Origin of the sequence: Faecalibacterium sp. BIOML-A1 (assembly GCF_009679715.1) — a bacterium.
GTDB classification, from domain to species: Bacteria; Bacillota; Clostridia; order Oscillospirales; family Ruminococcaceae; genus Faecalibacterium; species Faecalibacterium taiwanense.
The window spans coordinates 57,672-115,342 of the sequence record NZ_WKZJ01000006.1; the positions used below are offsets into that span (position 1 = coordinate 57,672).

The 57,671-nt window shown below is 58.0% G+C and carries 49 protein-coding genes and 2 tRNA genes (2 of these 51 cut by a window edge); 29 read left to right on the forward strand and 22 right to left on the reverse strand.

Features of this window, described 5'->3' with window-relative positions:
* Positions 1-535, reverse strand: the 5' end (the start) of a protein-coding gene (mgtE, locus tag GKG36_RS08460; protein WP_154260213.1) for a magnesium transporter. It extends 1,043 nt beyond the left edge of the window; 535 of the gene's 1,578 nt are visible here — the first part of the coding sequence; it begins with the start codon at positions 533-535; its stop codon lies beyond the left edge, outside the window.
* A 1,117-nt stretch (positions 536-1,652) separates the two neighbouring features.
* Positions 1,653-5,198, reverse strand: coding sequence for a pyruvate:ferredoxin (flavodoxin) oxidoreductase (nifJ, locus tag GKG36_RS08465; protein WP_154260215.1), 3,546 nt, complete (start codon positions 5,196-5,198; stop codon positions 1,653-1,655).
* Positions 5,199-5,870: 672 nt separating this feature from the next.
* On the opposite strand from nifJ, the gene GKG36_RS08470 reads away from it, so the two are divergent.
* From GKG36_RS08470 to GKG36_RS08480, 3 genes are read left to right on the forward strand one after another with little or no spacing between them, the layout of a single operon-like run.
* Positions 5,871-6,425, forward strand: coding sequence for an NUDIX hydrolase (locus GKG36_RS08470; RefSeq protein WP_005940449.1), 555 nt, complete (start codon positions 5,871-5,873; stop codon positions 6,423-6,425).
* The gene (locus GKG36_RS08475) at positions 6,422-7,111 is read left to right on the forward strand and encodes an RluA family pseudouridine synthase (RefSeq protein ID WP_173012930.1); all 690 of its coding nucleotides are present in this window, start codon (positions 6,422-6,424) and stop codon (positions 7,109-7,111) included. Before GKG36_RS08470 ends, GKG36_RS08475 begins: the two co-directional genes overlap by 4 nt.
* A 23-nt stretch (positions 7,112-7,134) precedes the next feature.
* Complete coding sequence (locus GKG36_RS08480; RefSeq protein ID WP_097774107.1) at positions 7,135-7,812, forward strand: GntR family transcriptional regulator; 678 nt, start codon at positions 7,135-7,137, stop codon at positions 7,810-7,812.
* Positions 7,813-7,895: 83 nt separating this feature from the next.
* Here the strand turns inward: GKG36_RS08480 and GKG36_RS08485 are convergent, their stop codons facing one another.
* The 11 genes from GKG36_RS08485 to dnaA form a co-directional block, all read right to left on the reverse strand.
* Positions 7,896-8,477 carry a manganese efflux pump gene (locus GKG36_RS08485; protein ID WP_120081289.1) on the reverse strand — a complete coding sequence of 194 codons (582 nt, stop codon included), beginning with the start codon at positions 8,475-8,477 and terminating at the stop codon, positions 7,896-7,898.
* Positions 8,478-8,772: 295 nt separating this feature from the next.
* Positions 8,773-9,750 carry a glycosyltransferase family 2 protein gene (locus tag GKG36_RS08490; RefSeq protein ID WP_154260216.1) on the reverse strand — a complete coding sequence of 326 codons (978 nt, stop codon included), beginning with the start codon at positions 9,748-9,750 and terminating at the stop codon, positions 8,773-8,775.
* A gap of 18 nt (positions 9,751-9,768) precedes the next feature.
* Positions 9,769-10,767 (reverse strand): glycosyltransferase family 2 protein, encoded by a 999-nt coding sequence (locus GKG36_RS08495; protein ID WP_154260218.1) that lies wholly within the window; start codon positions 10,765-10,767, stop codon positions 9,769-9,771.
* An 18-nt stretch (positions 10,768-10,785) separates the two neighbouring features.
* Entirely contained in the window at positions 10,786-11,754 is a 969-nt protein-coding gene (locus tag GKG36_RS08500; protein WP_154260220.1) for a glycosyltransferase family 2 protein, read from the reverse strand.
* A gap of 143 nt (positions 11,755-11,897) precedes the next feature.
* Positions 11,898-14,480, reverse strand: coding sequence for a DNA gyrase subunit A (gene gyrA / locus GKG36_RS08505; protein WP_097774102.1), 2,583 nt, complete (start codon positions 14,478-14,480; stop codon positions 11,898-11,900).
* 12 nt (positions 14,481-14,492) lie between these two features.
* Complete coding sequence (gene gyrB / locus GKG36_RS08510; protein WP_097774101.1) at positions 14,493-16,487, reverse strand: DNA topoisomerase (ATP-hydrolyzing) subunit B; 1,995 nt, start codon at positions 16,485-16,487, stop codon at positions 14,493-14,495.
* Between the two features lie 83 nt (positions 16,488-16,570).
* Complete coding sequence (locus tag GKG36_RS08515) at positions 16,571-16,828, reverse strand: DUF370 domain-containing protein (protein ID WP_005937016.1); 258 nt, start codon at positions 16,826-16,828, stop codon at positions 16,571-16,573.
* A gap of 82 nt (positions 16,829-16,910) precedes the next feature.
* The gene (locus GKG36_RS08520) at positions 16,911-18,032 is read right to left on the reverse strand and encodes a DNA replication/repair protein RecF (protein ID WP_005937019.1); all 1,122 of its coding nucleotides are present in this window, start codon (positions 18,030-18,032) and stop codon (positions 16,911-16,913) included.
* Entirely contained in the window at positions 18,032-18,247 is a 216-nt protein-coding gene (locus GKG36_RS08525; protein WP_005937022.1) for an RNA-binding S4 domain-containing protein, read from the reverse strand. The genes GKG36_RS08520 and GKG36_RS08525 overlap by 1 nt, the downstream gene beginning before the upstream one ends.
* Positions 18,248-18,259: 12 nt before the next feature.
* On the reverse strand, positions 18,260-19,366 hold the full coding sequence (gene dnaN / locus GKG36_RS08530) for a DNA polymerase III subunit beta (RefSeq protein ID WP_097776786.1): 1,107 nt from the start codon (positions 19,364-19,366) through the stop codon (positions 18,260-18,262).
* Positions 19,367-19,762: 396 nt separating this feature from the next.
* Entirely contained in the window at positions 19,763-21,085 is a 1,323-nt protein-coding gene (gene dnaA / locus GKG36_RS08535; protein WP_005937115.1) for a chromosomal replication initiator protein DnaA, read from the reverse strand.
* 356 nt (positions 21,086-21,441) lie between these two features.
* Between dnaA and rpmH the strand changes: the two genes are divergently transcribed.
* The 21 genes from rpmH to GKG36_RS08640 all read left to right on the forward strand — a co-directional run bounded on the left by rpmH (position 21,442) and on the right by GKG36_RS08640 (position 43,229).
* On the forward strand, positions 21,442-21,576 hold the full coding sequence (rpmH, locus tag GKG36_RS08540; RefSeq protein ID WP_005924258.1) for a 50S ribosomal protein L34: 135 nt from the start codon (positions 21,442-21,444) through the stop codon (positions 21,574-21,576).
* A 213-nt stretch (positions 21,577-21,789) separates the two neighbouring features.
* Positions 21,790-22,200, forward strand: a complete 411-nt coding sequence (gene rnpA / locus GKG36_RS08545; RefSeq protein WP_044953169.1) for a ribonuclease P protein component — start codon at positions 21,790-21,792, stop codon at positions 22,198-22,200.
* Positions 22,197-22,499: a membrane protein insertion efficiency factor YidD gene (yidD, locus tag GKG36_RS08550; RefSeq protein ID WP_154260222.1), complete on the forward strand. Its 303-nt coding sequence runs from the start codon at positions 22,197-22,199 to the stop codon at positions 22,497-22,499. Before rnpA ends, yidD begins: the two co-directional genes overlap by 4 nt.
* A 264-nt stretch (positions 22,500-22,763) precedes the next feature.
* Entirely contained in the window at positions 22,764-23,825 is a 1,062-nt protein-coding gene (locus GKG36_RS08555) for a YidC/Oxa1 family membrane protein insertase (RefSeq protein ID WP_243139036.1), read from the forward strand.
* Between the two features lie 17 nt (positions 23,826-23,842).
* Positions 23,843-25,006 (forward strand): RNA-binding cell elongation regulator Jag/EloR, encoded by a 1,164-nt coding sequence (jag, locus tag GKG36_RS08560; protein ID WP_005936973.1) that lies wholly within the window; start codon positions 23,843-23,845, stop codon positions 25,004-25,006.
* A gap of 302 nt (positions 25,007-25,308) precedes the next feature.
* Positions 25,309-27,120: a 5'-nucleotidase C-terminal domain-containing protein gene (locus GKG36_RS08565; RefSeq protein WP_243139037.1), complete on the forward strand. Its 1,812-nt coding sequence runs from the start codon at positions 25,309-25,311 to the stop codon at positions 27,118-27,120.
* 220 nt (positions 27,121-27,340) lie between these two features.
* Positions 27,341-28,711 (forward strand): tRNA uridine-5-carboxymethylaminomethyl(34) synthesis GTPase MnmE, encoded by a 1,371-nt coding sequence (mnmE, locus tag GKG36_RS08570; RefSeq protein WP_044953129.1) that lies wholly within the window; start codon positions 27,341-27,343, stop codon positions 28,709-28,711.
* 405 nt (positions 28,712-29,116) lie between these two features.
* Positions 29,117-30,988 (forward strand): tRNA uridine-5-carboxymethylaminomethyl(34) synthesis enzyme MnmG, encoded by a 1,872-nt coding sequence (gene mnmG / locus GKG36_RS08575; protein ID WP_120081277.1) that lies wholly within the window; start codon positions 29,117-29,119, stop codon positions 30,986-30,988.
* Between the two features lies 1 nt (position 30,989).
* Positions 30,990-31,547, forward strand: coding sequence for a prolyl-tRNA synthetase associated domain-containing protein (locus GKG36_RS08580; protein ID WP_337678554.1), 558 nt, complete (start codon positions 30,990-30,992; stop codon positions 31,545-31,547).
* Positions 31,548-31,566: 19 nt separating this feature from the next.
* Positions 31,567-32,274: a 16S rRNA (guanine(527)-N(7))-methyltransferase RsmG gene (gene rsmG / locus GKG36_RS08585; protein WP_154260223.1), complete on the forward strand. Its 708-nt coding sequence runs from the start codon at positions 31,567-31,569 to the stop codon at positions 32,272-32,274.
* A 159-nt stretch (positions 32,275-32,433) separates the two neighbouring features.
* The gene (locus GKG36_RS08590) at positions 32,434-33,231 is read left to right on the forward strand and encodes a ParB/RepB/Spo0J family partition protein (RefSeq protein ID WP_154260225.1); all 798 of its coding nucleotides are present in this window, start codon (positions 32,434-32,436) and stop codon (positions 33,229-33,231) included.
* Between the two features lie 807 nt (positions 33,232-34,038).
* Positions 34,039-34,872 carry a ParA family protein gene (locus tag GKG36_RS08595; RefSeq protein WP_044953183.1) on the forward strand — a complete coding sequence of 278 codons (834 nt, stop codon included), beginning with the start codon at positions 34,039-34,041 and terminating at the stop codon, positions 34,870-34,872.
* 18 nt (positions 34,873-34,890) lie between these two features.
* Entirely contained in the window at positions 34,891-35,760 is an 870-nt protein-coding gene (locus GKG36_RS08600) for a ParB/RepB/Spo0J family partition protein (RefSeq protein WP_154255984.1), read from the forward strand.
* Between the two features lie 86 nt (positions 35,761-35,846).
* Positions 35,847-37,178 carry a serine--tRNA ligase gene (gene serS, locus GKG36_RS08605; RefSeq protein WP_154260227.1) on the forward strand — a complete coding sequence of 444 codons (1,332 nt, stop codon included), beginning with the start codon at positions 35,847-35,849 and terminating at the stop codon, positions 37,176-37,178.
* Positions 37,179-37,381: 203 nt separating this feature from the next.
* Positions 37,382-37,458: transfer RNA gene (locus GKG36_RS08610), tRNA-Met, on the forward strand.
* Positions 37,459-37,550: 92 nt separating this feature from the next.
* Positions 37,551-37,622, forward strand: a tRNA-Glu gene (locus tag GKG36_RS08615).
* A gap of 812 nt (positions 37,623-38,434) precedes the next feature.
* Positions 38,435-39,298 carry a branched-chain amino acid ABC transporter permease gene (locus GKG36_RS08620; protein ID WP_005937151.1) on the forward strand — a complete coding sequence of 288 codons (864 nt, stop codon included), beginning with the start codon at positions 38,435-38,437 and terminating at the stop codon, positions 39,296-39,298.
* 1 nt (position 39,299) lies between these two features.
* Positions 39,300-40,355 carry a branched-chain amino acid ABC transporter permease gene (locus GKG36_RS08625; protein ID WP_005937154.1) on the forward strand — a complete coding sequence of 352 codons (1,056 nt, stop codon included), beginning with the start codon at positions 39,300-39,302 and terminating at the stop codon, positions 40,353-40,355.
* Between the two features lie 2 nt (positions 40,356-40,357).
* Positions 40,358-41,107 (forward strand): ABC transporter ATP-binding protein, encoded by a 750-nt coding sequence (locus GKG36_RS08630; protein WP_005937157.1) that lies wholly within the window; start codon positions 40,358-40,360, stop codon positions 41,105-41,107.
* Positions 41,100-41,807 carry an ABC transporter ATP-binding protein gene (locus GKG36_RS08635; RefSeq protein ID WP_005937160.1) on the forward strand — a complete coding sequence of 236 codons (708 nt, stop codon included), beginning with the start codon at positions 41,100-41,102 and terminating at the stop codon, positions 41,805-41,807. The genes GKG36_RS08630 and GKG36_RS08635 overlap by 8 nt, the downstream gene beginning before the upstream one ends.
* A gap of 99 nt (positions 41,808-41,906) precedes the next feature.
* Positions 41,907-43,229, forward strand: coding sequence for an ABC transporter substrate-binding protein (locus GKG36_RS08640; RefSeq protein WP_097774088.1), 1,323 nt, complete (start codon positions 41,907-41,909; stop codon positions 43,227-43,229).
* A gap of 493 nt (positions 43,230-43,722) precedes the next feature.
* On the opposite strand, the gene GKG36_RS08645 is transcribed toward GKG36_RS08640, so the two are convergent.
* From GKG36_RS08645 to GKG36_RS08665, 5 genes are read right to left on the reverse strand one after another with little or no spacing between them, the layout of a single operon-like run.
* Positions 43,723-44,379: an HAD family hydrolase gene (locus GKG36_RS08645; RefSeq protein ID WP_173012931.1), complete on the reverse strand. Its 657-nt coding sequence runs from the start codon at positions 44,377-44,379 to the stop codon at positions 43,723-43,725.
* 21 nt (positions 44,380-44,400) lie between these two features.
* A complete protein-coding gene (locus GKG36_RS08650; RefSeq protein ID WP_154260229.1) occupies positions 44,401-45,753 on the reverse strand; it encodes a PH domain-containing protein in 1,353 nt (450 codons plus the stop codon).
* Entirely contained in the window at positions 45,750-46,181 is a 432-nt protein-coding gene (locus GKG36_RS08655; protein ID WP_154260231.1) for a hypothetical protein, read from the reverse strand. The genes GKG36_RS08650 and GKG36_RS08655 overlap by 4 nt, the downstream gene beginning before the upstream one ends.
* The gene (locus GKG36_RS08660; protein WP_118529207.1) at positions 46,178-46,843 is read right to left on the reverse strand and encodes an NAD-binding protein; all 666 of its coding nucleotides are present in this window, start codon (positions 46,841-46,843) and stop codon (positions 46,178-46,180) included. The genes GKG36_RS08655 and GKG36_RS08660 overlap by 4 nt, the downstream gene beginning before the upstream one ends.
* A gap of 16 nt (positions 46,844-46,859) precedes the next feature.
* Entirely contained in the window at positions 46,860-47,273 is a 414-nt protein-coding gene (locus GKG36_RS08665; RefSeq protein ID WP_005937093.1) for a TrkA family potassium uptake protein, read from the reverse strand.
* Positions 47,274-47,496: 223 nt separating this feature from the next.
* Between GKG36_RS08665 and GKG36_RS08670 the strand changes: the two genes are divergently transcribed.
* Together GKG36_RS08670 and GKG36_RS08675 are read left to right on the forward strand one after the other, a co-directional pair.
* Positions 47,497-48,357, forward strand: a complete 861-nt coding sequence (locus GKG36_RS08670) for an undecaprenyl-diphosphate phosphatase (protein WP_279236579.1) — start codon at positions 47,497-47,499, stop codon at positions 48,355-48,357.
* Positions 48,358-48,945: 588 nt separating this feature from the next.
* Complete coding sequence (locus tag GKG36_RS08675; protein ID WP_097776767.1) at positions 48,946-50,070, forward strand: DUF362 domain-containing protein; 1,125 nt, start codon at positions 48,946-48,948, stop codon at positions 50,068-50,070.
* Between the two features lie 78 nt (positions 50,071-50,148).
* Here the strand turns inward: GKG36_RS08675 and GKG36_RS14830 are convergent, their stop codons facing one another.
* Complete coding sequence (locus GKG36_RS14830; protein WP_173012932.1) at positions 50,149-50,760, reverse strand: hypothetical protein; 612 nt, start codon at positions 50,758-50,760, stop codon at positions 50,149-50,151.
* Positions 50,761-51,008: 248 nt separating this feature from the next.
* Between GKG36_RS14830 and GKG36_RS08685 the strand changes: the two genes are divergently transcribed.
* On the forward strand, positions 51,009-52,556 hold the full coding sequence (locus GKG36_RS08685; protein WP_154260235.1) for a PTS transporter subunit EIIC: 1,548 nt from the start codon (positions 51,009-51,011) through the stop codon (positions 52,554-52,556).
* 673 nt (positions 52,557-53,229) lie between these two features.
* Positions 53,230-54,210 carry a tRNA glutamyl-Q(34) synthetase GluQRS gene (gene gluQRS, locus GKG36_RS08690; RefSeq protein WP_154260236.1) on the forward strand — a complete coding sequence of 327 codons (981 nt, stop codon included), beginning with the start codon at positions 53,230-53,232 and terminating at the stop codon, positions 54,208-54,210.
* A 54-nt stretch (positions 54,211-54,264) separates the two neighbouring features.
* Here gluQRS and GKG36_RS08695 read toward each other — a convergent pair whose 3' ends face one another.
* The 3 genes from GKG36_RS08695 to GKG36_RS08705 form a co-directional block, all read right to left on the reverse strand.
* A complete protein-coding gene (locus tag GKG36_RS08695) occupies positions 54,265-54,924 on the reverse strand; it encodes a phosphatase PAP2 family protein (RefSeq protein WP_044953229.1) in 660 nt (219 codons plus the stop codon).
* A 183-nt stretch (positions 54,925-55,107) separates the two neighbouring features.
* Positions 55,108-56,475 carry an MATE family efflux transporter gene (locus GKG36_RS08700; RefSeq protein WP_154260238.1) on the reverse strand — a complete coding sequence of 456 codons (1,368 nt, stop codon included), beginning with the start codon at positions 56,473-56,475 and terminating at the stop codon, positions 55,108-55,110.
* A gap of 90 nt (positions 56,476-56,565) precedes the next feature.
* Positions 56,566-57,363: a hypothetical protein gene (locus GKG36_RS08705; protein ID WP_243139039.1), complete on the reverse strand. Its 798-nt coding sequence runs from the start codon at positions 57,361-57,363 to the stop codon at positions 56,566-56,568.
* A 233-nt stretch (positions 57,364-57,596) separates the two neighbouring features.
* Here GKG36_RS08705 and GKG36_RS08710 point away from each other — a divergent pair, with 233 nt between their 5' ends.
* A protein-coding gene (locus GKG36_RS08710; RefSeq protein ID WP_097774076.1) for a putative manganese-dependent inorganic diphosphatase crosses the window boundary here: on the forward strand, positions 57,597-57,671 show its 5' portion. It continues 1,581 nt past the right edge of the window; 75 of the gene's 1,656 nt are visible here — the first part of the coding sequence; the start codon lies at positions 57,597-57,599; its stop codon lies beyond the right edge, outside the window.

Genomic DNA, 57,671 nt, shown 5'->3' on the forward strand with positions numbered 1-57,671 from the left:
AGGATTTTTCCAGCACCCGCTTCACCACGCCTGCCGGCATATCCTCCAGCAGGTCGGCGGCATCGTCCAGACTCATCTCTTCAATAGCGCCCACCAGCTCCACATCTGAGAAGGCGTTCACCAGATCGTCGCGGGCCTCGTCGGACATATAGGCAAAGGCCTCGGTGGCCACTTCCTTTTTGAGCAAGCGGAACACCACAAGGCGGTTGTTTTCGTCCAGCTCTTCCAGCAGCTCGGCAAGGTCGGCAGGCTGCTCTTCCTCGGTCACTTCGCGCAGCTTGACATACTGCTTCTTGATGAGCAGCTTGAGCAGGCGGCTCTTGGTGAGCATCTCAGGATTGGCCTTGACCTCTTCGTCGTTGGCTTCCTCTTTTTCGGCCTCGCGCATGTCCTGTTTGAGGTCTTCAGTAGCTTCCTCGTTCAGATCTTCAGCCAGCTTCTGGCGGACCTCGGCGGGGATATCAGCAGGCAGCTCCTGCACCGGCAGGGCCTGCTCCGCAGCATCAGCCGTCAGCTTTTTTTCTTCCATATCCATTGGGCGTACCTCCTCAGTTTTTACGGAACAGGAGCAGCTCCTGTATCCGGAGGACGCAGCAGATCGGGAAACAAAAAACGCGCCGCCTTGCCTGCCGGAATGCCGCAAACGCCGCATTCTGCGCACACAAAGCCGCGCCTTCCTCTGCTCTGTTTTGCGGAAGGATGCACCGTTGAAGCGGTGCTTTTCCGCAGGACTCAGCGAAGGAGGCGAACGGTTGGGGAAAACGCAGTTGTTTTTGTTTTCTGATCCACCGCGCCGGTGGTTCTACTTCGACTATGATCCGGGTCCATTTTCCTGCGTTCACCTCCAAGTTTTCATATTCATTTTTATTATAGCGCCGCAAAAAAACGGGGTCAACCCTAAACCACCGATTTACCAGAATTTTGCAAAACAAAACACCCTCTTCCGTGTTGCGGCACACGAAAAAGGGTGTTTTGCTTGGATATTGCCTTGGTGTGAGGAGGAATCATGTTACTTGGGTAAGCGGTTGCGGCCCCGCTTCCCATGGCAAAAGTATAACAGCTTTCACAATTGAATTCGTTAAGAAGCTATGAAGAAACTGTAAAAAGGGAATGGTATATTTTGGAAGATTTTGTGATAACATTTTTTGATTGACCTTCGTTTTTTCACATGCTAAAATGGAACTGTAAAAGCGGCTGTTGTGATGCCAGATCACAGCAGCCGCTTCTCTTTTACACAAAAAATACGCCCCGGTCACCTTGCGGTGAACGGGGCGCTAAAAACGATATTCGTTTTTTACTGCGGCAAGATCCCTGCAAAGCAGGTCTTATGCAGCAGGCGGAGCAAGGTATCTGCAAGCAGACCTTATGCTCCTGACACACGCGGGGTGTGCTTTCAAGGACCCTCGCGGGCGCTTTGGTATCTCATATCCCGCTGCGGTGCTCCGCACGGAACAAAGCACCGCCCGGGAAGTGAAATCAGATAGAACTCGTATGGCGAATGCTGTACTTCAGCACATCACCTGCATGGATGGATGCGTTTCTCCGCTTCGTACCGCTGCATTGCGCAGTAACCGCCGGTACGGGGCAGCCGCCCTCTTGCATTGTGGGGCTAAGGTGCCGCAAATATCTGCATCCAAAGCGCAGAAGAATGCTTACTTGTACAGGTCGACCAGACGGGTCAGGTGCTCGTAGCGGTCGTTTGCAACTTCCTGGTTGCGTGCGAACAGCTCCTTAGCACGGTCGGGGAATGCACGAGTCAGGCGGCTGTAACGGGTCTCGTTAGCCAGCAGTGCCTGATACTTCTCGTTATCCACAGCCTTGGAGGTCAGGGTGAACGGATTCTTGCCCTGAGCCTTGTTTGCCGGGTTGAAGGTGAACAGGTTCCAGTAACCGGCCTCAACTGCCTTCTTCATCTCGTTCTGGCAGTTGGTCATGCCGCCCTTGACACCGTGCAGCTCGCAGGGAGCGTAGCCGATGATCAGAGACGGGCCGGGGTAAGCCTCAGCCTCAGCGATGGCCTTGACAGCCTGAGCCGGGTTAGCACCCAGTGCGATCTGAGCAACATAGATGTAACCGTAGGTCATAGCGATCTCGGACAGGCTCTTCTTGCTGATTTCCTTACCAGCAGCAGCGAACTGGCAGACTTCACCAATGTTGGAAGCCTTGGATGCCTGTCCACCGGTGTTGGAGTACATCTCAGTATCGAAGACCATCACGTTGACATCCTCGCCGGAAGCCAGAACGTGGTCCAGACCACCGAAGCCGATGTCGTATGCCCAGCCGTCGCCGCCGAAGATCCAGACGGACTTCTTGGCGATGAACTGCTTGCTCTTCAGGATCTCTGCAGACTTCTCGCAGCCGGCAGCAGCAGCCTTCTCCAGCTCAGCGATCAGGGCCTTTGCGGGCTCGTCGTTGGCCTTGGTGTTGTTCTTGGTTGCGATGAACTTCTCGTAAGCAGCCTTCAGCTCAGCAGAAGCCTTGTCGGAACCAGCAACCTCTGCGATCTCCTTGATCAGGTTCTCGCGGACGGTCTTCTGGCCGATGTACAGGCCCAGACCATGCTCTGCGTTATCCTCGAACAGGGAGTTGCACCATGCAGGACCATGGCCGCTGTCCTTGTTGACGGTGTACGGAGAGATGGAAGCGGTGCCGCCCCAGATGGAGGAGCAGCCGGTAGCGTTGGAGATGTACATCTTCTCGCCGAACAGCTGAGTGATCAGGCGAGCGTAAGAAGTCTCGGCACAGCCTGCGCAGGAGCCAGAGAACTCCAGCAGCGGCTGGTTGAACTGAGAACCGATAACGGTATCGTCAGCAAACTTGGAAGGCTTCTTGGAGATGTTGGCCACGCAGTAGTCGAACACTGCCTGCTGATCGGCCTGGCTGTCCTGCGGCACCATGGTGATAGCCTTGGTGGGGCAGACGGTGACGCACTCGCCGCAGCCCATGCAGTCCAGAGGAGACACAGCCATAACAAACTTGTACTCGTTTGCGGGCTTGTTGTCGCGGCTCTTGGTCTGTGCAGGAGCAGCTGCCAGCTCGTCGGCGGTCAGCTGGAAGGGACGGATGGTAGCATGAGAGCAGACGAATGCACACTGGTTACAGCCAACGCACTTTGCAGCATCCCACTCGGGGACGTTGACAGCGGTGCCGCGCTTCTCGTATGCAGAAGCGCCCTGCTCCCACTCGCCGTTTGCATTTGCCACGAAGGAAGAGACAGGCAGGCTGTCGCCGTCCATACGGGCAATGGGCTCCATGACATCGCGGATCTGCTTGACCAGCTCCGGACGGCCGGTGAGAGCCTTGGGTGCGGGATCAGCCTCGGGGTTGGACCAGGATGCGGGCACGTCCACCTTGTGGATGGCGTCAACGCCTGCATCGATAGCCTTCCAGTTCATCTCAACGACGTCCTGGCCCTTCTTGCCGTAGCTCTTCTGAGCTGCCTGCTTCATGAAGTTGACGGCATCCTCGATGGGCATGACGTCAGCCAGCTTGAAGAATGCAGACTGCAGGATGGTGTTGGTGCGCTTGCCCATGCCGATCTCGATAGCCTTATCGATTGCATTGATGGTATACAGCTGGATGTTGTTGTCAGCGATATACTTCTTTGCCTCGGCGTTCAGGTGCTGGCCCAGCTCCTCATCGGACCACTGGCAGTTGATCATGAACACGCCGCCGGGCTTGACATCCTGGACCATCTTCATGCCCATATGGATGTAAGCGGGGTTGTGGCAGGCCACGAAGTCAGCCTGGTTGATGTAGTAGGGGCTGCGGATGGGCTTGTCGCCGAAACGCAGATGGCTGATGGTCACGCCGCCGGTCTTCTTGGAGTCATACTGGAAGTATGCCTGAACATACTTGTCGGTATGGTCGCCGATGATCTTGACGGAGTTCTTGTTAGCACCGACAGTACCGTCGCCGCCCAGACCCCAGAACTTGCACTCCTTGGTGCCAGCAGCTGCGGTGATGGGAGCGGGCTTGACTTCCGGCAGAGACAGGAAGGTGACGTCATCGGTGATACCCAGAGTGAAGCGCTCCTTGGGCTGATCCTTCTCCAGCTCCTTGAACAGAGCAAAGATGGAGGACGGCGGGGTATCCTTGCTGCCCAGACCGTAACGGCCGCCGGTCAGAACGACATCATTCAGGCCAGCCTCACGCAGGGTAGCGGCAACATCCAGGTACAGGGGCTCGCCCAGAGAGCCGGGCTCCTTGGTGCGGTCCAGCACAGCCACCTTCTTGGCGGTCTTGGGCAGGACCTTCAGCAGGGAAGCGGAGACCCAGGGACGGTACAGGCGGACCTTGACGATACCGACCTTCTCGCCCTTGGCGTTCAGGTAGTCGATGACCTCATCAGCAACGTCGCAGATGGAGCCCATAGCCACGATCACACGGTCAGCATCGGGTGCGCCGTAGTAGTTGAACAGATCGTAGTTGGTGCCCAGCTTTGCGTTGATCTTGGCCATGTACTTCTCAACAACAGCAGGCAGAGCGTTGTAAACGCTGTTGCATGCCTCACGATGCTGGAAGAACACGTCGCCGTTCTCGTGGGAGCCGCGCATCTTGGGGTGTTCGGGGTTCAGAGCCTTCTTACGGAACTCCTCCACAGCCTCCATGTTGCACATTTCCTTCAGATCGGCGTAATCCCACTTCTCGATCTTCTGGTACTCATGAGAAGTACGGAAGCCATCGAAGAAGTTCAGGAAGGGAACCTTGCCCTCGATGGCGCACAGATGTGCGACAGGGGACAGATCCATAACTTCCTGCACGCTGCTCTCGACCAGCATTGCAAAGCCGGTCTGACGGCATGCCATAACGTCGCTGTGATCACCAAAGATGTTCAGGGACTGAGTAGCAACGGTACGTGCAGAAACATCGAACACGCAGGGCAGCTGCTCAGCAGCGATCTTGTACATGTTGGGGATCATCAGCAGCAGGCCCTGAGAAGCGGTGAAGGTGGTGGTAACAGCACCTGCACCCAGAGAGCCGTGCACAGCGCCAGCAGCGCCGGCCTCAGATTCCATCTCGACGACCTTGACCTGATTGCCGAAGATGTTCTTCTGGCCAGCTGCAGACCACTGGTCCACAGAGTCAGCCATCGGAGAAGACGGGGTAATGGGGTAGATGGCAGCCACGTCCGTGTAGGCATACGCTACATGGGCGGCAGCGGTATTGCCATCCATAGTTTGCTTTGCTCTAGGCATTTTTCTTCCTCCATTATTCAGAATTTGGTACCTTTTGCACGGGGCAATATGCCCCACATGGGACCGGAGAACCCCATAAAGGCACTATTGCTTGTATACTATAATAGCAAATTCCGCCCATAAAGTAAACGCAAACCGCTCAACAAACGCACCAAAAATAAAGAAATTTTTTTAGCGCTTTTGTACGTCTTTAGTTCGTTAAAGTGAGCACTGGCGCGGATTTTCCGGTTTTGGCCTGCCTGCTTCGCCAGATCCTGTAATTTTTTTCGCAAAAAGGGGAGGGAACCCTCTCAGTCACGGCTTGCGCAGCGCCGCGCTTTCTCAGAAAGCGGCGCTGCAAATGCTGCTTTCCGTTACGACCCCTCCTGTGAAAAGGCAATTCTGGAAAATCCGCGTTTGTGTAGCAATGAAAGCCCCAGTGGGGCTTTCAAGCGGCAGAGCGGTCTGCGTTAGCAGATGGAGGGGCTTTGCCCCGACAAGCTCCGCAGATTTTCCAGAATTGCGAAATTATAAATATTCTTTCCGCTGATTATGCGCAAAGCAAACGCGGCGCGCATTTCAAATCGTCCCATCCTCTTATATTTATCATCTCTTTATTGACAACAAACCTCATTTTGCCGTAAACTGAAGCCATAGAAAACCGGTGCTGTGCCGGGCAAAGAGGGTAATAAAATGGAGAAGACCGTGCATTACGAAAAAACACTCACCAGTGAGGTGCTCTTCGAGGGCCGGGTGATCACCCTGACAAAAGACACTGCTCTGCTGGAAAACGGCAAGACCGCCGAACGCGAAGTGGTGCATCACCACGGCGGTGCGTGCATCCTGCCCTATTTTGAGGACGGCACCATCTGCATGGTGCGTCAGTTCCGCTACGCCATGCAGCAGGAGCTGTGGGAGCTGCCTGCCGGCAAGCTGGAAAAGGGTGAGGACCCCTTTGAAGCCGCCAAGCGGGAGCTGGGCGAGGAGTGCGGCCTGACCGCGGACAATTATATCTCTCTGGGCCAGTTTTTCCCCACCGTGGGCTATGACACCGAAGTGATCTATACATGGGTCGCTACCGGCCTGCACAAGACCCAGATGCATCTGGATGCCGATGAATTCCTGACCCCTGACCGTGTGCCGCTGGATAAAGCTTATGAGATGGTCATGAGCGGCGAGATCCGGGACGGCAAGACCATTGCCGGTATCCTGAAGCTCAAGGCCCTGATCGCCGAGGGCAGGCTGTGAACATCCTGTACGAAGATGCCGCCCTTGTGGTGCTGGACAAGCCCGCCGGACTTTCCAGCGAAGAGGGCGTGCCCGCAGCCCTGCGGCAGCTGTGGAGCCAGCCGGATGCCTTTGTAGGCGTGGTGCACCGGTTGGACACGGGTGTGTCCGGCCTGATGGTGTTTGCCAGAACACCCGGGGCTGCGGCCGCACTCAGCCGTCAGATCACCCAGAGTCAGAACGCCTACGCTGTGCAGGATGGCAGGGCCGAAGGGAAGCCGGAAGTGCCGCAGTTCATCAAGCGGTATCGGGCCGTCATTGCAGGCGGGCCGGACGAAGCACTGCCCGCCGAAGGCACCCTGCGGGACTGGCTGTTCAAGGACAGCCGCCGGGGCCGGGTGTTCCCGGTCAGCCGCCCGCGCAGAGGTGTACGGGAAGCCGTGCTGGAATACCGCATCGTGAAAACGGCAGGAGAGATGAGCCTTGCTGAGATCACGCTGCACACCGGCCGCACCCATCAGATCCGGGTGCAGTTTGCATCCCGGAAGCATCCGCTGGCCGGAGACGGCAAATACGGAAGCCGCGTAAAAGGCAGCATTGCCCTGCAGAGCTGCGGCCTGCAGTTTTTGCACCCGGAGACCGGAAAGCCCATGGCATTCACGCTGCCGCTGCCGGAGGGTGCGTTCTGGAAACCGTTTGAAGGATAATGCATTTCCATTAGGTGAGAGGTATGGAACAATACAAAACTGATGCTGAGATCTATGCTGTGCTGGAGCGGGAAATCATTGACCTGACCATCCGCCCCGGCTCTTCGCTGAGCGAAAATCCGCTCTGTGCCCGCTTTGGCGCACCGCGCACCCTGATCCGGGTGGTGCTGCAGAAGCTGCAGGAAAACGGGCTGGTAAAGATCGTGCCTTACAAGGGCACCACCGTCACCCGGCTGAACCGCCGCATCGTGGACGAGCTGATCTACGAGCGCACCGCCGTGGAAGCCCGCGTATTGCGGGATTTTTCGCCCCGGTGCACCCCGGAGCAGCGGGCGTTGATCCGCAGGCGGGTGGAAGCCTACGAGGCCCTTGCGGCCATGGAGAGCCCGGATTACAACAAGCTGTACGAGGCCGACCGTGCCCTGCACGGGACATGGTTTGCGGCCATGGATAAAATGTACCTGTGGAGCACCCTGCAGAACGCCCACGCCGACTACAGCCGCTTCCGGATGCTGGACACCATGACCACCGGCGGCCTTGCCGAGGTGATCGCAGACCACCGCAACCTGATGAACGCCATCGAGCGGTGCGACCTTTCCGCCTTTGAACCGTTGGTGGAACGGCACCTGTACGGCGGCATCCGGCGGCTTGGCTCCAAGCTGACCGAGGAATATGCCGATTATTTTGAGCCGGAAAAGTAATTGTTCTATGTGGAACATTTTATAAAACGAAAGGGCACAGCGCATTGCAGCGCCGTGCCCTTTTGTTTTATGCTGTCTGAATTTCAGAACACCCCGGAAATAAAAATTTCCAGACCAATGCCAATGAGGATGATTCCGCCCAGAATGGATGCCTTGCCGGAGAGCTTGGTGCCAAACTTTTTGCCGATGCGCAGGCCCGCCATGCAGATAAAGAAGGTGACCACCGCAATGATGAGCGATGCCGCAAGTGCCATCAGCCAGCCGTATTCCGAAATGGTGAAGCCCACCGAAAGCGCATCAATGCTGGTAGCCACGCCCTGCATGAGCAGTGCACCCGCACTCAGCTCTGCTGCTTCTTCGGCCTCTTCGCCCTTGATGCCATCCACCAGCATTTTGCCGCCAATATAGCCCAGCAGAGCCAGCGCGATCCACGGGATGAACTTTTCAAACGAAGAGAACAGCTCCACAATGGTGTGCACGCACACCCAGCCTGTCATGGGCATCACGGCCTGAAAAAGGGCAAAGGTGCCCGCGATCCTGCACATGGTTTTCCTGCTCATGCGGGGGTCGTGCAGGCCGTTTGCCATGGACACCGAGAACGCATCCATTGCAAGGCCCACGCCCAGCAGGGCACTGTTGAGGAAAAATACAAAGCTCCATTCCATATTGTCTGCCTCCTGAATCTGACCAGAATATCGGGCAATACAAAACCCGGTCTCGGGCGCACATGTACGTCCGGGACCGGGTGATTTTTTGAAACCAACTCCATGTGCACGGGCGCTGTTCTATGCGCCAAAAACACATGAGTCTCGCAAATGAAAGCAAGCCAGACCGGAACCAACGGTCATCATGTTGACTTGCTGCGCTCTGCAAAAGCGCCTGCTACTCCCCCACGGGTATTTGTGATTGTTTTGCCATTGTAGCATATCTTTGCAGGGAAGTCCAGACAAACCTGCGCGGTTACACGGTATTTTTCCATCGGCGGGCAAAATACCAGTCCTGTGAAATAATAAAACACAGGGTGTTGCCCAGTGCTCTCAGGGTAACAGCATGTTCCTGACGCAAGGCCCGGCGGGCGCAGCGCTCGTACTCCCGCGCCTGCTGCATCCGGGCACTCCGGCGCTCTTCGGCGGTCAGGTGCATTCCCACATCGATCAGGGAGTGCAGCAGTGCCCAGTACAGCTCACACAGCGAGCCCGTGATGCCATGGCGGCGTACGCACTCAAACACGGTATAGTTTGCTTCCACACGATCGAGATTGCGCAGGGTGACTTTGCTGTTGACGATGCTGCCCGCCACCTTGCGGTAAAGGTACAGCGCATCCGGGATATTCGCGATTCTGTCCGCTTTTTCGTAGGCGTAGGCGATCAGCAGGGTGTCCTCGTTCAGCTTGCCCTCTGCAAAGCGCAGCTGCGCAAAAATGCTGCGGTGGTACAGCTTGTTCCACACCACCATGTAGGGCAGAAGGGTGCTGTGCTCCAACGCCTGCTCCGGGGTCAGCACCTCCCGCCGCACATGCAAATACTGCTCCCGGATGGGGGTCAGGGCTTCGTCCACCTGCCGGTAATTGCACACGGCCATCTGTGCACCGGCCTCCTGCGCCGCATGGTAAAGCTTTGCGCAGAAGTCCGGCATGATGGTGTCGTCTGAATCCACAAAGGCGATCCATTCGCCCTCTGCCGCGTCCAGCCCGGCATTGCGTGCCACGCTCAGGCCACGATTCTTCTGGTGGATGACCCGGATGCGGCTGTCCTTTGCCGCTGCGGCATCACACAAAGCAGGGCAGCTGTCCGGAGAGCCATCGTCCACCAGGATCAGCTCAAAATCCGTGAAGGTCTGGGCAAGGATGGAAGAGATGCAGGCGCTCAGAAAACGCTCTGTCTTATATACCGGCACGATGATGCTGATCTCCGGCTGTTTTTTATGTTGTTCCTGCACAATAAACTCCTCATTGCTTCAGGTCGTTTTCTGCCGTCTTTCCGCCCTTTTGCGGCATAGATCCAGATAACTGCAGGCCGATGCAGCGCAGACCACTGCCGCCCACAAATTTTTTAGTGTTACGCCGCGGGCTTGCATCAGCCGATGGCGGGCTGTACGCTCATACGCAAAGGCTTCCTTCATCCGGGGGCTTTTGCGCTCTTCCGGTGTCAGGTGCAGCCAGATGTCCCACACGGCAGTCAAAATCGGGCGATAGGCTGCACACAAAGCATCTCGGATGCCGTTTTGGTACAGCACATCAAACAGGCGGTACCATGCTTCCACCCAGTCCAGTGTTTTCAAGGTAGTCTTGCGGTGCATGGCACTGCCGGTAACGATGCGGTAATTGTATAAAAAATCCCATACACCGCAGGCAGAAGCCGCTCTTGCGTAAATGACCGGCATGAGACAGGTATCTTCAAACGCCTTGTTTTCTGGATAGCGCAGATTTTCCAGCAGTTTTCGGCGATAAAGCTTATTCCACGGAACCTGAAAATCCGACACCACCATCCGGCGCAGAACTTCCTCCTGCGGCAAAAACTCGTTCAAAAGGCGATGTTCTCCGCCTGCAAGCGTTTTGCCCGTTTCATCAATGCACTGACTGCTGCAGATTGCAAAATCTGCACCCGTTTCCAGCACTGCCTTATGCATTTTTTCCAGATATTCTGGTGCTGCTGTATCATCCGAATCCACAAATGCGATCCAATTTCCCTGTGCTGCATCCAGACCCGCATTGCGGGCTGTGCTTACACCGCCGTTTTGCTTATGGATCACCCGCACGCGGCTGTCCCTTTTTGCTGCTGCATCGCACAGGGCAGGGCAGTTGTCCGGTGAGCCATCGTCCACAAGGATCAGTTCAAAATCCGTAAAGGTCTGAGCGAGGATGGAATCAATGCACTCATTCAGATATTTTTCCACCTGATACACTGGCACGATGATGCTGATCTCCGGTTTTCCACTTTCTGTTCTTTCACTCACAGTATTTTCCTTCCGCTGTCATGCCCCATATTTATACGCAAAGAACCATTTTGGATTCAGGATGCACAAAGCAGTTTCCAGTTGATTACGCAGCGTGAAACCGCCTGCGCGGCTCAACTCGTCCTTTGCTTTTGCCACACAGGCGGCAGCCTGCTGCACCTGTTCGCTTTTGCGTTCTTCCTGTGACAGTTTTCTCTTGAGTTTACGGAAGATGCGCTTTGTAACTGTATACTGCAGGCAGGCTTCATCATATTTTCGGTATTTCATTGTATACTGAAACAGCGCATAGTTTGCATGGACTTCTTCCAGATTTTTCAGGGTTACAGCCGCGTGCATAATGCTTCCCGAACGCAGCCGATATTGATAAAGAGGCTCCGCCACACAAGCTGCTTTATTTACCCGTTCCAAAATTTCCGGTGCAGTGAATGCATCTTCATAATTTTTTCCTTCTGGAAAACGAATTTTCTCAAATACTTCGCGGCGGCACAGTCGTGTCATTACCATATAGAACGGTGACAGCTGGATACGGTGAACGATTTCTTCTCTTGAGAGAACTTCGTCTTTTAAACAATGTTCCTGATAACTGTCCAGTGCTTTATTTTCTTTCATGCGCAGAATATTGCACACAGCCATTTCCGCCCCAGCCTGCACTGCAGCATGAAGCATTTTTTCACAGAAGGTAGGGTCGATCATATCATCTGAATCCACAAAGCCAAGCCAATTTCCCCGTGCAACATTGATTCCGGCATTTCTTGCCCCGCTCAGCCCCTTATTCTGCTGGTGGATCACCCGCACGCGGCTGTCTTTTTCTGCCGCAGCATCACACAGGGCAGGGCAGTTGTCCGGGGAGCCATCGTCCACAAGGATCAGCTCAAAATCCGTAAAGGTCTGTGCCAGAATGGAATCAATGCATTCGTTCAGGTATTTTTCCACCTTATACACCGGCACGATGATGCTGATCTCCGGGGATTTTTTTTGCTCTGTCATGTTCCTTAAACCACTTTCTGTGTTTATTTTTATTCCTCACACGCTATTTCTATTATACATGGTTTGGATGGATTTGAAAAGAAGCCGCCGTGCAGAAATCCTTGCGCGGCGGCTTCTTTCAAATCTTATTGTGTTTTCAAGGTTTACTCTTCGCCCTTATCGTCTGCTTCCGGGGCTTCTGCAGCGGCGGCAGCATCTGCAGCTTCCATGGCGGCAAGCTGCTCGGCAGTCGGCTCTGCATCAGCATCGGAGGTGTCGATCTGCTCGGTCTGGGCCTCGTCGTCGTGGTCGGTGCGGGCAAGTACCATCACCTTGTCGTTCTCACCCAAGCGCATCACCCGCACGCCGGAACCGTAGCGGCTCTGCAGCGGGATCTCGTTGGCGTGCAGGCGGATGATGATGCCCTCCTGACTGCTCAGCAGCACATCGTCCACGTCGTCCACGATCTTGACCGCAGCCACCTTATCCTTGGCGGCATCGTAGTTGCGGATGCCCTTGCCGCCGCGGGCGGTGATGCGGTAGGTGTCGATATCCGACCGGCGGCCCTTGCCGTTCTCGGTGACGGTGAGCACCGTGCCGCCCTCGCGGCAGATGCACACACCCACAACTTCATCGCCCTCGGCCAGACGGATGGCGCGCACGCCGTGGCCGCTGCGGCCCATGGGACGTGCATCGGCTTCGTTGAAGCGGATGGCCTGACCGTTGCGGGTGGCAACGATGAGCATATCGTGGCCGGAGGTCAGGCGGGTCCATGCCAGAGCGTCGCCCTCGTTCAGGGCAATGCCGATCAGGCCGGACTTACGGATGTTAGCATACTGTTCCAGCGGGGTGCGCTTGATGAGGCCCTGCTTCGTGACCATGGTCACAAAGCCGCCCTCGGTGTCGGCTTCCTTCGACTGGCAGATCATGTTGGTGACCTTTTCGCCCTCGGCCAGCTGCAGCAGGTTGACGATGTTGCTGCCCTTGCTGGTGCGGCTGCCCTCGGCAATGGTGTAGCCCTTGATGCGGAACAGACGGCCCCGGTCGGTAACAAAGAGCACATAGTCGTGGGTGGAGCCGACGAACATCTCCTGCACGATGTCCTCTTCCTTGCGGGTCATGCCGGAGATGCCGCGTCCGCCGCGGCGCTGTGCCTGATAGGTGGCCTTGAGCTGGCGCTTGATATAGCCGGCCTCGGTCAGGGTGTAGACACACTGCTCCTCGGCGATCAGATCCTCGATATCCACCTCACCGGTCACGGACTGGATCTCGGTGCGGCGCTCGTCGCCGAAGCGCTTCTTCATTTCCAGCAGCTCTTCCTTGACGATGGCAAGCACACGGGCGTCGTCGGCCAGAATGGCTTCCCAGTTCTCGATCTTGGCCTGCAGGCTGGCAAGCTCTTCCTCGATCTTCAGGATCTCAAGGCCTGCCAGACGGCCCAGCTGCAGCTTGACGATGGCATCTGCCTGCGGGTCGTCAAAGCCGAACTGCTCCATGATGGCAGCCTTGGCCTCTGCCATGCCGCCCTTGCAGGCGCGGATGGTGGCGATCAGCTCGTCCACGATGTCGGTGGCCTTCTTCAGGCCTTCCAGAATGTGGGCGCGCTCCTTGGCCTTTTTCAGGTCGTACTGGGTGCGGCGGCGCACCACTTCGTCCTGAAATTCCACGTACTTCTGAAGCATCTGCTTCAGGGTGAGGACTTTCGGCACCTTGTGGTCGATGGCCAGCATGATAACGCCCACGGTATCCTGCAGCTGGGTGTACTGGTACAGCTGGTTCAGGATGACCTGTGCGTTGGCATCCTTGCGGATGTCCACCACGATGCGCATACCCTTGCGGTTGGTCTCATCGTTCAGACCGGTGATGCCCTCAATGCGCTTTTCCTTGACAAGGTCGGCCATGTTCTCAATGAGACGGGCCTTGTTGACCATATACGGAATTTCCGTAATGATGATCTGGGTGCGGCCGTTCTTGGTCTCCTCGATGGTGGCGCGGCCCCGCAGGGTGATCTTGCCCCGGCCGGTGGCGTAGGCGGCGCGGATGCCGCTGCGGCCCATGATGATGCCGGCAGTGGGGAAGTCCGGGCCCTTGATGTATTCCATCAGGCCGGGCAGGTCGATGTCCGGGTCGTCGATATAGGCGATGCAGCCGTCAATGACCTCGCTCAGATTGTGGGGCGGGATGTTGGTGGCCATGCCGACCGCAATGCCCTGACTGCCGTTGACCAGCAGGTTGGGGAAGCGGCAGGGCAGCACGCTGGGTTCCTTCTTGGTCTCGTCAAAGTTGGGGTCCCAGTCGATGGTGTCCTTCTCGATATCGGTCAGCATCTCCACCGCCATGCGGCTCATGCGGGCCTCGGTGTAACGGTAGGCAGCCGGGGGGTCGCCATCCACAGAACCAAAGTTACCCTGACCATCCACCAGCGGATAGCGCAGAGAGAAGTCCTGTGCCAGACGGACCATGGCATCGTAGACCGATGCGTCGCCGTGGGGATGGTAGGAGCCCAGCACCGCACCAACGGTGTCGGCGGATTTGCGGTAGGGATGGCTGGGGTCGTTGCCGCGCTCGTGCATGGTGTACAGAATGCGGCGGTGAACAGGCTTCAAACCGTCGCGCACATCGGGCAGGGCGCGGGACACGATGACCGACATGGAGTAGTCCAGGAATGCGGTCTCGATCTCCTTTTTCACATCGCGGATGATCTTTTTGGTTCCGCTGCCCGGTATCATCACATAATCTTCTTCCATTGTTTCCTCCAATTACACGTCCAGCTTTGCGTACTGGGCGTTGGTCTCGATAAAGCGGCGGCGCGGCTCCACCTGATCGCCCATCAAGATGGTAAAGGCTTCGTCGGCCTTTTCTGCATCGTCAATGGTGATCTGTACGATCACGCGGTTATCGGGGTTCATGGTGGTCTCCCACAGCTGTTCGGGGTTCATCTCACCAAGGCCCTTATAGCGGTTCACCTTTGCGCCGGGCATTTCCTGCGAAAGCACGGCCATTTCGGCATCGTTGTAGGCGTACTTGATGGTGTTGCCCTTCTGCACCTTGAACAGAGGCGGCTGGGCCACATACACATGGCCCTGCTCAATGAGCGGGCGCATATAGCGGAAGAAGAAGGTGAGCATCAGGGTGCAGATGTGGGAGCCATCCACATCGGCATCGGCCATGATGAACACTTTATCGTAGCGCAGCTTGGAGATATCGAACTCGTCACCAATGCCACAGCCCAATGCCAGCACAACGGGCATCAGCTTGTCGTTGCCGTAAATTTTATCGGCGCGGGCCTTTTCCACGTTCAGCATCTTGCCCCACAGCGGCAGGATGGCCTGAATGGCAGAGTCGCGGCCCATCTTGGCGGAACCGCCTGCAGAATCGCCCTCGACGATGAAGATTTCGGTGCGGCTGGGGTCTTTTTCGCGGCAGTCTGCCAGCTTGCCGGGCATCCGGCTGGTCTCCAATGCGCTCTTGCGGCGCACCAGTTCGCGGGCCTTTTTGGCAGCGGCGCGGGCGCGGGCGGCCTGAGTGGCCTTTTCAAAGATGGCCTTTGCCACGCCGGGGTTCTCCTCAAAGAATTCCATCAGCTTGGAGTAGACCATGTTGGAAACAAGGGTGCGGATCTCGGTATTGCCCAGCTTTGCCTTGGTCTGGCCCTCAAACTCCGCCTCCTGCAGCTTGACCGAGATCACGCAGATCAGGCCCTCGCGCACGTCCGCACCGGACAGGTTCTCGTCCTTATCCTTCAGCAGGCCGTGGCTGCGGCCATAATCGTTGAACACGCGGGTCAGGCTGTTCTTGAAGCCCTCCTCGTGAGTGCCGCCGTCCGGGGTGTTGACGTTGTTGGCAAAGCTCAGCAGCAGCTCGTTGTAGCTGGAATTGTACTGCAGTGCGATCTCTGCCATGCCGCGGTCGGTCTGACCCTTGAGGTAGATCACATTGGGGTGCAGCACGTCCAGCTTGCGCTTCTCACCCAGATAGGTGACAAAGCTCTTGATGCCGCCCTCGTAGCACATGACCTCGGTGCGGTAGCAGGGTTCACCCTCCTTGCCGTCCTCCAGCACGGGGGTATACATCTCACGCTCGTCGGTCAGAGTGATCTTGACACCGGCGTTCAGGAAGCTTTCTTCCCGCAGGCGCTTTTCCAGCGTGTCGAAGTCGTACACGGTGGTATCCCGGAACATCTCCGGGTCCGGCTTGAAGGTGACCCGGGTGCCGGTGACGCCATCGGCTACGGTGCCGATGCACTTGAGCGGGCCGTCCGGGTCGCCGCGGCGGAAGGTCTGCTCGTACTCGTGGCCGTCGCGGCGCACGTTGACGGTGAGCCACTCGGAGCAGGCGTTGACCACCGAAGCGCCCACGCCGTGCAGGCCGCCGGCCACCTTGTAGCCGGAGTTCTCGCCGCCGAACTTGCCGCCGGCGTGCAGGATGGTGTAAACGACGGTGACGGCGGGCAGGCCGGTGTCGGCCTGAATGTCCACAGGGATGCCGCGGCCGTTATCCGTGACCTGAATGATGTTGTCTTTCAGGATCTTGACCTCGATGTGGTCGCAGTAGCCGGCCAGCGCTTCATCGATGGCGTTGTCCACGATCTCGTAGACCAGATGATGCAGGCCCCGCTCGCCGGTGGAGCCGATATACATGCCCGGGCGCTTGCGCACTGCTTCCAGACCCTTCAGGACCTGAATCTCGCTGGCATTATACTCATGGTCGGTAGCGGTTTCGGCATTTGTGCTGGTAATGATTTCTTCTGCCATTTCCTTTCTCCCTTTTGTTCAATGTTTGCATTTTTGTTCGATCTATCGTAAAAGCAGAGCATATTCTCCGCCTGTTGGCTGGTTTACTCGATCATTTTTTCGGCTCTGCGCCGCATGGCAGCAGGCGACAGCTCCGAAAGATACACCGTGTCCACCACGGCCCCGTCTGCCAGAACATAGCTCTGGGGCAGCTCGTCCGAAAGGCTCACCACCGCGCCGTTCTTCTGGGCGTAGTTCAGAAACTCCCGACCCCGGGGGGTGATGGTGGTGGTTTCCAGATTGAAGATGCCGATAATGTCCCGGTCATTCAGCACGTAGTCACGGCCCAGATGAATATACATACAGTATTTTCCTTATTCTGGCAGTTCATGCATAAAACGCCGTTTATTCACCGGCAGCTGCATGTACTTTTGCATCATTTCTTCATGCTTTGCTCAGCACACCGCCGTTCATGCGGTACACTTCGCCGTCCGTTTTCAGGAACGCGGTATCATCACAGCTGGTCACGAATGTCTGCTTTTCCTTCATGCGGGTGAGCAGATACTGCTTGCGGCCCTCGTCCAGCTCGCTGAGCACATCGTCCAGCAGGAGCACCGGGTGCTCTCCGGTGATCCGGGCAGCGGCAGCCGCTTCGGCCATTTTCAGGCTCAGCACCACGCTGCGCTGCTGTCCCTGACTTGCAAACACCTTTGCGGGCTGGTCGTCCAGCAGCAGCTCAACGTCCTCGCGGTGGATGCCGCACAGGCTCTGCCCGGCGCGCAGCTCTTCGTTCTGGCGCTGCTTCAAAAGTGCGGACAGCCCACCCGGCTCAAACTGGGCGGCATACCGCACCGCCATGCGCTCTGCCCCGTGGGAAAGCTCGGCATAGTTGGCGCAGGCCAGCGGTGTGAGCAGGGCCAGATACTCCCGCCGCCGCTTCTGGATGGCCTCGCCCTGCGCTGCAAGCTCCACGTTCAGCACTTCCAGCAGGGCGCATTTTTCTGCCCACGGGCGCTCCGTGCCGCCTGCGGAATGACGCAGAAGCGCGTTTTTCTGCTGCAATGCCCGCACATAGCGACGGTAGGTGGCAAGGTAGCCGGGGTACAGCTGGCACAGCGCCGCGTCCAGAAACCGCCGTCGTCCTTCCGGTGCACCTTTTACAAGGCTCAGGTGCCCGGGGTCGAACACCACAGCCGGAAAGCTGCCTGCAAGGCCCGCCGCCCGCTTGGGCGGAGAGCCGTTGACCGATGCATACCGGCCGGGGCGCTGTGCATCCGGCGTGCCCACCGTAATGCGCACATTTGCCGGTTCGTCCGGTTCCTGATCCTCCTGCCGGGTGCGCTGGGTGACGGCCTCCAGTACCGCGAATGTTTCTCCGCGGCGCACAAGCTCGGCATCCTTGCCGCCCCGGAAGCTTTTGCCGCCGGTCAGTAGCCAGATGGCCTCCAGCAGGTTCGTTTTGCCCTGACCGTTGTTGCCGCAGATCACGGTCAGCTCCCGGCCAGGTTCCAGCTGCGCTGCCGCAATATTGCGGTAATTCGCAACTTCCAGTGAAAGCAGACGCATTACTGGCCCTGACCCACTTCCACGGTCTGGCCGTCCAGCTCGATCACATCACCGGCACGGCACTTCTTGCCGCGCATGGTGCACACCTCGCCGTTCACCTTCACGGCACCGCCCTGCACCAGCTCCTTGGCTTCGCCGCCGGTCTCACACAGGCCTGCATATTTCAGCAGGGCATCCAGCTTGATAAATTCCGTATGGATGAGAATTTTCTGCATAATTTCGCCCTCTTAATCGTTCTTGAAGCGCACCGGCAGCACCAGATACAAAAAGTCGTTGCCCTCGGCAGGCAGCACCTTGACCGGGCTCAGAGGGCCGCTGATCTCCATGCGGACCTTCTCGGTGCGGGCGTTGCGCAGCGCATCCAGCAGATAGCGGTTGTTGAAGCCGATCTCCACTTCGTCGCCCTCGCAGTCGGCGTTGAACTCGTCCACCACGCGGCCAAGGTTGGTCTGGCAGCGCACCACGACTCTACCCTCTGTAAAGGAGATGCGGAGAGGATTTTTTAAACGCTCTGTAATAATCAGCGAAGCACGCTCGATGGTCTCGATGAATTCCTTGGTGTCGATGGTCACGCGGGTGCGACTGTCGGCGGGGATCACGTTGCGGTAGTTGAGGAACTCGCCCTCGATCAGGCGGCTCATGATGGTGTAGCCGCCGGCCATAAAGACCACATAGCGGCGGTTGGCGCTGATGTGCACCGGCTCTTCGTCGTCGTTGGGCAGCAGGTGGGCGACCTCGGTCATGGTCTTGCTGGGCACGATGATGCGGATATCCTTTACCGCCGTCACCGGGCGTTCCACGATGGCCAGACGGTAGCCGTCCAGTGCCACCACAGTCAGCTTGTCGGGCAGGATCTCGAACAGCTCACCGGTGTGGGCGGGCTTTTTCTCGTCCTGACTGACAGCATATAACGTACGATCGATCATATCTTTCAGCACACCGGTCTTGATGGTCAGGGTCTCTTCCGCTCCGGTATTGGGCAGCTCCGGGAAATCGTTGGCCGGCATAGACTGGATCTCGAACTGGACTACGCCGCTCTGGATGGTGGTCTTGCCGTTCTCGGCAGAGAGGATGCTGACCTGACCGGCGGGCATCCGGCTGATCATGCTGCTGAGCAGCTTTGCATTCAGCACCACCTCGCCGGCTTCCTTGACATTGGCTTCGATGGTGGTCACGATGCCCATTTCCAGATCGTAGCCGGTGAGGTTGAGCTGGAAGCCTTCGGCTTTCAGCAGGATACCTTCCAGCACAGGGATGGCAGAACGCATGGTGACGGCTTTGGACACACCATCGATGGCTGCGCTCAGCAGAACTTTATCACATACGATGTTCAAACTGAATTCTCTCCTTTGTTTTTCGTTTCTGATGTTGTTTTGTGTTTGAAAACAGTTTCAGAACCGGTCTATCTTATTGAACTTGTTGTAGTAACCGTAGTAGGGGGTGGGGAACTTGTGGAAAACCCCGAAAAGCCTTGTCGGAATGCGGGGGTTTTGGTTTCCACGGGATTGTGAATGTGTTGTGAATGGATCGTGGAAAGGTTGGGATAGGTCTTTCTTTCCACAGACCATGTGGAGAACGGAGGTTGAATGTTGAAAACTCTGTGGAAAGTGTGGAAAGGTTTGCGTTTTTACCACAAGATATAGGTTCTTTTTCCCCGTTTTGTTCCGTTTTCTCCCCATATTTTGGGGTTTCACCCATAAATGAGTACGACTTTTGCACGATTTCCGCGGTCAGGCCTTCACGTTCTTGATGATGTCGCTCACGGTCTCGCGCAGGTGCTGGTCGTTCTTCATGTCACGCTCCATGGTCTTGAGGGAGTAGACGATGGTGGAGTGGTCACGGCCGGAGAATTCACGGCCGATCTCTTCCATGCTCATGCCGGTGACCTCGCGCAGGATGTAGATGGCCACACGGCGGGCAGAGGCAACGTTGGCGTTGCGCTTGGTGCCGCGGATGTCGGCAGGGGAGACGTTGAAGGTGCGGGACACCTCGCCGATGATCTTCTCGATGGTCACGGGCACCGGCTGGGTCTCGTTGAGGATGTCCTTGATGGCATTCTGGGCCACACTGATGACCGGCTGGATGCCCTCCAGCATGTAGTAGGCGTTCAGTTTTTTTACAGCGCCTTCCAGCTGGCGGATGTTGTTCTTCAGGTGGTTGGCAATGAACTCGGCCACATCCTCGGGCAGGTCCAGATGCAAAAGCTCTGCCTTGCGCTTGACGATGGCCACGCGGGTCTCAAAATCCGGCGGCTGCACATCGGCGGTCAGGCCCCACTCAAAGCGGGTGCGCAGACGCTCTTCCAGACTTTTGATCTCCTTGGCCGGGCGGTCGGAGGCAATGACGATCTGCTTGTGGGCATCGTGCAGGGAGTTGAAGGTGTGGAAGAACTCCTCCTGCGTGGACTCCTTTCCGGCGATGAACTGGATATCGTCCACCAGCAGCAGGTCTGCCACGCGGTACTTCATGCGGAAGTCCTCGGTGCTGCCGGCGCGGATGGCGGCGATCAGCTCATTGGTGAACTGCTCGCAGGTAACGTACATGATGACGAAATCGGGGTGGGTGCGCTTGATCTCGGTCTGGATGGCCGTGAGCAGATGGGTCTTGCCAAGGCCGGAGCCGCCGTAGATGAACAGCGGGTTGTATGCGCCGGAGGGATTGGCCGCAACCGCCTGTGCAGCAGCAAACGCAAACTGGTTGGAAGGGCCTTTGATGAAGTTTTCAAATGTGAACTCGTAGTTGCCCTGCGGGGAGGCGGGGTTCGCCTCGTACTGCTGGGCCAGCACCACCTCGTGCGGCGGCGTGCTGGGCACCACCAGCGTGATGTCCACGTCGAAGCCCAGCACGGTCTTGAAGGCTTCCTTGAGCAGGCCAAGGTAGCGGTCCGTCACGATCTTGCAGATGAAGTCGTTGCGCACCGAAAGGGTGATGTGGCTGGAATCCTCAAAGCTGATCGGCTCCAGTCCATCGATATAGAGATTATAGGTCGGCTCGGCCATCTGCGTTTTGCAGTACGCCTGGGCGGCCTCTAAAACGTCCTTAAAAGAATCCATAAAACATCCACTCCGTTAAAGTTTTCAACAATGCTGCTGATACTAGGTTAGTATACCACAAAAAACGCTGTGCGTCCATATTTCTATAATGTAATTTATAATACATAAGAAAAGCCCCTGCACGGCCGTTGTGGCATGGGCAAAACAGGGCCACAATATCTTGTGGCAAAAGAGTTTTCCACGGCAGAATGGTGAAAAAGTTGAAAATCTTTTCACAAAAAAGTTTGAAGGAAAGCGAAAAAAATGCTTGACAGAACGCCATACTATGCGATATACTGTTGAATTGCAAGCCTGTCCCCAATCTGGGACCACATCAGACCCCATACCGGGGATAAGTTTTTACGGAGGATACAACCATGAAGAGAACTTTTCAGCCCAAGAAGCGTCAGCGCAAGGAAGTTCATGGCTTTCTGACCCGCATGAGCACCAAGAACGGCCGTAAGGTCATCAATGCTCGCCGTGCAAAGGGCCGCAAGAGCCTGACTGTCTGATCCGGCCTTTTATGACGGGATCCGGCGCAGAAATGAATATGCGCACAAAAGACCGCTGATATTGGATTAGCGGTCTTATTTTTTTTTGAAAATTGAAAGAATTTTCGTAAAAATGCCCGCATGGGCTTTCAAAGTCGAAAAATTTTTGATATACTGGCTGAAGAATGCACCCTTCGGGGCGTGTTCTCAGCCACAGAAAGGAGGCGCGGAATCATGCGCTATCGTCCCATCCGCCGCAACAGCGAGTTTGGCAGAGTGTATGCCCGCGGCAAATCCTATGTGAACCCTGGTCTTGTGATGTATGTGCTCAAGACCCGCAGCAAAAAGACCCGCGTGGGTCTGACCGCCACCAAAAAGATCGGCCACGCCGTGCAGCGCAACCGCGCCCGCCGCGTGATGAAGGCGGCCATCGACGAGCATCTGGACTACAACATCGGCGGCTACGATCTGATCTTTGTAGCCCGCGGTATGACCCCGCGGCTGAAGAGCTGGCAGCTGAGCAGCGTTGTGGCAAAGCTGTTTGCACAGGCCGGTCTGCCGGATAAGGCCAAACGGCCGGATGCGCCGCCCCCTGCCACCGTGCCCCCGGCACGCAGGGCACAGGCGGAAAAGCCGGACGCATGAACCGCCTGCAGTACGTCTGCCGCCGCGCGCTGTGCGTGCCCATCCGGGCCTACCAGTACACTCTCAGCCCATGGATCGGCCGCAGCTGCCGTTTTACGCCCAGCTGCAGCAACTACACCATGCAGGCCATCATGACCCATGGGTGCGTAAAGGGCATCCTGCTGGGGGCATGGCGCATCGCCCGGTGCAATCCCTTCGGCAAATGGGGCTTTGACCCGGTGCCGGAGCCGGGCCGCTGGCAGAACCCTGCCCGCCGGCTGCAGCCCGCAAAGCTGTTTGAAAAGCGGCATAGGGGATAAAGTTTATCTGTCATTGAAGAGAACTCCCTCAGTCACGGCTTGCGCCGTGCCAGCTCCCTCATGGAGGAAGCCTCTGGCGAGAAGGAAAACTTTATCGCCATGACAAAGGCCCCATCTCAGAGGGGGCTGTCGAGCGAATGCGAGACTGGGGGAGTTTCTACGGCATCTGAATCAGCTTCTTGTGACGCGGTGCACTGTGGGCAGCGTGTCCTACGATAAAAATAACAAGTCCCGTGCCACAGACGGGGCAGAATGGACAAAGGTATGAACTTCTTTTACATCCTGAGCGGTCCTCTCGGCTATGTCATGGAGTGGATCTACAAGCTGCTCCCGAGCTACGGCTGGGACATCATCATCTTCACGCTGCTCATCAACATCGTCAAGATCCCTCTGCAGCTGAGCCAGCAGAAGAGCATGGCTAAAATGTCGGCCTTCCAGCCCATGATGATGGAGATCCAGACCAAGTACAAGGACAAGCCCGAAAAGCAGCAGGAAGAAATGCTCAAGCTGCAGCAGGACTACGGCTATAACCCCACCGCAGGCTGCGTGCCCATGCTGTTGAACTTCCTTGTCATGTTCGGCGTTATCGGTGTCGTGTACAATCCGCTGGAGCGCATCTTCCACATCAGTGCTGCGGCTCTGACCGCCGCCGGTGAGGCCCTGACCGCCTCCGGCGTCGCCTTTACCGCCATCACCCGCGATACCAACATCATCGCACAGGTGGTTGCTGGCAACGGCGGTGTGCTGGGCTGCTTCAGCGCCGAGCAGATCGCTACCATTACCGAGTTCAGCCAGCACATGAACTTCCTCGGCATCGACCTGACCCGCATCCCCAAGCTGGGCCTTTCTCTGGACATCGTGCTGCCGCTGCTGTCGGTCATCACCATGCTCCTGTCCACCCATATCAGCATGAAGGCCAGCGGCCAGCAGATGCAGGGCAGCATGAAGCTGACCATGTATATGATGCCGCTGATGTACCTGTTCTTCTGCTTCACCTATCCTCTGGCATTCTCTCTGTACTACGTCATTTCCAACATCGTGATGACCGTGCAGACTCAGGTCATGCGCAAGGTGTACGACCCCGATAAGATGCGCAAGGAGATCGAAGCGCAGATCGCAGAAAAGAAAAAGCAGGAAAAACGCGGTGTGAAGAACACTACCGTCAAGGTCACCGATCCCAAGACCGGCAAGACCACGGAAAAGAACATTTCTGCCAGCGAGATGAACAAGCGCCGTCTGGAGTATGCCCGCCAGCTGGACGAGGAGCGCTACAAGGACGAGCGTACCGTGCCGCTGAGCGAGCTGAACAAGCAGGATAAAGAATAAGAGGAGGATGAACGGTTATGATCCGTAAGCAGGAAGCGACCGGCAAAACGGTCGATGAAGCCCGCGCAAAAGCCTGCGCTCTGCTGGGCGTGCAGGCCGATGATCTGAATGTCAGCTGCGAAGTGCTGGAAATGCCCCAGAAGACTGGTTTTCTGGGACTGAAGCTCACCCCCGCTAAGGTGTGCGTGAGCGTGGAGGAGCCGGATGCTCCGGCTGCAGCACCCGCTGAGCCTGTTGTTGAGAAAAAGACTCCCGTGCAGGAGGCTGTCAAGGCCGCTCCCGTGGCAGAGGAGCCTGCTGCTGCGGCAGCACAGCCGGAAGCAAAGGCCGAAGAGCCTGCTGCCCCCGCTGCAGAAGCTGCTGCAGAGCAACCCGCTGCCGAGGAAGAGGAGCCGGAAGTCCCCATCGTGATCGAAGAGAACGCTAAGATCAAGGCTGCTGTGGACTACCTGCGTGAGGTCATTGCCCTGATGGGCGTGGAGAATGTCACCTTCAGCGCTGTGCAGAAGGGCGAAGCTACCATCATCCGTCTGGACGGTGAAAAGCTGGGTGCCCTCATCGGCCGCCGCGGCGAGACCATGGAGAGCCTTTCCTATCTGGCAAGCCTTGTGGCAAACCGTCTGGAGGGCGATTACATCAAGCTGGGTCTGGATGTGGCCGGCTACCGCGATAAGCGCGAGAGCGACCTGACCGCACTGGCACAGCGCATTGGTGCCAAGGTGCGCAAGACCGGCCGCAGCTTTGCCATGGAACCCATGAACCCCTACGAGCGCCGTATCATCCACTCTGCCATCAGCAAGATGGAGGGCGTGCGCAGCGAGAGCAAGGGCGAAGGCCGTGACCGCCGTGTGGTCATCTACTCCACCGCACCCGATGCACAGACCGAGAACACCTATGGCGAGCGCCGTCCCCGCGGCGGACGCGGCAATGGCCGTCGTCCCGGCGGCAGCCGCAATGGCGGCTATCGCGGCGGGAACCGTTCTGAGCATGGCGACCACAATGGAAACCGCGGCGGTTACCGTGGCAGCCGCAATGGTGCACCCCGCGGCCCGCGGCCTTCCGGCGTGCCGGAGCGCACCTATGCACCCCGTGATGCAGAGAATGCAGCACCGGTAGCACCCAAGCGCACCGAGCGCGTGGACGATTTTGCCGATTTCAGCTTTGGCAAGATCGAGCTGTAATACGGAATTACTTTTGAAATCAGGGTCTCCGGAAAATCTGCGGATTTTCCGGAGACCTTTTTTCACGCAAAAAGGATTTTACCAAAATCTAACGCCAAGCTGGTTTCGGGTCGGGCAGCTGTTGCGGTATACTGAGCATAAAAAAGTCATTCTTCTCAAAATTTGGAGAAACTGCCTGTTTTTTGCCGAAATCTTTCTCTTAAATGGCAATTGTAAAACAATTGGTCAAGGATTTATACTGTAGTCAAGAGCGTTCTGTTCGTGAAGAACAGACAGAATGATGAAAAGAGAGGTATTCAACTATGGCTCAGAACAAGATCTCCCGCCGCAGCTTCCTGCGTGGTGCAGGGGCATCCGCAACCATCGCAGCCGCCAGCTGCATGGCACCCTCTGCAGCCGCCTGTGACATCAAGTCTCTGTGGAGCATGGATCTGCAGATCCTTGCTACCAGCGATACCCACGGCAAATTCGACCCCTGGGACTACGCTGCCAACAAGGCAGATGCTTCCGGCAGTGTGGCCCAGCAGGCGACTGCCATCAAGCAGTGCCGCACCCGGAACACGCTGGTGGTGGATGCAGGCGATACCATTCAGGCCAACTCCGCAGAGCTGTTCCTGAACGATGACCTGCATCCCATGATCGCTGCCATGAATGCCATCGGCTATGATATCTGGACCACCGGCAACCATGAGTACAACTACGGCATGGATGTGCTGAAAAAGGTCATGGGACAGCAAAAGGCCAAGGTGCTCACCGGCAACGTTTACGCACCGGACGGCACCCCGCTGGCCGATGGCTACACCATCATCAAGAAGGGCACCGTCAAGATCGGTGTCATTGGCATGGTCACCCCCAACATCATCCGCTGGGATGCCAAGAATCTGGAGGGCTGGAAGGTCACCAACCCTGTGGACGAGAGCCGCAAGATCATTGATAAGATCAAGGATCAGGTGGATGTTCTGATCGGCGTCATGCACATGGATACCGAGAACGAGTACGGTGTCTATGGCTCCGGCGTCACCGATCTGGCCAATGCCTGCCCGGAGTTTGATGTGATCGTGGGCGGCCACGGCCACAGGAGCATCCCCAACATGATGATCAACAACGTGCTGGTGGTGGAGAACAAGAACGCCGGTGCCACCCTGTCCGAGATCCACGTCTATCTGGAGCGCCAGCTGGACGGTAAGTGGAAGGTCGTGAACCGCACCTCTGAAAACCTGCAGATCAAGGAGTACGAGCCCGATCCGGAGCTGACCGCTTTGCTGGCCTCCTACGACACCCGCGCCAAGGAAGACGCTGTTACCCCCATTGGCGAGCTGAAGGGCGGCGATCTGGCCCCCGAAAACGAGATCGACTGCCTGCCGCAGGCCATGGTGCAGGATACCGCGCTGCTGGACTTCATCAACGAAGTGCAGATGTACTACACCGGTGCGCAGGTCTCTGCTACCGCCCTGACCTCCATGACCTCCCAGATGCGCGCGGGCACCATCCGCAAGTGCGATATGGCCAGCATCTACACCTACCAGAACACCCTGTACAAGCTGCAGATGACCGGCGAGCAGCTGCGCCGCTTCATGGAGTGGTCTGCTGCCTTCTTCAAGACATGGAAGCCGGATGAAGTGACCATTGCCTTTGACCCCTCGGTGCGCTACTACCTGTACGATGCTTTTGAGGGCGTCAGCTACGAGCTGGACGTTTCCAAGGAGCCGGGCCACCGCATCAAGAACCTCAAGTGGCCGAACGGCAAGGCCGTGAAGGATACCGACACCTTTGTGGTGGCAGTGAACAACTACCGCGCCACCACCCAGTTGCTGACGGCTGCGGACATCTTCCTGCCGGGCGAAGAGCTGCCCAAGCTGCTGGAGATCGATGTGCGCGGCGACGTGGGCGGCATCCGCGAGCTGCTGGGCGAGTACATCCGCACCGTGAAGGGCGGCACCATTGAGCCGCACGTGAACAACAACTGGAAGATCGTGGGCAACAACTGGAAGGCTGCCGATCACCAGAAGGCTGTGCAGCTGCTGCGCGAGGGCAAGCTGGCCCTGAATGAGAATGCCGATGCACGCACGCTGCCTGGCAAGGCCATCACCACGGCGGATATCGCCAAGTTCTAAAAAACAGTTTCTTGTAAAAAGGGGCTTTCCGTGTTGGGACGGAAAGCCCCTTTTTTGTGTGAGAAACGGGCGGATTTTCAACCGTTTCCCGGGAATTGGTTGAAAAAACAGTACCATTCCGCAGCATTTCGTGGTACAATGAAACTGTATTGGTCTCGCTGCTGTGGGCAGATGGGAGCAAGCGGCCAGACCGGGCGCGGAAAGGAAGCCAGAAAAAACCATGCAGGAAACGACCATTGCAGCCATTGCAACAGCACCGGGCGCAGGCGGCATTGCCGTCGTGCGGCTCTCCGGTGCGGAGAGCTATCCCATAGCAGCCCGGGTGTTCCGCCCGGCCAACGCCGCAAAAAAGGTGGAGAATGCCAAAGGCTACACCGCCATGTACGGCACATTCCGGGAAGGGGACGAAGCCTTTGATGAGGGGGTGGCCCTGTTTTTCCGCGCGCCCCACAGCTATACCGGCGAGGACGTGGTGGAGCTTTCCTGCCATGGCGGCAGCGCCGTGGCCCGCCGTCTGGTGGAAGCCTGTCTTGCTGCCGGTGCTCAGCCTGCCGCGCCCGGCGAGTACACCCGCCGCGCGTTCCTGAACGGCAAGCTGGGTCTGACGCAGGCCGAAGCGGTGATGGATCTGATCTCGGCGGATGGCCGTCAGGGTGCCGCGCTGGCCAATGCCGCGCTGGGCGGTGCGCTGGCGAAGAAGATCAGTGCCCAGAAGGAAGCGCTTACCGCCATTCAGGCTCACCTTGCCGCATGGGTGGATTTTCCCGAAGAGGATGTGCCGGAGCTGGACGGTGACCATCTGCACCGCGTACTGAGTGGGGTAAAGGCAGAGCTGGACGAGTTGATCCATAATTATCAGGCGGATACCGTCCTGCGCGAAGGTGTGGACTGCGCCATTGTGGGCAGACCAAATGCGGGCAAATCCACACTGCTCAACCTGCTGGCCGGGTTCGACAGGGCCATCGTCACGCCGGTGGCTGGCACCACCCGTGACGTGGTGGAGCAGGCGGTACAGCTGGGGGATATCCAGCTGAATCTGTTCGATACCGCCGGTCTGCGCGAGACTGAAGATGCCATTGAAGCCGAGGGCATCCGCCGCAGTTGGAAAAAGCTGGAGGAGGCAGGCCTGATCCTGGCTGTGTTCGATGGCTCTGAGCCGCCCACGCGGGAAGATCTGGAGCTTGCACAGCGTTGCACAGGCCGTCCAGCCATTGCACTTATCAACAAAGAGGATAAACCAACGCAATTTGACGCAGAGTTGATAGCACCCTGCTTTGCCATGGTGCTGCCGGTGTGCTGTCAGGAGGAGGAGAGCCGCAAGGTGATCTCCGCTGCGGTGGCCCGCCTGCTGGGTACCAGCCAGATCGATCCCCATGCCGCCAGTCTGTCCGGCCAGCGTCAGCTTTCCGCCGCACTGCGTGCGCGGGACGCTGTGGCCGGTGCACTGGATGCTGCCGCAGGCGGCTTTGGGCTGGATGCCGTTTCCGTCTGTGTGGACGACGCACTGGCCGCCCTGTGCGACCTGACCGGTGAGAACGCCTCGGAAGCTGTGATCGAACAGGTGTTTGAACGTTTCTGCGTGGGAAAGTAAGAGCCGGGGATGTTCTCTTTTGACACCAAAAGAGAACCAGAAAAGTGCCAGCGATTTCGACGCGCTGGAGCCACGAAAAAGGGGCTGCTCGCCCCTTTTAACCCCAAAGCAGAGGGCTGCACCGGAAAAAACTGAAGATTCACGCCTGTTCGGCGTGAAGATCTTTTAACCGTTTTTTTCGGCTCCGCCGATTTGCAGCCCCTCAGTCGCTGCGCGACAGCTCCCCCCGGGGGAGCAAGCGCAGCAGCTGCCGTTTCCCGTTATGGCCCCTCCCGTGAAAAGGCAAATCTGGAAAATCCGCAGATTTTCCAGATTTGCGAAATTAAAAATAATTTTTCCGCTGAATATGCCCAGAGTGAAACGGAGGGCATTTTAAATCATTTGTTAGAGGAAACCCGAAAGTATATGAACCACTTAGGAGATTATGACGTTATCGTCATCGGTGCCGGTCATGCCGGCATCGAGGCAGCTCACGCCGCCGCAACGCTGGGCGCGAGAACGGCCGTGTTTACCATGAGTCTGGATGCCATTGGCAACATGCCCTGCAACCCCAGCATTGGCGGCACGGCAAAAGGTACGCTGGTACGTGAATTGGATGCACTGGGCGGCGTGATGGGCCTTGCTGCGGATGCCACCTATCTGCAGAGCCGGATGCTCAACAAGGGCAAAGGCCCGGCGGTGCACGCCCTGCGTGTGCAGACCGACCGCAAGCGCTACCATGAATATATGAAGCATGCATTGGAACTCACGCCCGGCCTTGCCATCCATCAGGCTGAGGTTGTGAGCATCGAGACCGAGAACGGCCGTGTGAAGGGCGTTGTGACCCAGCTGAACGGCGAATACAGCGCCAAGTGCGTGGTCATTGCCACCGGCACGAACCTTGGCGGCAAAATTTTTGTGGGCGATGCATGGTACGCCTCCGGCCCGGACGGGATGCACGCCGCTAACGCCCTGACCGACAGCCTGAAGGCTGCCGGGCTGCCGCTGCGCCGGTTCAAGACCGGCACCCCTGCCCGGGTGCACCGCCGCAGCATCGATTTTTCCAAGCTGGAATGCCAGCCCGGCGATCCGGACAATGAGCTACAGCCCTTCAGCTTTATGACCGATGCACCCATGCACAACAAGGTGGAGTGCTGGATCGCCTACACCAACCCCGAGACCCACAGGATCATTCTGGATAACATCCAGCGCAGCCCGCTCTATGGCGGCATGATCGAGGGCGTTGGCCCGCGCTACTGCCCCTCCATTGAGGACAAGGTGGTGCGCTTTGCGGGCAAGGACCGCCACCCCATTTTTGTGGAACCTTGCGGCGAGAACACCGAAGAGATGTATCTGCAGGGAGCCTCCAGCAGCCTGCCGGAGGATGTGCAGAACGCCTTCTACCGCAGTATCAAAGGGTTTGAGAACATCGAGATCATGCGCCCGGCCTACGCCATCGAGTACGACTGCGTGGACCCCACCAGTCTGGAAGCCACGCTGGAAAGCAAGGTGGTGCGGGGACTGTACGGTGCGGGCCAGTTCAACGGCACCTCCGGTTACGAGGAAGCCGCCGCACAGGGCCTGCTGGCAGGTTTGAACGCCGCCCGCAATGCGCTGGGCAAAGAGCAGCTCATTCTGCCGCGCCACACCAGCTATCTGGGCACGCTGGTGGACGATCTGGTCACCAAAGGGGTCATGGACCCCTACCGCATGATGACCAGCCGCAGCGAGTACCGCCTGACCCTGCGTCAGGACAACGCTGACCAGCGGCTGACCCCCATCGGCAGGGAATACGGCCTTGTGCAGGATGACCGCTGGGCCAAGTACCAGCACACCCAGAGCATTCTGGAAGCGGAGCGCCGCCGCCTGCACGAGACCCATCTGCGCACCGCCGACCTGCGCGCCGCCATGGAAGCAGCCGGGCTTGCCCCTGCTGCTGAGGGCGGCATTGCGGAAGAGCTGCTGCGCCGCCCGGAGATCAGCTATCCGCTGCTGGCCGGTGTCATCGGCTGGGGCGAGCAGATCACCCCCATGCTGGCCGAACGGCTGGAGACCGAGATTAAGTATGCGGGCTACATTGCCCGGCAGGACCGGATGATCCGGGACGTGGCCCGGCACGAAAAGACCCTGATCCCAGATGATTTTGAATATTCCGACCTGACCGGCCTGACGCTGGAAGCCCGCGAAAAGCTGGCCCGCATCCGGCCGAAGAACCTCGGTCAGGCGGGGCGCATCCCGGGCGTATCGCCCTCCGATGTGGCGCAGCTGAGCATTGCACTGGCAGCGAGAGGAAAATAAAATGGAAGAACTGAAGCTTTACGAGGGCCGTCCTGCCGACTGCACCGGGCGGCTGGAAAAAGAGATCCGTACCTATGACCTGCTGGACAAGCTGGGCATCCAATTCTGGCGCACCGACCACGGCTGGATGAAGGCCGATACCATGGAGGACTGCCATGTGATCGATGCCTGCCTGAATGCCACCGTGTGCAAGAACCTGTTCCTGTGCAACCGGCAGAAGACGAACTTCTATCTGCTCATGATGCCCGGGGACAAGCCCTTCAAAACCAAAGAGCTTTCCCATCAGCTGGGCATTGCCCGCCTGAGCTTTGCCTCGCCCGAGGATATGGAGCAGTATCTGGACTGCACGCCCGGCTCCTCCTCCATTATGGGCCTTGCCAATGATGCTGAAAATAAGGTGCAGCTGCTGATGGATGAGGACATAAAGGCAGGGGAGTACCTCGGCTGCCACCCCTGCATCAACACCTCTTCGCTCAAGCTGCGCACGGCAGATGTGCTGGAAACTTTCCTGCCTGCCGTGCACCACGAGCCGATCTTCGTTCACTTGACCGGCGAATAACAGAAAGGAAAACCTGCGTATGATCGATAAACCGCGCCTTGAAGCAAAATGTTCCACATGGAACATCACTCTCACCGGCACCCAGCTGGACCAGCTGGATGCCTTTGCCGAAATTCTGGTGGACTACAACCAGAAGGTCAACCTGACCGCTATCACCGACCCCGAGGGGATCGAGGATAAGCACTTCCTCGACAGCCTGCTGTTTGCCAGCCAGCCGGAAGTGGCGGGCCGCATGGTGGATGTGGGCGCAGGCGCAGGCTTCCCGGGCATCGTGACCAAGATCTACAAGCCGGAGCTGCAGCTGACCCTGATGGAGCCCACCGGCAAACGGGTGGAGTTTTTGAAGTACGCCTGTGCCCAGCTGGGCTTGACCGGCGTGGAGTTTGCAAAGGAGCGCGCCGAGGAAGCCGCCCGCAAGGCGTGGCGTGAACAGTTTGATCTGGCATCTGCCCGGGCTGTGGCTGCGCTGCCCATGCTGGCCGAATACTGCCTGCCGCTGGTAAAGGTAGGGGGAAACTTCCTTGCCATGAAGGGCTCTTCCGGTGAGGAAGAACTGGCCGCCGCGCGCGGTGCCATCAAAAAGCTGGGCGGCGAGTACAAAGAGACCCGCACTCTGCACCTTCCGGGCGGCGACACCCGCACCCTGATCCTGTGCAAAAAGATTTCGCAGACTCCGACAGCCTACCCCAGAAACGGCGGAAAAATTGCGAAAAGCCCGTTGAAATAACGAAATACCGATAGAATTTTGTAAAACCCTGCCGAACGAAACTTCTGGCAGGGCTTTTATTTGTGTGATACACTGTGCCTGAAGCCTGAGTTTTCCACGCTTTCCCGGGAAAATGTGAAAAACAAAACCCATCCACCACGCGAAAGGAGCCGTGTATCCATGTTTGAACGCAAAAAGCAGGCGGGCAAGATTTATTTCCTGCCCATCGATCAGATCAGGCCGTCGCCGTTTCAGGCACGGCGGGAGTTCAGCGAGCAGGAGCTGGCTGCGCTGGCCCAGAGCATCCGTGAAAATGGTCTACTGCAGCCCATCTCGGTGCGAAAAGTGTCGGATGGCGGCTACGAGCTGGTAGCCGGGGAGCGGCGGCTCCGTGCCTGCCGCCTTGCTAAAATGAACAACATCCCTGCCATCCTCTGTGATTACGACGATGAGCGCACCGCCGCGTTGGGCCTGCTGGAAAACATCCAGCGGGCCGACCTGAACCCCTTTGAGCAGGCGCAGGGCTTAAAGGATGTGATGGTGCTGTGGGACTGCACCCAGGCCGAAGCCGCCAAGCGACTGGGCATGGCGCAGCCCACCCTTGCCAACAAGCTGCGGCTTTTGCAGCTGAACGCCGACCAGCGGCAGTTCGTGCTGGACAACAGCCTCACCGAGCGCCACGCCCGGGCGGTGCTGCGTCTGCCGGAGAACCGCCGCAGTGAAGCCTTGATCAACATTGCCAAGCGCCGCATGAACGCCCGGCAGACCGACCTCTACATTGAACAGCTGCTCAACACCCCTGCAAAAGGCAGGCACCGCATCTCGATGGTCAAGGATGTGCGTATTTTTGTGAACACCATCGACCATGCCATCCGTCTGATGACCGACAATGGTGTGCCCGCCACTGCCCACCGGGAGGAGAAGGACGGGTATATCGAATATACGGTGCGCATCCCAACCACCGCCGCCGAACGGTAAAATTGTTCCATGTGGAACAGGAAACTCCCGTGCAGAGCGTAGTCGCGTGTTTAAAGTTTCATGCCTTTTGCTAAAGCATTGCCGCCGGGTACGTTCTCTTTTGCGTGCCAAAAGAGAACCAGAAAAGCACCCGCTACTTTCGAGGCGCGGGAGGCACGAACTAGGGGCTGCTCGCCCCTAGTAACCCCAAAGCTGTTGGGCTCCATACAAAAAATCCAAGTCGCTTCGCTAAAGGATTTTTTGTGTTCCGCCGATTGGAAGCCCCTCAGTCGCTGCGCGACAGCTCCCCCAAGTGGGAGCAAGCGCACCCGCAAGCTTTGTGGTCTGCCCAGAAACTTTACCGCACTGCCAAAGCCTCCCTTATGAGGGAGGTGGCAAGCCCGACAGGGCTTGACGGAAGGAGTCCGTACCCAGATTACTCCTTCAGCCGCACTACGCGCGACAGCTCCCCCAAGTGGGAGCAAGCGCACCCGCAAGCTTTGCGGTCTGCCCGGAAACTTTGCCGTTATGCCAAGGGCTCTCCCTTTGGGAGAGCTGGCAAGCCCGACAGGGCTTGACTGAGAGGGCTAGCCAGCTTCCCGGCGCGCATTCAAAATCGTTTGTTTTGTCTCCCGAAACCGTGCAGTTTTTGATTTTCCCACCTCTAAAAGTTAAAAATCCAGCCGAAAAACGCTTCAGATGGTTCAAAAACCGATTTGGATGTGCTATACTAGGTGTTAAGGTGCCTGTATGGACGGGAAACCGGCGGGCATGACTGCGAATGTTCCACATGGAACAATTAAATTTTCCCGGAAGGAAGAATTGTGCGTGGCAAAAATTGTAGCAATTGCGAACCAGAAGGGCGGCGTTGGCAAAACCACCACCGCCGTCAACCTGTCGTCCTGCGTTGCGGCGCTGGGCAAGCGGGTGCTCATCGTAGATCTTGATCCGCAGGGCAATACCACCACCGGCTACGGCATCCCGAAGCGCAGCGTGGAAAAGGGAACCTACGAGATCCTGATCGGTGAGGCGCGGGCATCCGAGGCCATCCGTAAGACCGAGTACCGCACCGATGTCATCGGCTCCAACACCCGTCTGGCCGGTGCCAGTCTGGAAATGATCGACCTGCCCGCTCGTGAGAGCCGCCTGCGCAAGGCGCTGGCCGAGGTGCAGAAGGACTATGACTTCATCTTTATCGATTGTCCGCCCAGTCTGGACCTGCTCACCCTGAACGGCCTGAGTGCCTGCGACAGCGTTCTCATTCCGGTGCAGTGCGAGTATTACGCGCTGGAGGGTCTTTCGGAGCTGATCAGCACCTTAAAGACCATTCGCAAAAAGTACAATCCGTATCTGGATATCGAGGGCGTGGTGTTCACCATGTTCTCGCTGCGGTATAACCTGACCGTGCAGGTGGTGGAGCAGGTGCAGAAGTATTTCGGCTCCAAGGTGTACAAGACCACCATCCCGCGCTCCATCCGCATTTCGGAGGCGCCCAGCTACGGCCAGCCCATCAATTTCTATGAGCCCAAGGGCAAGGGCAGCGAAGCGTACATGGATCTGGCAATCGAATTTGTCAAGAACAACCGCCCGCACGAGCCCAAAAAGGCCCGCAGAAAAAGTGCACCCGTCGCAGAGCAGACGAAAAATGCTCTGGAAGATTAAACCTCAGGGGGAACATGAATGGCAAGAGGAAAAGGAGGACTTGGCCGCGGGCTGGACAGTCTGTTTGAAGATGCCGCCCCGGTTTTTGAGTCCGGTGCAAAGGTAGACACCTTGCCCCTGCGTGAGATCGAACCGGACCCGGAACAGCCGCGCAAGACCTTTGACGAACAGGCGCTGGGCGAGCTGGCGGCCAGCATTGCAGAGCATGGTCTGCTGCAGCCCATCGCGGTGCGTCCGCGCCCGCGCGGCGGCTACAGCATCGTGGCGGGTGAGCGCCGCTGGCGTGCCTGCCGCATGGCAGGGCTGAACGATGTGCCGGTGGTCATTAAGGAAGTCAGCGACGAGCAGGCCATGGAGCTGGCTCTGGTGGAAAACCTGCAGCGCGAGGATCTGGACCCGGTGGAAGAAGCAACCGGCATCCGGGAGCTGATGACCCGCTGCGGCCTGACGCAGGAGCAGGCGGCACAGAAGCTGGGCAAGAGCCGCAGCGCACTGGCCAACAGCCTGCGCCTGCTGAACCTGCCGGAAAACGTGCTGGAACTGCTGAAAAGCGGCTTTATCAATATCGGCCACGCAAAGGTGATCCTGAGCCTGCCCACACCGGAGCTGCAGGAGCAGGCGGCGCAGATCATTGCGGACAACCAGCTGAACGTGCGTCAGGCCGAGGCACTGTGCAAAAAGCTGGCAAAGCCCGCAAAGGAGCCCAGAGAGCCCCAGCCGCGGGGCACTCTGCCGGTGGAGGTGGAAGAAAGCCTCAAGCAGGTGCTGGGCAGCGAGGTGAACGTGGCCTACCACGACGGCAAGGGCAAGCTGACCGTGCATTTCTATTCAGACGAGCAGCTGCGGGCCTTTGCCAACCTGCTGGGACAGTACCAGAACGAAGAATAAAGCGATCCAAGGCGGGCGACCGTCTTTGAACGGCACAGGGGAGGGGATCTTCTGTGCGAACCGAAATAGAGCAAGGAGAGTCAATCATGCTTGATATCAAATTTGTCCGTGAAAACCCGGACGCTGTCAAGGAAAACATCAAGAAGAAGTTTCAGGATGCAAAGCTCCCGCTGGTGGACGAGGTCATCGAGAAGGATGCCAAGTACCGCGCATGCCTGAAGGAAGTGGAAGCCCTCAAGGCTGCCCGCAACAAGCTGAGCAAGGCCAACGGCCCCCTGTTCGGCCAGCTGAAGAAGTGCACCGATGAGGCACAGAAGGCTGAGCTGCAGGCTCAGATCGATGCCAACAATGCCGCCGTCAAGGCCGACGCCGACAAGATGGCTGAGCTGGAAAAGGAAGAAGAGACCCTGTCCGCACGCATTCAGGAGATCATGTACACCATTCCGCAGATGATCGATCCCAGCGTGCCCATCGGCCCGGATGATACCTACAACGTGGAAGCACAGCGCTTTGGTGAGCCTGTGGTGCCCGATTTCCCCATTCCGTACCACACCGAGATCATGGAGAGCTTCGACGGCATCGATATGGACGCTGCAGGCCGCGTGGCCGGCAACGGTTTCTACTATCTGCTGGGCAACATCGCCCGCCTGCACGAGGCTGTGCTGGCCTATGCCCGCGACTTTATGATCAACAAGGGCTTCACCTATGTGATCCCTCCCTTCATGATGCACGGCAACGTGGTGCAGGGTGTCATGTCCTTCCCGGAAATGGATGCTATGATGTACAAGATCGAGGGTGAGGACCTGTATCTGATCGGTACCAGCGAGCACACCATGATCGGCCGCTTCATCGACCAGACTCTGGACGAGGCCACTCTGCCCCTGACCCTGACCTCCTACAGCCCCTGCTTCCGCAAGGAAAAGGGCGCTCACGGCATCGAGGAGCGCGGCATTTACCGCATCCATCAGTTCGAGAAGCAGGAAATGATCGTGGTCTGCCGCCCCGACGAGAGCGCTGACTGGTACGAGAAGCTGTGGAAGAACTCTGTGGAGCTGTTCCGCAACATGGAGATCCCGGTGCGTCAGCTGAACTGCTGCTCCGGCGACCTGGCCGACCTGAAGGTGAAGAGCTGCGATATCGAAGCATGGAGCCCCCGCCAGCAGAAGTACTTCGAGGTCTGCTCTTGCTCCAATCTGGGCGATGCACAGGCACGCCGCCTGCACATCCGCGTGAAGGGCAAGGACGGCAAGACCTATCTGGCCCACACCCTGAACAACACCTGCGTGGCACCTCCGCGTATGCTGATCGCCTTCCTGGAGAACCATCTGCAGGCCGACGGCACCGTGACCATCCCCGAAGTGCTGCAGCCGTATATGGGCGGCCTGAAGGTCATGGTTCCCACCCATAAGAAGGGCTGAAGAATTGACCGGCTTTTCCACAAGGCTCGGATAAATGGTTGAAAAATCCCGCTTTCTATTCAATGGAAAGCGGGATTTTTGCGTATCTTCGTTTGTATTTTGGACGGCACGAAAAAATATGATTTTTTTAAAAATATGTGTTGACAAAAGGGGTATCTGTGGGTATAATAATAGAGCACTGTTCAAGTGCACAAACAATATGTGGCGGTATAGCTCAGTTGGCTAGAGCATTCGGTTCATACCCGAAGTGTCACCGGTTCAAATCCAGTTACCGCTACCACTTTTACAGAGTTTCGCTAAGGTTAGGGGGACGGTCGTCTGCAGTAGTGGACGATGGAAGTCGGAGGTTTTAGCGAAGCTCTGTATTTCTAAGGCCCGTTGGTCAAGCGGTTAAGACACGGCCCTTTCACGGCTGTAACATGGGTTCGATTCCCGTACGGGTCATAAAAACGCCTTTGCGCATTGCGCAAGGGCGTTTTTAATTTGACCCGTACGGGAATCGAACAGGGCGGCGGTGCGCAGCACCGCAACCAAAGCCCCAGTGGGGCTTTGGTTAGCCCGCGGGTCCCAACGGCTAGGAATGTCTACCGTGGTAGCTGCCGCTGCAATGCGCAAGGGCGTTTTTAATTTGACCCGTACGGGAATTGCAGCTGAGCTGACCGCCGCCAGCGAGCAAAGACTTCCCCCGGTCGGGGGAAGATGTCGCATAGCGACAAAAAGGGGAGTACAGGGAAGCGAAGCTGGGGCCGTGGTCAGCGGAATGCGAACGCCGCTCCAAGGCGTGAAGCATACGCTGGGAACCACAACCCGAGACAGGGCGGCGGCGCGCCTTCATCTTGAATACCACATGCCATTTTATGGATAAAAAGCCCGGCAGGGGAACACGTTCAGGTGCTCTTCTGCCGGGCTTTTCTGCATTTTCCGTAAATTTCCGGCCTGAAATAGTAACAAAATTATGTCAATGAGACATCAATCCTCCATTTTTAACTGCGAAAATTGGCTTGCACACCAAAAACTCTGGAATATTCTAGCACTTTCCATATAAATTCATGACAAAGTTTGGTAGAAATAATATCTTGTATACAGGCTGCACTTACGTTGCAATACAGATGATATACCAATTGTACGAGCAGAAGGGAGGAAATGGAGTCCACAAGGGCGGTTTTCAATCACGAGTACGGGCCGATGGCGGATGCAGCGTGCAGTTTTTGCAGCATCTGTTCCCATCGCCTGATGCTTAGAACGGGAGGATGTCAATGGAAGTCTTTTTGCAAGCACTGGTAAACGGGATCCTGCTGGGCGGTTTCTACTCCCTGATGGGTATGGGCCAGAACATCATTTTCGGTGTTATGAACATCGTCAACTTCTGCCACGGCGAAATGTTGATGGTGGGCATGTACATCACCTATGTTCTGTATACCTACTTTGGGGTGGATCCCTATGTAGCCCTTCCCATCGTCGCAGTGCTCATGTTCGGTCTGGGTGCGCTGATCCAGTCCACTCTGATCACCCCTTCGCTCAAGACCAAGAGCTTTACAAACCTGCTGTTCCTTACCGTCGGTCTGGGCCTGCTGCTCACCAACGGCGCTCTGGTCATCTTTGGTTCCACCTATTATAAGATCATTACCCCTTATTCGCAGACCTATATCCCGCTTGGCCCGGTCACCATTGCGCTGCCGCGTCTGGTCAGCTTCCTGATCCTGATCGTGGTTGCCATTGCACTGTTTGCCTTCCTCAAGTATTCCACCACCGGCAAGCAGATCCGCGCCGTATCCCAGAACCCTATTGGTGCTGAGGTCGTTGGCATCAACGTCAAGAAAATTTACATCCTGACCTATGGTCTGGGCGTTGCTCTGGCCGGTATCGCCGGTTCTCTGCTGACCCAGTTCTACACCATCTATCCCACCGCAGGCGCAAGCTTCGGTTTCCGCGCACTGATCGTCGTGGTCGTGGGCGGTCTGGGCTCCATCCCCGGCGCATTCTTCGCCGGTATTTTCCTGGGCCTGCTGGAGCAGATGAGTGCATTGTTCATCAGCCCGTCCTACAGTGATATGATCGTGTTCGTCACCTTCATCATCATTCTGGTCGTGCGTCAGGTCATGATTCTGAGGAGGCGATAAGATGGATACCAGAAAAGCAGTTAAAACCTATCACCGCAATCTGGCGATCGTTCTGGCTATCATCGTCGCCATCTTCGCAGCGATCCCGCTGGTCGTGGATAAACCTTACATCATCAACATTTTCGTTCTCACCTTCTATATGTCCACCCTGTCCATGGCGTGGAACATTCTGGGCGGCATCACCGGCCAGAACTCGCTGGGTCTGGCCGCTTACATGGGTCTGGGTGCCTATGTGTGCTGTCTGGTGGTCACAAAGACGGGCATGAACCCCTGGGTGGCCGCTGTGCTGGATATGCTCGTTGTGGGCGTTGTGGCCGGTGTCATCTTCTTCCCCAGCCTGATCCTGCGCGGCCCCTACTTCACGCTGGTGTCCATCGCGTTTGCCGAGTCCATCCGTCAGTTCATCATCAACTCGGAGTTCTTCGGCCGCGCATCCGGTGTGGGCCTGCCCTTCGGCAAGGACTCTTTTGCGCAGTTCCGCTTTACCAGCAAGGTGCCGTACTACTACATCGGCTTCATCATGATGGTGGGCGTTTACCTCATCATGAAGAAGATCGGCCGCTCCAAGCTGGGCTTTGCGCTGCGCACCATCCGCGAGGATGAGGACGCAGCCGCCGCCATCGGCATCAACCCCACCAAGTACAAGGTCATTGCCGTTGTCATTTCGGCTATCATTGCCGGTCTGGTCGGCTTCTTCTACGTCAGCTACATCCGCTACATCGACCCCGATATTATGATCCAGTCCAAGTCCACTGAGATCGTGCTGCCGGCAGTCGTGGGCGGCGCTGCCTACATCGAAGGCCCGCTGATCGGCGGCCTCATCATGATCCCGCTGAGCGAACTGCTGCGTGCAAACTTTGCCGCCATCCTGCCCGGCATCAACATGCTGATGTACGCCATCGTGCTGATCGTGGTCATCCGCTTCCGTCCGTCCGGTATTCTGGGCTGGTACATGAACTCGAAGGTCAAGACCTTCATCGATGAAAAGATCCTCAAAAAGCCGTCTCTGGACGTGCTGGAAGAGTATGAGCTGATGGCAGACAAGGGAGGGAAGTAATCATGGCAGAAAAGCCTATTATTGAAGTCCAGGGCCTGACCAAGCGGTTCAAGGGTCTGACCGCCGTGCATGATGTTTCTTTCTCGGTGGAGAAAGGCTCCATCACCGGCATGATCGGCCCCAACGGTGCTGGTAAATCCACCACCTTCAACATGATCTGCGGCTACTACCCGCCCACCGAAGGCAAGATCTTCTACAATGGTGAGGACATCACCAACAAAAAGGCGTATGAGTACACCAACATGAAGATCGCCCGCACCTTCCAGATCATGAAGCCTCTGAAGAACCTGAGCGTTTTGGATAACGTCACCGCCGCCGCCTACTTCGGCCACGCCGGTGCAAAGAGCGAAAAAGAGGCCAAGGAGCGCGCCATGGAGGTGCTGCACTTCACCGGCCTGTACGAAAAGCGTCATGTGATCTCCAAGGACATGGGCACGCCGGACCAGAAGCGTCTGGAGATGGCCCGCGCTCTGGCCACCAAGCCCGAAGTGCTGTTTCTGGATGAGAACATGGCAGGCTTGAACCCGGCTGAGACCGAAGAGGCCATCCAGCTGATCCGCAAGATCAACGAGTCCGGTGTCACCATCCTGCTCATCGAGCACATCATGAAGGCGGTCGTGAGCCTGTGCGAGAAGGTCATCGTCCTTCACCACGGCGAAAAGATCGCTGAGGGCACGCCCGAGCAGGTCATGAACGATCCTTACGTCATGGAGGTGTACCTGGGCACCAAAAAGGAGGGCGCAAGTGCTTAAAGTTGAAGGTCTGAACGCCGGTTACGGCTCTGTGAACATCCTGTGGGACATCGGCTTTGAGGTGAAGGATGGCGAGATCGTTGCCATCCTTGGCTCCAACGGTGCCGGTAAGACCACCATGGTGCGCACCATCACAGGCATGGTCAAGGCAAGCTCCGGCAAGGTGGAGTTCAACGGAGAGGACCTCTCCGGCAAAAGCTCCCGCGTTATTCTGGACAGCGGCATCGTGCAGGTGCCGGAAGGCCGTCAGCTCTTTACCGAGATGACCGTGCTGGAAAATCTGGAACTGGGCGCATTCAATAAGGAGACCAAGGCACATTTTGCAGAAAATCTGGAAAAGTGCTACAACTGGTTCCCCAAACTGCGCGAGCGCGCAAAGCAGGCTGCCGGCACTCTGTCCGGCGGCGAGCAGCAGATGGTGGCCGTGGCCCGTGCACTGATCGGTATGCCCAAGCTGCTGATCCTGGACGAGCCCAGTCTGGGCCTTGCCCCCAACATCGTGGACGACATTCTGGAAGTGGCCAAGACCATGGTGAAGAATGACGGCATCTCGGTGCTGCTGGTGGAGCAGGACATTACCAAGGCCCTTGCAGCGGCTGACCGCGGCTATGTTATTGAGAATGGCCGCGTGGCACTGGAAGGAACCGCCGCCGAGCTTTCGGCAAACGAGCACGTCAAGAAGGCGTACCTCGGCATCTGATTTTGGAAACTGGATGTCCGGCGGGCACTACTTCACACGGTGCGGCGGGGCATCTCGGATTAACAAGCTGTTTTTTACAAACAGAATTGGAGGACAATTATGAAAAAGATCTCTCGTAGAAGCTTCCTGAAGGCATCCGCTGTTCTGGGCAGCGCAGCTGCTCTGACCGCATGCGGCGGCTCTTCCGCTTCCACCAGCACTGCAGCATCTACCAGCACCGCAGCATCCGGCAGCACTGCAGCAGCCAGCGGTGATACCATCAAGATCGGTACCATCTACGCAATGTCCGGCGGCAACGCAGCCATCGGCGAGAACATCCTGCGCGGCATCGACTTCGCAGTGGACGAGATCAACAAGGCAGGCGGCGTGAACGGCCAGATGCTGGAAGTCGTCCGCGGCGACCACGCAGGCGACGCAGCCACCGGCAAGTCCGAGGCTGAGCGTTTGATCACTCAGGAAGGTGTCAACGTCATTATGGGCTGCCACATGTCCGTTGTCACCGAGGTCGTGGCTCAGGTCTGCCAGCAGTACGGCATCCCCATGATCACCGCTATCTCCACGCTGGACCGTCTGACCGACGAGGACCACAAGGACTACGATTACTTCTTCCGTCTGTGCCCGCTGAACTCCGTCTACGTGGAAGATATGCTGAAGTATCTGCAGGACTCCAAGGAGCAGACCGGCAACGAGATCAAGAAGGTCGCCATCTTCACCGATAAGGCTGCCATCGGTCAGGAGCTGATCCGCTGCGTCAACCTGTTCGCACCCGATTACGGTCTGGATGTTGTGGCCGAAGTGGACTACAGCTCCAACGCTACCGACCTGTCCTCTCAGGTCCTGGCTCTGAAGCAGGCTGATCCCGATGCCATCCTGTGCGACTCCTACATCGGCGACGCTACTCTGTTCGTCCAGACCCTGAAGGAGCAGAACTACAAGCCCAAGATGATCGTTGCCAAGGCAAACGGCTTCACCGATCCTTCCTTCATCCCGAACCTGGGCGCATCCGCAAACGGCGTGGCTTCTGTTGTCGAGTTCAACCCCGACCTGACCAACGGCGTGGAGATCAACGAGGACTTCAAGAAGGTCTACAATGTCAACATGAACGGCCACTCTGCTGAGTCCTACACCGTTGTGTGGCTGTTCAAGACCGCCATCGAGAAGGCCGGCTCCACCGACGGTGCTGCCGTCCGCGACGCTCTGGCAGAGCTGTCCATCGACGGTGCATTCGAGGGCGGCCGCAAGATCGTTCTGCCCTACTCCAAGATCGAGTTCGCTCCCGAGTACGAGATCGGCGGCGCAAAGCACTACCGTGACAACACCTACGCTTCTGTTGCTATCGCACAGGTGCAGGATCAGGAGTGGAAGACCGTCTGGCCCTTCGAGTTCGCTTCCTCCAAGATTCAGGAAGTCACTCTGGGCTGATAAAGTTACCCCAAAGAACACAAAAGGCGAGCCGTCCAATGGGCGGCTCGCCTTTTTGCGTGTTGCTTCCCGTGCAGAGCGTATTCGAGAAGGGGATAGGCTGTGTGGCTTTTATGAAGTCGTTCTCCGCCGGGTATGTTCTCTTTTGCGTGCCAAAAGAGAACCAGAAAAGCACCCGCTACTTTCGAAGCGCGGGAGGCACGAATTAAGGGCTACTCGCCCTTAATAATCCCAAAGCAGTAGGCTCCACCCCAAAAAGTTGGAGATTCCCGCCTGTTCGGCGTGAAGATCTCTTAACCGCTTTTTGAGGTTCCGTCAATCAGAAGTCGCTGCGCGACGGCCGCAGGCCGACAGCAGCAGATGCCGCTTCCCGTCACGACCCCTTCCCGTGAAAAAGCAAATCCGGAATGACCGCAGTCATTCCGGATTTGCAATATCAAAAATGATTTTTCCGCTGATATTGTCAGAGCGAAGCGGAGACAATTTTAAATCGTCAACCCTTCTGGATATAGGTAAAAATATCCTCCGGTACCGCTGCCAGTGCATCCGCACCGGCAGCGGTCAGTTCTGCGCGGCCCCGGAAGCCCCACAGCGCGCCCATGGCGGGCAGTCCGGCATTGTGTCCGGTGAGGATGTCCACATCGCTGTCGCCCACAAAAAGGGTGGCAGAGCGGTCTGCACCGATCTCGTCCATCAGCGCATAGAGCCCGGCGGGGTCCGGTTTGGTGGGCACGCCGGGCCTGTTGCCGCGCACAGCATCAAAGCGGCCGGTGCCAAAATAGTGGGCGATGATCTTGCCGCAGAGCGGGTCGGCCTTGTTGGAGAACACTGCGCACTGAACACCCTGTGCCCGCAGCTCGTCCAGCAGCTCCGGGATGCCGGGATAAGGGGCCGTCTTGTCCTCCTTGTGGGCGTCGTACCGGGCAGTGAATTCAGCCAGCGTGGCCGCCAGCTGCTCCGGCGTGCGGGCATTTTCCGGCGAAAAGCGCTCCACCAGCTTCGGGATGCCGTTGCCCACCATGTGCTTGAACTGTTCCACCGTAAAGGTGGGCCAGCCGTGCTGTTCACACACCCAGTTTCCCGCATCGGCAAGGTCGTCGATGGTGTTCAGAAGGGTGCCGTCCAGATCGAATAATACAGTTTTTATCACAGAAAAAGACTCCTTACAGTTTCAGAAAAGCAAAAAAGGCAATTCGCTGCACTTTACGCTGCGCACCCTGCACTTCACCCCGCCCGGAAAGGTGAGGGTGAGGTTCGTGCGGTGCACCGCCGCGGCCCATGGCGACTGCATGGCCGTCAGGGCCGGAACAGGGCAGAGCACGCAGATGTCGTGCAGATGGAAGCCGTGCTGCCAGCGCAGGGTCAGGCGGCCGTTTTGCAGCCAGATGCCCTCTTTGCGCCAGCCGTTGTACGCACCCACCAGCAGGGCGGCAAACACAGCAGTGACCACCAGCAGCGGCACCGTAAGCGCAGGCAGGGTGTAGCGGGATACCGCTGTCAGCAGCAGGCACAGCCCGCAGGGGATGCCGGCAGGCAGAAAAAACGCCGGGATGCTGCGGCCTGCGGTGTCCACCGGGGCTTTTGGCGGCAGGACAAAGCCGGGCAGCAGCTCCTGTAGAAAGGGGCCGTCCTCCCGCCAGACCAGCAACGGGATCTCCGGCCGGCAGCTGCCTGCTGTAACGAACACCGGGCAGCAGCCCAGCGCCCATGTGGCAGGCGAGCGGCGCAGGTCCGCATAGCTCAGATGTTCCAGCGCAAGGCGCATCTCATACCGGCGCACAAAGCCGCCCCTGCTGCCAAGGTGACTCTCGGTGCGCCACACGGTGTAATGGGCCGCATGGGCCGCACTGCGCACAAGGCTTGCGCAGAACAGCACACCGCCCAGCACCAGCAGCCATGCTGTGCCCATGGGCAGCCAGCGCGCCGCCCACGCCGCAATGCGGTTCAGGTGGGCAAAGGCCGCCGTCTGGGCATCCGGCGCATAGGGCCTGCTCTGTTTGACGGCCAGCGCCAGCAAAGCAAGGGTGGAAAGGCCGTTGGCACCCAGCACCGCAAAGGCCAGCTTTTCGCCGCCGCGCGGGGTGTGGGCCACAGCATCCCGGCGCGGCATCATGCGGTCAGCTAAAAACTGCGCGTTCTGCGCGCTCAAAAGCAGGGTCAGGGTGCGCTTCTGCCCGGCAGGGTACAGCACCACCCGGCTGGCACCGGCCAGCCGGTAGAGCAGGGGCCGCTCGATGGTGAGCGCTGCCAGCTGGCTGGCTTTCAGGCAGCGGTCCAGCCGCACGCCCAGCCGCCAGCGCACCCGCAGGGTTCCCTGTGCATCCACCCGCCAGCGGCCTGCGTGCAGCACGGCGGCGCTCACAGCGGCAAGCACTGTCAGCAGCGCCGCGCCCTGCACCAGAGCCGTGCGCAGCGCCGCCCAGTTGCGGGCAAACAGCACCTGCAAAAGCGGCAGCAGATAGAGCAGGATGGTCTTGCGCAAAAAATGCAGCACCGCAAACGGGTGGAAACCGCGTTCGGTCATGGCGTTTCCTCCATCAGCACAGCGGCAAGGGCCTGCGCCTGCAGGGCATCCACGCCCGGCAGGAACAGCTGTACGCCCGGGCCGTGCACCACCAGCACGCTGCACCCGGCCAGCCACAGAAGCGGCGTGCGCAGGGTCCACACGCCAGTCACAGCCCGGCGGGGAAGCTGCCGTGTGATGGGAACGGCGATACCGGCCCGCACGGCAGTGTTCCGGGCGGTGAGCACTGCGGTAAAGCTGCAGGCTCTTGCCCACGCGGCGAACACAAGGCACGCCCACAGGGCACAGAAAATACACCCGGAAAACAGGCTCTGCCAGAACACAAAAGGCGCGCAGAACACGCCGGGAACAGCGGCCCAGACGCACAGCACGGCCCGGCCCTTGGGCGGGATGATCAGCGCCGTGCGCAGCAGGTCACGTTCGGTCATTTTCCGGAAAGGCCCCATGCGTCCATCAGCAGGTGCAGGGTGTCATCCTGCGTCAGGCAGAGGATGCGGTCCCACGGCAGTAAGGTGGTATTGCCGTGGGGGATGATGAACTCCGCATCGCGGGTGATGCACACCAGAATGACGTCGCCCGGCATGGGGATGTCCTTGACCGCCTGCCCTGCAAACTGGAAGTTCTCCGGCAGCAAAATTTCGTTCAGGCTGGCAGTGCCGCCCCCCAGCGAGAGCAGCTGGCGGATGGTATCCGTCTCGATCTCGCGCTCAAGGATGTGGCTCAGGTTGTCGGTGCCGCACACTACGGTGTCCACGCCTAAGGTGTGCAGCAGCTCGCGATTCTTGGGGTTGGAGGCCCGGGCCACGGTGCGGTTCACGCCAAACTCCCGCTTTGCGATCTGGCAGGCAACAAGGTTGTTCTCGTCCGCACCGGTCACGGCCACAAAGGCATCGCAGCTGGCAACGTCGGCCGTGCGCATGGTGTCAAAGCTGATGGCATCGCCGCAGATCACCGGGATATCCAGCGAATCGGCCAGCGAACGGCACAGCATTTCCTGCGGTTCAATGATGGTCACTTTGTGGCGGTGGGCCAGCAGGCTCTGGGCCAGATACATGCCCACCTTGCCGCCGCCTGCGATACAAACTTTCATATGCTTCCCTCACTTTTTACTTTGCCAGTGCGCGGAACACCGATTGCTCGGTGAGCACCGTGGGGCAGATGGTGTCGATCTCGTAAGCCTTGTGGTACAGCACCTGCAGGTGCGGGTCGGACACGCGGCAGATCACCTTCTCACGGCGGAAGATGCTTTTTGCGATCTGTGCCGCCATCAGGTTTACCGAGTCGTCCTCGCTCACAGCGGCCACGGCATCGCAGCTGTCAATGCCGCCCTGCCGCAGGGTATCCGGGTCGGTGGGGTCGCCCACCAGAGCCGTGCCGCCAAAGCTGTAGTCGTCAAAGGCATCCAGACGCTTGAGCTGTTCGGGATCTTTTTCGATCAGCGAGATATCATGGCCGATGCGTTCCAGATCGCGGATGAGGGAAGCGCCCACCTGGTCGCAGCCGATCACCAGAATATTCATATGGATTCACCTCGTTGTAGAATGGTTCAACAAAAATACCAAGAGTGTTTAAACTCTGTTTTGATTTGCGGATAAAATAGAAGGAAAAGGGTCTTTGCATCAGTATAACACATTTCCCAGCGCAGTAACAGCCTGCAGGACAAAAGTGGCGGCGGGCGTAAAAATTTTCGCATTCTGCGTGCGTGCAGAGACATAGTATGGTATACTGGAAGAAAATAAGCTGCTGTGCCTTTGTGCACAAGGAGGGGTACTTACGTTTTTTGAGATCATCAAAGCCATCCTGATGGGCATTGTGGAGGGCATTACCGAGTGGCTTCCCATTTCGTCCACCGGTCATATGATCCTGCTGGAACAGATCATCAAATTCAACGCAAGCGAAGAGTTCATGTCCATGTTCCGTGTGGTCATCCAGCTGGGTGCCATCATGGCCGTGGTGGTGCTGTTCTGGGGCAAGCTGTGGCCCTTTGGCATGAAGCAGGGCAGAGTCATTTCCAAGCCCAGCGTGTGGAACCTGTGGTTCAAGGTGGTAGCGGCCACGATCCCGGTGCTCATCATCAGCCCGCTGGACGACTGGATGGAAGCTCACTTCTACAATTACATCACGGTTGCCGCGATGCTCATTCTGTATGGCGCGCTGTTCTTTGTTGTGGAGAACCGCCGCGCCGCGCCGCACGTGAGCCGGCTGGAGCAGATCACCTACCGCGATGCCATCATCATTGGCCTGTGGCAGTGTCTGGCCATCATTCCGGGCACCTCCCGCTCTGGTGCCACCATCGTGGGCGGCCTGCTGCTGGGCCTGTCCCGCGCCTGTGTGGCAGAGTTCACCTTCTATCTGGCCATTCCGGTCATGGCGGGCGCATCCCTGCTCAAGGTGGTCAAGTTCGTTGTCGGCGGTTCTGTGATGACCGGCACCGAGGTGGCTGTGCTGGCAGTGGGCTGTGTGGTGGCCTTTGGCATGAGCTTTGCCGCCATCCGCTTCCTGATGGATTACGTCAAGCGCCACGATTTCAAGTTCTTTGGTGCCTACCGCATCGTGCTGGGCATCATCGTGCTGGCAGTGGCGGCTGCGACGGCAATCTTCTGATTTGGAATGCTTTCCGCACAGAGCGCATTCGTGTGGGGCGGGCTTCATGCCTTTTGCAAGATGCATCGCCGCCGGGGATGTTCTCTTTTGCGTGCCAAAAGAGAACCAGAAAAGCACCCGCTACTTTCGAGGCGCGGGAGGCACGAACTAGGGGCTGCTCGCCCCTAGTGACCCCAAAGCTGTTGGGCTCCATACAAAAAATCCAAGCCGCTCCGCTAAAGGATTTTTTGTGTTCCGCCGATTTTGAGTCGCTTGCGCGACGCGCCGTGCGGGCAAGTTTGTGCTCCGTCTGCTACGCGAACGCTTCCGCAGGAAGCCGGCGCTGCACGATGCCGCTGACTGCTACGACTCTTTCCTGTGAAAATAGAAAGCCGGAAATCCGCAGATTTCCGGCTTTCTTTCGTTAGGAAATGATAGTTCCGCTAAATATGGCCAGAGCGATCAGCGGAGGCCATTTTGATCGTGGGACGCAGAGGTGTGCCCGCCGCCCTTTACGACAGCACTTTTTCTTTGCAAAAAGATATGCTATACTACAAAATAAGAGAGTATGCGGCAGCGTGCCGCGCAAACAAAATGGAGGAAAATGCTATGGAAGCATCCAAGGTCTATTATACAGATTTCCGCTGTCCTGTGGGCACCAGCCTGCTGGACAAGCTGCGCCGCGTGTGCATCGCCGCCGGGATCAAGGATATTGATATGGATGGCAAATTCGTTGCCATCAAGATGCATTTCGGTGAGCTGGGCAATCTGGCATTCCTGCGCCCCAACTACGCCAAGGTGGTGGCTGACCTGTGCAAGGAGCAGGGCGGTCTGCCGTTTCTGACCGACTGCAACACCCTGTATCCGGGCAGCCGCAAGAACGCACTGGAGCACCTCACCTGTGCCCAGCTGAACGGCTTCTGGCCCATGACCACCGGCTGTCAGGTCATCATTGCGGACGGCCTGCGCGGCACCGATGAAGCAGAGGTGCCGGTGCCGAACGGCGAATACTGCAAGACGGCAAAAATCGGCCGCGCCATCATGGACGCAGATATCTTTATCAGCCTGACCCATTTCAAGGGCCACGAATCCACCGGCTTCGGCGGTACTCTCAAGAACATCGGCATGGGCTGCGGCTCCCGCGCAGGCAAGATGATACAGCACGCCGCCGGACACCCGGAGGTGCAGCAGAGCCTGTGCCGCGGCTGCCACCGCTGCGCCAAGGAGTGCGGCTCCGATGCCATTACCTACGATGCAAACAACAAGGCCGTCATTGACCAGACCAAGTGCAAGGGCTGCGGCCGCTGCATCGGTGCCTGCAACTTTGACGCTATCTATTCCCAGTGCGACAGCGCCAATGAGATGCTGGACCGCAAAATGGCCGAGTACGCGGCTGCCGTATGCGCAGGCCGTCCCTGCTTCCATGTTTCTCTGGTGCAGGACATCAGCCCCAACTGCGACTGCCACTGCGAGAACGATGCACCCATCCTGCCGGATATCGGCATCTTTGCATCCTTTGACCCGGTGGCGCTGGATCAGGCCTGCGCCGATGCCTGCCTGAATGCACAGCCGCTGCCGAACAGCCAGCTGGGCCAGAACCTTGCAAAGCCCGGCTGGAACTGCCACCATGACAACTTCAAGGATTCCAACCCCAATATCGAGTGGAAGGCCACGCTGGAGCAGGCCGAAAAGATCGGTATGGGCACCCGCCAGTATGTGCTGAAGAAGGTCTGATGCCGCAGGCGGCCCCGGCCTTTTCCGCAAAAACAAAAAGAAGCTGACCAGCCCGGTCAGCTTCTTTTTATGTTGGGTTCACTGGCCCGCTGCGGGCACGCAGTCGTCCAGCACGGTCTGCAGGGCCTGCCAGTTCTTCAGGGTGCAGCCGGGCAGGGTGTCCGGGTCAAGGCCGGCATCCTCAATGCGGCCAGCCATGCTGTCCTTGTCGCTCAAAAGGCTCAGCGCATCCGGCTCGATCATCGTCCAGGCCTCGGCAAAGCTTTCCTGCTCATCAGCGTCCAGCGTGTCGTACCAGCTGTAGAAAGCTTCCTGCACGGCTTCCGGGGTGCGGGAGGCAAGGCGGGCGTTTTCTGCCCACTGCAGCAGGGATGCCGCTGCGATCACCGATTTGAGCGAGCAGCCGGAAACACCCGGCCCCCAGCCCAGACAAGGCTCAAAGGCGGCAGCGGTGCCGGTGATGGAGAAGATGGAGTTCTCGTCAAAATCGCCGGGGTTCAGGCCGGAGGTGTCGGCCCGGGTGGTGGAATCAGGCAGGTCTTCGCCGGAAGCAGCGGAGCTTGCAGAACTGCTGGCAGAGCTTGGCGCTTCGGAACTGCTGGCGGTTGAGCCGCTGCAGCCTGCCAGAATGCTGCAGGCCAGCGCTGCGCAGAGCAGCAGCGAGAGGATGCGGGCATATCTCAATTTCATAGTAGTGTCCTCCTTGAGCGGTGCCGCAGCCGGGCCGCAGCACTTCAAAACGATACACCCTAAGTATACGTTCTGCCGCGGCGGTTGTCAATCGGACAGCGCAGAACGAATTTCAAGCGGGAAATATGCACTCTGCACAAAGAAAAAACGCATTTTTGGGAACTTTGCATTCTTGACATTTTTTGCAAAAATCGGTTGACTACAAGTATAGTGTCTGCCCACGTCAGCCGGAAAGGAAGAAAACGCCCATGAAGCACCGCATCACAGCCGCATTGGAGCGGTTCTCCCGCGCAATGCTGGCACCGCTGAGCTATCTTTCGGCGGCGGGCCTGCTGCTGGTGGTGGGCGCACTGCTCACCAGTGCGCCGCTGGCCGGGGTGCTGCCCTTTTTGCGGTGGGAGCCGGTGCAGCTGGCGGGCAGGATCATTTACAAATGCCTCACGGCGGTCATTTCAAATCTGAGCGTGCTGTTCTGCACCGGTCTTGCGGCGGCGCTGGCAAAGCGGGAAAAGCATCAGGCGGCGTTCATCGCCCTGATGAGCTATCTTGTCTACCTGACAGCGGGCAATGTAACGCTGACCGAGTTGGGCCTGCTGGCGCAGCCGGATGCGCTTACCGGCCTGTACAGCGCAGGCCAGACCATGGTGCTGGGCATCCAGACTGTGGACACCGGCGTGTTCGGCGGCATTCTGCTGGGCCTGCTCACCGCCTTTGTGTATGACCGCACCTGCGAAAAAGCCCACCGCGGCATTCTGGGCGGTGTGTTCTCCGGTGTGCGGTGGTCCTTTGCCTGCGTGGCGGCACTGGCGGCGGTGCTGGGCTCTGGGGCCTGCTTTGTCTGGCCGCCTATCCAGAAGGCCATTGCGGCCGTCACCGGCTTCATTGCCGCTTCCGGCAATATCGGGTTGTTTTTGTACGGCTTTCTGGAACGGCTGCTCATCCCTACAGGGCTGCATCATCTGGTGTATATGCCGTTCCAGTTCTCGCAGCTGGGCGGTCAGCTTATGGTGGGCAGCGTCACCTATACCGGTGCCTATGTGGTCATGATGACCGAATATAACCTCGGCCTGCCGTTTTCGGATGGCATCGTGTGGATGTACACCGGCTTTACAAAGACCTTCGGCTACTTTGGCATTGTGGCGGCATTCATCTTCTGTGCCCGACGGGGCAGCCGCAAAAAGACTGCCCTTCAGCTGCTGCCGCTGGCCTTTACGGCATCGCTGGCTTCCATTACGGAGCCGCTGGATTTTCTGTTCTGCTTCTCGGCACCGGTTTTGTGGCTGGCGCACGCAGCCATCTCTGGCAGCTTCATCGTGCTGCTGCACCTGTGCGGAGTCACGGTGTTTACCTCGAACCTTCTGGGGTCGCTTGTGATGAACCTTTCCGCTGGTGCGGCCCGCACGAACTACCCGGTGCTGTATCTGCTGGGCCTTGCCCAGATCGCGGTGTATTTTGTGGTGTTCACTGTGCTCATCAAGGCGCTGGACCTGCCCACACCGGGCCGCCGCCCGGAAGAGCCGTCCCGGCCGGAAAAGGCCCTGCCGCTGGACGAGCAGGGAGTAGAAAAGCTCATTGCAGCCTTTGGCGGGCGGGAGAACATCCGCACGGTGGACAACTGCTTTACCCGCCTGCGTGTCACGGTGAACGACCCGGCCTTCGTCAAGGAGCAGGCCCTGAAAGCCCTGCCCTGCAGCGGTGTGGTGCAAAGCGGCTGCGATGTGCAGATCGTGTACGGCATCCGTGCGCCGGAGGTGCGGCAGGCGGTGGAGCGGCGGCTGGACAGGGTGGTCTGTTGACCTTTGGCGGACGGGCAACTATAATAGGGAAAAGCGGCTTCCCGCGCAGAGCGTATTCGCGTGGATCAAGTTTCATGCCTTTTGTAAAAAGCATTACCGCCGGGTACGTTCTCTTTTGCGTGCCAAAAGAGAACCAGAAAGGACGGCGGTGCCCGCAGGGCATGAAAGCCCCAGTGGGGCTTTTAAGCCGCAGACCGGTTTGCGCAGCAAATGCCGCGTGTTCAGCGCGGCAAGGTCTCCGCTACTTTCGAGGCGCGGGAGGCGGCGGGTTGCGGCTCCCTGCGTCTGCTTTGTGCCTTGCGCGGCACTCGCATCCTGCAGGCCGCTGCCCCAACAGCTCCTCCCTGTTTCGGCCGCTGGCCGCGGTCGTTGCCGTTGCAAACTAGGGGCTGCTCGCCCCTAGTAACCCCAAAGCGGTTGGGCTCCATACAAAAAATCCAAGTCGCTCCGCTAGAGGATTTTTTGTGTTCCGCCGATTTATAGTCGCTGCGCGACGGCGATAAGCCGACAGCAGCAACATGCCGTTTCCCGTTACGACTTTTCCCGTGAAAAAGTAACTCCGAAACGACCGCAGTCGTTTCGGAGTTACAAATTTAAAAATAATATTTCCGCTGATATTGCCAAAGCGAACGCGTCGGCAATTTTAAATCGTCCGGCGGCTGAAAGGATACACATGCAAGAACAAGCAGTTTTTACGCAAAAAACAGAGCCTGTACCGCCAACCGGCCGCTTTGCCCCCAGCCCCAGCGGGCGGCTGCATCTGGGCAATCTGGCCTGCAGCCTGCTGGCGTGGCTCAGCGCAAAAAGTCAGGGCGGGCGCATCGTGCTGCGCATTGAGGATCTGGATGCCGAGCGCTGCCCGCGCATCTATGCTGACCTGCTGGAACAGGATCTGGACTGGCTGGGCCTTGCGTGGGACGAGGGCGGCAGCACCGGCGGGCCGAACGGCCCCTATTACCAGAGTGAGTGCGCGGAGATCTACACCGCAAGCTACAAAAAGCTGAAAGAGCGCGGCCTTGTGTACCCGTGTTTTTGCTCCCGCGCCCAGCTGCACGCGGCCAGCGCGCCCCATACCTCGGACGGCAACGTGGTCTATCCGGGCACCTGCCGCGGCCTGACCGCTGCCGAAATTGAGGAAAAACGCAAAAAGAAAGCCCCTGCCTATCGTCTGATGGTGCCGGACGAGGACATCACATTTGTGGATGGCTGCATGGGCCCGCACACCGAAAATCTTTTGCATGACTGCGGTGACTTCTACCTGCGCCGGGCGGATGGCGTGTTCGCCTATCAGCTGGCCGTGGTGGTGGACGATGCCCGCATGGGCGTTACCGAAGTGGTGCGCGGTTCAGACCTGCTTTCGTCCACGGCACGGCAGCTGTATTTGTACCGCCTGCTGGGCCTGCAGGCACCGGGGTTTGCCCACTGCCCGCTGCTGCTGGCCCCGGATGGGCGGCGGCTCTCCAAGCGCGACGGCGACCAGAGTCTGGAAAACCTGCGGGAAAAGTATACCGCGCAGGAGATCGTGGGCAAGCTTGCCTACACCTACGGCCTGCAGCCGGAGCCTGCGCCCCGCACACCGGAAAGCCTGATCAAAGACTTTTCCTGGGCAAAGGTGCCAAAGCAGGATGTCTGCCTGCCGGAGGATCTGTTCTGAACAAAAAAAGATGCGCTGTCCCCCAATGACAGCGCATTTCCTTTTTATAGAGATTCAGATGCGGCGCATCTGCGGCAGATCGTTGGTGTCCATCATACGGTTGAACGCGGTATCCAGTGCCAGCGCCAGCAAAGCGCCCAGCGCTGCATCGATGCAGCTGTGCTGCTTGAGCAGCATGGTGGAGCATACAATGGAGATGCACAGCACATCAGCGGCCGGGCGCATCCAGCGGAACCGGGGCTGCTCAAAGATGCGGCAGCGGTGATAGGCCAGCATCAGCGTGACCGAGTTGAACACATGGATGGACGGGCAGACATTGATGGGTGTGTCGGTGCTGTACAGGAACCGCACCGCACGGGCGAAGATGTCTGTGCCCGGCACATAGCAGGGGCGCAGATTCAGCCCGGTGGGCAGGATCACGTAGCAGGCCAGCGCAATGGTCATACCGCTGAACAGCGGCATACACAGCCGCCAGAAGTCCTCCCGGGGTGCCTTCCACAGAAGGAAGAACAGGGTGAACGGGATCCACGGAAACCATGCAAAATAGGGGATGACCGCATATTTGCAGAAGGGAATCAGATCGTCCAGCCGACAGTGCACGAGGATGTGCGGCATATGGATCTGGGTGTTCAGGAAATTGAATGCGGAAAGATAAAGTATGAGATACAGCGCCATGAAGCAAAGCGGATGGCGCGAAAACCAACTGCGTTTCATTGAAAAAGCCTCCTTTTTGCAGAAGTGAAAGCTCTTAGCACTGTGAAATTATACGCCGGGAATGTGACAAAAACAAGAATGAAAGCAGACAACATTGCTGAAAAACAAATAAATTATTTGTGCGTATTGCGTAAAAAAGAGCCTGCCTTCGCGGCAGGCTCTTATAAAATGCAGAGGAAAGATTCAGATGACCTGCTGTTCCAGCCACTTGCCGCGCACGAAGCGTACAAAGAAGCACAGGGAGCGGAACGCCCAGTCCAGATACATGCCCATCCAGATGGCCAGCAGGCCGCCGTGGAAGGCCAGCACACACAGGTAGCAGAAGCCCACCCGGAAGGCCCACATGGACACGATGCTCACGGTCATGGTAAAGCGGGCATCGCCTGCCGCACGCAGGATGTTGGGCATGGTAAAGCTGGAAGGCCAGATGAACAGCGAAACGATGTTGAACCACACCATCACTTCCAGCGCCATGGCGTAGGCTTCCGGCGAGAGGTTGAACAGGCCCAGTGCAAATTTGTTGGCAAACAGGAAGGCCGAAAGGTTCATGAACCATGCGCCGCAGTAGGCAAACAGCATCAGGCGGCGGGAGTAATACACGGCCTGATCCTTTTCGCCTGCGCCAAGGCACTGGCCCACCACGGTCAGCGCAGCCATGCCCACGGCGTTGGCCGGGATGTTCAAAAAGGTGGTGGTGGTGTTTGCCACGGCGTTGGCCGCAATGGCGGCGGTGCCCAGAGTGGAGGTCAGGCTGGAAACGGACAGCTTGCCGATCTGGAACATGCCGTTTTCAATACCGGCAGGGATGCCCACCCGCAGGATCTGCTGGATGAGCCGTGCCTTCGGGACAAGGGCCTGCAGGCCGTCCACCCGCAGCGGGCAGGCGGGCCGCTGCAGCAGGTACAGCACAGCCACGCAGGCAATGGCACGGGACACAAGACTGGCCAGTGCGGCACCCATCACGCCCATTTTGAAGCCGTAGATCAGCACGGCGTTGCCGCCAATGTTCACCACATTCATTACAAGGCTGGACATCATGCTAATCTTGCTGTTGCCCTGCGCCCGGAACAGGGCCGCACCGGCGTTGTACAGGCCGATGAACGGGTAGCTCAGGGCCGAGAGCAGGAAGTAGGTCTCGGCATAGCGCATCACGTCCACGTCGATGGAGCCGAAGATGCCGCGCAGGATGGCATGGCGGCCCGCCACCACAACGGCGGCCACCAGCAGGCTGAAGCTGGACAGGATGAACAGGATCTGCGCCGCTGCATTCTTGGCATCCTTTGGCTCCTGCCGGCCGATGTACTGGCTGGTGACCACCGCGCCGCCGGTGGCAAGGGCGCTCATGATCTGAATCATCAGGGTGTTGAAGCTGTCCACAAGGCTCACGCCGGAAACAGCGGCTTCCCCCACCGAGGAGACCATCAGCGTGTCGGCCAGACCGATGGTCACGCTGAGCGCCTGCTCTGCGATCAGCGGCAGCAGCAGGGCAATGAGCTGCTGCCGGGTGAACAGCGGCGGCTTATGGAACGCGGGCGTTTTGGTTGCTGTCATAGGTTCCTCCGTAACGGTGACAAGATACACTTGGATACATGACCTATATCATACAGCGGAACGCGCAGAATTACAAGAGAAAATCTTCTGTCAGGAAAATTCCTGACTGGGGGTCAGGCTGGTGCCGTAATATACGATATAATCATACGGAACGGTCGGCCCGGACACCGTCTTGTCTGGGTACTTCCTCAGCATGTCCGCTTTCAGGTCGGCCGGGGTCTCGGGCACACCGGCGCAGAGCGTATCGGAGCACACGGCATTCCAGAGGCCCGCAGAGAACGAGGTGCAGTTGTAAATGGCCGACCAGTGGTCTGCGTTGGCCAATGCCTGATTTACAGTGTCTAGCTGGCTCTGGTCCAGTGAGACCTGAATGCCGTAAAGATTCTGATAGTAAGAAGCGTTCAGGTAATATTTGTAGTAGCCCTCCAGATTGTACCAGATGCCGGAATGCTCGCAGCGGTTGCCGCGGGTGCTTACGGTGATGGACGTATCCGGCGCAATGAGCAGTCCGCCCACATTGATATCCTGCTCCGAGACATTGGTGATGGTGAGGAAGCTGTGTCCGCTGGTGTTGAGGGGAACATCGCCGTGGTCATCGGCGCGGGCAAAAAGCCGCAGCACCGCAACGGCTCCCTCGGCAGGGGCATCACCGTAGGCCTGCGCAGGGGACTTGTGGTCTGCCTGCGCAAAGTGGTACGGCCCGCCAAAGTTGGTGGTAAAGCCAACGACATTGCGCATCAGGTCGGCAGAACCGGTGATATCTGTTACCACCTTATCCTCTTTTGCGGCGGGCTGTGCGGCCTTGGGTTCCTGTGCGTAGGCGGGCAGGGCGCACAGGCAGGCCAGCAGCACGCAGCAGGAGAGGATGCGGAAAAACTGTTTTTTCATAGATGCCTCCATTTGTGCTTTTTTTCAGGTAAAGCTTACCGTTTTTTGCAGGGTCTGTCAAGGACTGCGGCAGGCGGAAAAGCCGCGCCGCAGCGTGTTTGTTCCACTTTACCCGTGCAGGCAATTGTGCTAAAATAAACCTGAGGTGCACTGCGCTTTGCAGGAGAGGGGAGTGCACTGTGGTAAATGAGATAAGAAATAAAAGGTAAATCAGAACCCAAAGGGGGAACAATATGCCAAAAGCAGCCCATAAGGTGGTCGTGATCGGCCACCGCAACCCGGATACCGACTCCATCTGCTCGGCCATT

What these genes read in the sequence shown, in the direction of transcription:
- nifJ (WP_154260215.1), bottom strand. Translation starts at nt 5,198, where the DNA reads ATGCCTAGAGCAAAGCAAACTATGGATGGCAATACCGCTGCCGCCCAT.
- GKG36_RS08470 (WP_005940449.1), top strand. Translation starts at nt 5,871, where the DNA reads ATGGAGAAGACCGTGCATTACGAAAAAACACTCACCAGTGAGGTGCTC.
- GKG36_RS08480 (WP_097774107.1), top strand. Translation starts at nt 7,135, where the DNA reads ATGGAACAATACAAAACTGATGCTGAGATCTATGCTGTGCTGGAGCGG.
- GKG36_RS08485 (WP_120081289.1), bottom strand. Translation starts at nt 8,477, where the DNA reads ATGGAATGGAGCTTTGTATTTTTCCTCAACAGTGCCCTGCTGGGCGTG.
- GKG36_RS08500 (WP_154260220.1), bottom strand. Translation starts at nt 11,754, where the DNA reads ATGACAGAGCAAAAAAAATCCCCGGAGATCAGCATCATCGTGCCGGTG.
- gyrA (WP_097774102.1), bottom strand. Translation starts at nt 14,480, where the DNA reads ATGGAAGAAGATTATGTGATGATACCGGGCAGCGGAACCAAAAAGATC.
- gyrB (WP_097774101.1), bottom strand. Translation starts at nt 16,487, where the DNA reads ATGGCAGAAGAAATCATTACCAGCACAAATGCCGAAACCGCTACCGAC.
- GKG36_RS08515 (WP_005937016.1), bottom strand. Translation starts at nt 16,828, where the DNA reads ATGTATATTCATCTGGGCCGTGACTACGTGCTGAATGACCGGGACATT.
- GKG36_RS08520 (WP_005937019.1), bottom strand. Translation starts at nt 18,032, where the DNA reads ATGCGTCTGCTTTCACTGGAAGTTGCGAATTACCGCAATATTGCGGCA.
- GKG36_RS08525 (WP_005937022.1), bottom strand. Translation starts at nt 18,247, where the DNA reads ATGCAGAAAATTCTCATCCATACGGAATTTATCAAGCTGGATGCCCTG.
- dnaA (WP_005937115.1), bottom strand. Translation starts at nt 21,085, where the DNA reads ATGGATTCTTTTAAGGACGTTTTAGAGGCCGCCCAGGCGTACTGCAAA.
- rpmH (WP_005924258.1), top strand. Translation starts at nt 21,442, where the DNA reads ATGAAGAGAACTTTTCAGCCCAAGAAGCGTCAGCGCAAGGAAGTTCAT.
- rnpA (WP_044953169.1), top strand. Translation starts at nt 21,790, where the DNA reads ATGCGCTATCGTCCCATCCGCCGCAACAGCGAGTTTGGCAGAGTGTAT.
- yidD (WP_154260222.1), top strand. Translation starts at nt 22,197, where the DNA reads ATGAACCGCCTGCAGTACGTCTGCCGCCGCGCGCTGTGCGTGCCCATC.
- GKG36_RS08555 (WP_243139036.1), top strand. Translation starts at nt 22,764, where the DNA reads ATGAACTTCTTTTACATCCTGAGCGGTCCTCTCGGCTATGTCATGGAG.
- jag (WP_005936973.1), top strand. Translation starts at nt 23,843, where the DNA reads ATGATCCGTAAGCAGGAAGCGACCGGCAAAACGGTCGATGAAGCCCGC.
- GKG36_RS08565 (WP_243139037.1), top strand. Translation starts at nt 25,309, where the DNA reads ATGGCTCAGAACAAGATCTCCCGCCGCAGCTTCCTGCGTGGTGCAGGG.
- mnmE (WP_044953129.1), top strand. Translation starts at nt 27,341, where the DNA reads ATGCAGGAAACGACCATTGCAGCCATTGCAACAGCACCGGGCGCAGGC.
- mnmG (WP_120081277.1), top strand. Translation starts at nt 29,117, where the DNA reads ATGAACCACTTAGGAGATTATGACGTTATCGTCATCGGTGCCGGTCAT.
- GKG36_RS08580 (WP_337678554.1), top strand. Translation starts at nt 30,990, where the DNA reads ATGGAAGAACTGAAGCTTTACGAGGGCCGTCCTGCCGACTGCACCGGG.
- rsmG (WP_154260223.1), top strand. Translation starts at nt 31,567, where the DNA reads ATGATCGATAAACCGCGCCTTGAAGCAAAATGTTCCACATGGAACATC.
- GKG36_RS08590 (WP_154260225.1), top strand. Translation starts at nt 32,434, where the DNA reads ATGTTTGAACGCAAAAAGCAGGCGGGCAAGATTTATTTCCTGCCCATC.
- GKG36_RS08600 (WP_154255984.1), top strand. Translation starts at nt 34,891, where the DNA reads ATGGCAAGAGGAAAAGGAGGACTTGGCCGCGGGCTGGACAGTCTGTTT.
- serS (WP_154260227.1), top strand. Translation starts at nt 35,847, where the DNA reads ATGCTTGATATCAAATTTGTCCGTGAAAACCCGGACGCTGTCAAGGAA.
- GKG36_RS08620 (WP_005937151.1), top strand. Translation starts at nt 38,435, where the DNA reads ATGGAAGTCTTTTTGCAAGCACTGGTAAACGGGATCCTGCTGGGCGGT.
- GKG36_RS08625 (WP_005937154.1), top strand. Translation starts at nt 39,300, where the DNA reads ATGGATACCAGAAAAGCAGTTAAAACCTATCACCGCAATCTGGCGATC.
- GKG36_RS08630 (WP_005937157.1), top strand. Translation starts at nt 40,358, where the DNA reads ATGGCAGAAAAGCCTATTATTGAAGTCCAGGGCCTGACCAAGCGGTTC.
- GKG36_RS08640 (WP_097774088.1), top strand. Translation starts at nt 41,907, where the DNA reads ATGAAAAAGATCTCTCGTAGAAGCTTCCTGAAGGCATCCGCTGTTCTG.
- GKG36_RS08650 (WP_154260229.1), bottom strand. Translation starts at nt 45,753, where the DNA reads ATGACCGAACGCGGTTTCCACCCGTTTGCGGTGCTGCATTTTTTGCGC.
- GKG36_RS08655 (WP_154260231.1), bottom strand. Translation starts at nt 46,181, where the DNA reads ATGACCGAACGTGACCTGCTGCGCACGGCGCTGATCATCCCGCCCAAG.
- GKG36_RS08660 (WP_118529207.1), bottom strand. Translation starts at nt 46,843, where the DNA reads ATGAAAGTTTGTATCGCAGGCGGCGGCAAGGTGGGCATGTATCTGGCC.
- GKG36_RS08665 (WP_005937093.1), bottom strand. Translation starts at nt 47,273, where the DNA reads ATGAATATTCTGGTGATCGGCTGCGACCAGGTGGGCGCTTCCCTCATC.
- GKG36_RS08675 (WP_097776767.1), top strand. Translation starts at nt 48,946, where the DNA reads ATGGAAGCATCCAAGGTCTATTATACAGATTTCCGCTGTCCTGTGGGC.
- GKG36_RS14830 (WP_173012932.1), bottom strand. Translation starts at nt 50,760, where the DNA reads ATGAAATTGAGATATGCCCGCATCCTCTCGCTGCTGCTCTGCGCAGCG.
- GKG36_RS08685 (WP_154260235.1), top strand. Translation starts at nt 51,009, where the DNA reads ATGAAGCACCGCATCACAGCCGCATTGGAGCGGTTCTCCCGCGCAATG.
- gluQRS (WP_154260236.1), top strand. Translation starts at nt 53,230, where the DNA reads ATGCAAGAACAAGCAGTTTTTACGCAAAAAACAGAGCCTGTACCGCCA.
- GKG36_RS08695 (WP_044953229.1), bottom strand. Translation starts at nt 54,924, where the DNA reads ATGAAACGCAGTTGGTTTTCGCGCCATCCGCTTTGCTTCATGGCGCTG.
- GKG36_RS08700 (WP_154260238.1), bottom strand. Translation starts at nt 56,475, where the DNA reads ATGACAGCAACCAAAACGCCCGCGTTCCATAAGCCGCCGCTGTTCACC.
- GKG36_RS08705 (WP_243139039.1), bottom strand. Translation starts at nt 57,363, where the DNA reads ATGAAAAAACAGTTTTTCCGCATCCTCTCCTGCTGCGTGCTGCTGGCC.